Source organism: Aquamicrobium aerolatum DSM 21857 (assembly GCF_900113935.1).
In the GTDB taxonomy this organism is placed as follows: Bacteria; Pseudomonadota; Alphaproteobacteria; order Rhizobiales; family Rhizobiaceae; genus Aerobium; species Aerobium aerolatum.
Genome location: NZ_FORF01000008.1, coordinates 1 through 57,163, shown reverse-complemented (window position 1 = coordinate 57,163; position 57,163 = coordinate 1). Strand labels below are relative to the sequence as shown.

The 57,163-nt window shown below is 59.8% G+C and carries 55 protein-coding genes and 1 tRNA gene (1 of these 56 cut by a window edge); 27 read left to right on the top strand and 29 right to left on the bottom strand.

Annotation, left to right across the window (positions count from 1 at the left end; genetic code table 11):
- From BMZ42_RS08150 to BMZ42_RS08120, 7 genes are all read right to left on the bottom strand, one after another.
- Window positions 1-323 carry the 5' portion of an adenine phosphoribosyltransferase gene (locus tag BMZ42_RS08150; RefSeq protein WP_091521116.1) on the bottom strand. Its footprint begins 223 nt before the window's first position, so 323 of the gene's 546 nt are visible here — the first part of the coding sequence; its start codon is at window positions 321-323; the stop codon falls past the left edge of the window.
- 244 nt (window positions 324-567) lie between these two features.
- The gene (locus tag BMZ42_RS08145; RefSeq protein WP_091520855.1) at window positions 568-1,395 is read right to left on the bottom strand and encodes a cytochrome c1; all 828 of its coding nucleotides are present in this window, start codon (window positions 1,393-1,395) and stop codon (window positions 568-570) included.
- A gap of 28 nt (window positions 1,396-1,423) precedes the next feature.
- Window positions 1,424-2,725, bottom strand: coding sequence for a cytochrome b (locus BMZ42_RS08140; protein WP_091520854.1), 1,302 nt, complete (start codon window positions 2,723-2,725; stop codon window positions 1,424-1,426).
- 22 nt (window positions 2,726-2,747) lie between these two features.
- Window positions 2,748-3,311, bottom strand: coding sequence for a ubiquinol-cytochrome c reductase iron-sulfur subunit (gene petA, locus BMZ42_RS08135; RefSeq protein WP_091520851.1), 564 nt, complete (start codon window positions 3,309-3,311; stop codon window positions 2,748-2,750).
- A 299-nt stretch (window positions 3,312-3,610) separates the two neighbouring features.
- A complete protein-coding gene (locus BMZ42_RS08130; protein WP_091520848.1) occupies window positions 3,611-5,497 on the bottom strand; it encodes an ABC transporter ATP-binding protein in 1,887 nt (628 codons plus the stop codon).
- Window positions 5,498-5,499: 2 nt separating this feature from the next.
- Entirely contained in the window at window positions 5,500-7,356 is a 1,857-nt protein-coding gene (locus BMZ42_RS08125) for an ABC transporter ATP-binding protein (RefSeq protein ID WP_091520846.1), read from the bottom strand.
- Between the two features lie 24 nt (window positions 7,357-7,380).
- Window positions 7,381-7,668 (bottom strand): hypothetical protein, encoded by a 288-nt coding sequence (locus BMZ42_RS08120; protein WP_091520844.1) that lies wholly within the window; start codon window positions 7,666-7,668, stop codon window positions 7,381-7,383.
- Between the two features lie 340 nt (window positions 7,669-8,008).
- On the opposite strand from BMZ42_RS08120, the gene BMZ42_RS08115 reads away from it, so the two are divergent.
- Entirely contained in the window at window positions 8,009-8,497 is a 489-nt protein-coding gene (locus BMZ42_RS08115) for a tRNA (cytidine(34)-2'-O)-methyltransferase (RefSeq protein ID WP_091520842.1), read from the top strand.
- Here BMZ42_RS08115 and BMZ42_RS08110 read toward each other — a convergent pair.
- The gene (locus BMZ42_RS08110) at window positions 8,466-8,723 is read right to left on the bottom strand and encodes a hypothetical protein (RefSeq protein WP_091520840.1); all 258 of its coding nucleotides are present in this window, start codon (window positions 8,721-8,723) and stop codon (window positions 8,466-8,468) included. The two genes, BMZ42_RS08115 and BMZ42_RS08110, sit on opposite strands and share 32 nt — an antisense overlap.
- A gap of 125 nt (window positions 8,724-8,848) precedes the next feature.
- Between BMZ42_RS08110 and hemF the strand changes: the two genes are divergently transcribed.
- The 4 genes from hemF (at window position 8,849) to BMZ42_RS08090 (ending at window position 11,384) form a co-directional block, all read left to right on the top strand.
- The gene (gene hemF / locus BMZ42_RS08105; protein ID WP_091520838.1) at window positions 8,849-9,763 is read left to right on the top strand and encodes an oxygen-dependent coproporphyrinogen oxidase; all 915 of its coding nucleotides are present in this window, start codon (window positions 8,849-8,851) and stop codon (window positions 9,761-9,763) included.
- Between the two features lie 273 nt (window positions 9,764-10,036).
- A complete protein-coding gene (locus tag BMZ42_RS08100) occupies window positions 10,037-10,789 on the top strand; it encodes an alpha/beta hydrolase (RefSeq protein ID WP_139207894.1) in 753 nt (250 codons plus the stop codon).
- Between the two features lie 116 nt (window positions 10,790-10,905).
- The gene (locus tag BMZ42_RS08095) at window positions 10,906-11,115 is read left to right on the top strand and encodes a hypothetical protein (RefSeq protein ID WP_139207892.1); all 210 of its coding nucleotides are present in this window, start codon (window positions 10,906-10,908) and stop codon (window positions 11,113-11,115) included.
- An 83-nt stretch (window positions 11,116-11,198) separates the two neighbouring features.
- On the top strand, window positions 11,199-11,384 hold the full coding sequence (locus BMZ42_RS08090; protein WP_091520833.1) for a DUF1059 domain-containing protein: 186 nt from the start codon (window positions 11,199-11,201) through the stop codon (window positions 11,382-11,384).
- 9 nt (window positions 11,385-11,393) lie between these two features.
- Here the strand turns inward: BMZ42_RS08090 and BMZ42_RS08085 are convergent, their stop codons facing one another.
- The 3 genes from BMZ42_RS08085 to BMZ42_RS08075 are packed head-to-tail and all read right to left on the bottom strand — an operon-like array spanning window position 11,394 to window position 13,911.
- A complete protein-coding gene (locus tag BMZ42_RS08085; protein WP_091520831.1) occupies window positions 11,394-12,656 on the bottom strand; it encodes a CCA tRNA nucleotidyltransferase in 1,263 nt (420 codons plus the stop codon).
- Window positions 12,653-13,270, bottom strand: a complete 618-nt coding sequence (locus tag BMZ42_RS08080; protein ID WP_091520828.1) for a CoA pyrophosphatase — start codon at window positions 13,268-13,270, stop codon at window positions 12,653-12,655. The genes BMZ42_RS08085 and BMZ42_RS08080 overlap by 4 nt, the downstream gene beginning before the upstream one ends.
- A gap of 14 nt (window positions 13,271-13,284) precedes the next feature.
- Window positions 13,285-13,911, bottom strand: a complete 627-nt coding sequence (locus BMZ42_RS08075) for a DUF1285 domain-containing protein (RefSeq protein ID WP_091520826.1) — start codon at window positions 13,909-13,911, stop codon at window positions 13,285-13,287.
- Between the two features lie 153 nt (window positions 13,912-14,064).
- On the opposite strand from BMZ42_RS08075, the gene BMZ42_RS08070 reads away from it, so the two are divergent.
- Genes BMZ42_RS08070 through BMZ42_RS08055 form a run of 4 tightly spaced genes read left to right on the top strand, consistent with a single transcriptional unit; the run spans window position 14,065 to window position 20,879 of the window.
- Window positions 14,065-15,072, top strand: coding sequence for an AAA family ATPase (locus BMZ42_RS08070; protein ID WP_091520824.1), 1,008 nt, complete (start codon window positions 14,065-14,067; stop codon window positions 15,070-15,072).
- Complete coding sequence (locus tag BMZ42_RS08065) at window positions 15,072-15,980, top strand: DUF58 domain-containing protein (RefSeq protein ID WP_091520821.1); 909 nt, start codon at window positions 15,072-15,074, stop codon at window positions 15,978-15,980. Before BMZ42_RS08070 ends, BMZ42_RS08065 begins: the two co-directional genes overlap by 1 nt.
- Window positions 15,980-18,805, top strand: a complete 2,826-nt coding sequence (locus BMZ42_RS08060) for a DUF4159 domain-containing protein (protein ID WP_091520818.1) — start codon at window positions 15,980-15,982, stop codon at window positions 18,803-18,805. The genes BMZ42_RS08065 and BMZ42_RS08060 overlap by 1 nt, the downstream gene beginning before the upstream one ends.
- 1 nt (window position 18,806) lies before the next feature.
- Complete coding sequence (locus tag BMZ42_RS08055; protein WP_091520816.1) at window positions 18,807-20,879, top strand: hypothetical protein; 2,073 nt, start codon at window positions 18,807-18,809, stop codon at window positions 20,877-20,879.
- A gap of 13 nt (window positions 20,880-20,892) precedes the next feature.
- On the opposite strand, the gene BMZ42_RS08050 is transcribed toward BMZ42_RS08055, so the two are convergent.
- On the bottom strand, window positions 20,893-21,441 hold the full coding sequence (locus BMZ42_RS08050) for a GNAT family N-acetyltransferase (protein WP_091520813.1): 549 nt from the start codon (window positions 21,439-21,441) through the stop codon (window positions 20,893-20,895).
- A 272-nt stretch (window positions 21,442-21,713) separates the two neighbouring features.
- Here BMZ42_RS08050 and BMZ42_RS08045 point away from each other — a divergent pair, with 272 nt between their 5' ends.
- Window positions 21,714-22,700: a glutathione S-transferase family protein gene (locus tag BMZ42_RS08045; protein ID WP_091520811.1), complete on the top strand. Its 987-nt coding sequence runs from the start codon at window positions 21,714-21,716 to the stop codon at window positions 22,698-22,700.
- 1 nt (window position 22,701) lies between these two features.
- Here the strand turns inward: BMZ42_RS08045 and BMZ42_RS08040 are convergent, their stop codons facing one another.
- On the bottom strand, window positions 22,702-23,217 hold the full coding sequence (locus tag BMZ42_RS08040) for an NUDIX domain-containing protein (protein WP_244523201.1): 516 nt from the start codon (window positions 23,215-23,217) through the stop codon (window positions 22,702-22,704).
- 94 nt (window positions 23,218-23,311) lie between these two features.
- On the opposite strand from BMZ42_RS08040, the gene BMZ42_RS08035 reads away from it, so the two are divergent.
- Window positions 23,312-24,214, top strand: coding sequence for a metallophosphoesterase family protein (locus BMZ42_RS08035; RefSeq protein WP_091520808.1), 903 nt, complete (start codon window positions 23,312-23,314; stop codon window positions 24,212-24,214).
- A gap of 167 nt (window positions 24,215-24,381) precedes the next feature.
- On the opposite strand, the gene BMZ42_RS08030 is transcribed toward BMZ42_RS08035, so the two are convergent.
- The 4 genes from BMZ42_RS08030 to leuA all read right to left on the bottom strand — a co-directional run bounded on the left by BMZ42_RS08030 (window position 24,382) and on the right by leuA (window position 29,596).
- Window positions 24,382-24,978, bottom strand: a complete 597-nt coding sequence (locus BMZ42_RS08030) for a hypothetical protein (protein ID WP_175556666.1) — start codon at window positions 24,976-24,978, stop codon at window positions 24,382-24,384.
- Between the two features lie 82 nt (window positions 24,979-25,060).
- The gene (locus tag BMZ42_RS08025) at window positions 25,061-25,816 is read right to left on the bottom strand and encodes an alpha/beta fold hydrolase (protein WP_091520804.1); all 756 of its coding nucleotides are present in this window, start codon (window positions 25,814-25,816) and stop codon (window positions 25,061-25,063) included.
- A gap of 207 nt (window positions 25,817-26,023) precedes the next feature.
- Complete coding sequence (locus BMZ42_RS08020; protein ID WP_139207890.1) at window positions 26,024-27,757, bottom strand: tetratricopeptide repeat protein; 1,734 nt, start codon at window positions 27,755-27,757, stop codon at window positions 26,024-26,026.
- Between the two features lie 174 nt (window positions 27,758-27,931).
- The gene (gene leuA / locus BMZ42_RS08015) at window positions 27,932-29,596 is read right to left on the bottom strand and encodes a 2-isopropylmalate synthase (protein WP_175556675.1); all 1,665 of its coding nucleotides are present in this window, start codon (window positions 29,594-29,596) and stop codon (window positions 27,932-27,934) included.
- Window positions 29,597-30,183: 587 nt separating this feature from the next.
- Here leuA and BMZ42_RS08005 point away from each other — a divergent pair.
- The 9 genes from BMZ42_RS08005 to BMZ42_RS07965 all read left to right on the top strand — a co-directional run bounded on the left by BMZ42_RS08005 (window position 30,184) and on the right by BMZ42_RS07965 (window position 38,205).
- Window positions 30,184-30,927: a GntR family transcriptional regulator gene (locus BMZ42_RS08005; RefSeq protein ID WP_091520795.1), complete on the top strand. Its 744-nt coding sequence runs from the start codon at window positions 30,184-30,186 to the stop codon at window positions 30,925-30,927.
- 115 nt (window positions 30,928-31,042) lie between these two features.
- Entirely contained in the window at window positions 31,043-32,071 is a 1,029-nt protein-coding gene (locus BMZ42_RS08000) for a TRAP transporter substrate-binding protein (RefSeq protein WP_091520793.1), read from the top strand.
- Between the two features lie 92 nt (window positions 32,072-32,163).
- Window positions 32,164-32,832 (top strand): pseudouridine synthase, encoded by a 669-nt coding sequence (locus BMZ42_RS07995; RefSeq protein WP_091520791.1) that lies wholly within the window; start codon window positions 32,164-32,166, stop codon window positions 32,830-32,832.
- A gap of 8 nt (window positions 32,833-32,840) precedes the next feature.
- A complete protein-coding gene (locus BMZ42_RS07990) occupies window positions 32,841-33,473 on the top strand; it encodes a class I SAM-dependent methyltransferase (RefSeq protein ID WP_091520789.1) in 633 nt (210 codons plus the stop codon).
- Window positions 33,474-33,494: 21 nt separating this feature from the next.
- Complete coding sequence (locus tag BMZ42_RS07985) at window positions 33,495-33,782, top strand: GIY-YIG nuclease family protein (protein ID WP_091520786.1); 288 nt, start codon at window positions 33,495-33,497, stop codon at window positions 33,780-33,782.
- A gap of 147 nt (window positions 33,783-33,929) precedes the next feature.
- Window positions 33,930-34,361 carry a PACE efflux transporter gene (locus BMZ42_RS07980; RefSeq protein ID WP_091520783.1) on the top strand — a complete coding sequence of 144 codons (432 nt, stop codon included), beginning with the start codon at window positions 33,930-33,932 and terminating at the stop codon, window positions 34,359-34,361.
- 108 nt (window positions 34,362-34,469) lie between these two features.
- Window positions 34,470-35,456, top strand: coding sequence for an ABC transporter substrate-binding protein (locus BMZ42_RS07975; protein ID WP_091520781.1), 987 nt, complete (start codon window positions 34,470-34,472; stop codon window positions 35,454-35,456).
- A gap of 11 nt (window positions 35,457-35,467) precedes the next feature.
- A complete protein-coding gene (locus BMZ42_RS07970; protein WP_091520779.1) occupies window positions 35,468-37,141 on the top strand; it encodes an ABC transporter permease in 1,674 nt (557 codons plus the stop codon).
- Window positions 37,141-38,205 carry an ABC transporter ATP-binding protein gene (locus BMZ42_RS07965; RefSeq protein ID WP_091520776.1) on the top strand — a complete coding sequence of 355 codons (1,065 nt, stop codon included), beginning with the start codon at window positions 37,141-37,143 and terminating at the stop codon, window positions 38,203-38,205. The genes BMZ42_RS07970 and BMZ42_RS07965 overlap by 1 nt, the downstream gene beginning before the upstream one ends.
- A 185-nt stretch (window positions 38,206-38,390) precedes the next feature.
- On the opposite strand, the gene BMZ42_RS07960 is transcribed toward BMZ42_RS07965, so the two are convergent.
- The 9 genes from BMZ42_RS07960 to BMZ42_RS07920 all read right to left on the bottom strand — a co-directional run bounded on the left by BMZ42_RS07960 (window position 38,391) and on the right by BMZ42_RS07920 (window position 44,758).
- Entirely contained in the window at window positions 38,391-39,188 is a 798-nt protein-coding gene (locus tag BMZ42_RS07960; RefSeq protein WP_091520774.1) for a transporter substrate-binding domain-containing protein, read from the bottom strand.
- Between the two features lie 40 nt (window positions 39,189-39,228).
- Entirely contained in the window at window positions 39,229-39,954 is a 726-nt protein-coding gene (locus BMZ42_RS07955; RefSeq protein WP_091520771.1) for an amino acid ABC transporter ATP-binding protein, read from the bottom strand.
- A gap of 17 nt (window positions 39,955-39,971) precedes the next feature.
- Window positions 39,972-40,649 (bottom strand): amino acid ABC transporter permease, encoded by a 678-nt coding sequence (locus tag BMZ42_RS07950; RefSeq protein WP_091520769.1) that lies wholly within the window; start codon window positions 40,647-40,649, stop codon window positions 39,972-39,974.
- A 13-nt stretch (window positions 40,650-40,662) separates the two neighbouring features.
- On the bottom strand, window positions 40,663-41,340 hold the full coding sequence (locus tag BMZ42_RS07945) for an amino acid ABC transporter permease (RefSeq protein ID WP_091521110.1): 678 nt from the start codon (window positions 41,338-41,340) through the stop codon (window positions 40,663-40,665).
- A 1-nt stretch (window position 41,341) separates the two neighbouring features.
- Window positions 41,342-42,265, bottom strand: a complete 924-nt coding sequence (locus BMZ42_RS07940; protein WP_091520767.1) for an NAD(P)-dependent oxidoreductase — start codon at window positions 42,263-42,265, stop codon at window positions 41,342-41,344.
- 28 nt (window positions 42,266-42,293) lie between these two features.
- A complete protein-coding gene (rpiB, locus tag BMZ42_RS07935; RefSeq protein ID WP_091520764.1) occupies window positions 42,294-42,740 on the bottom strand; it encodes a ribose 5-phosphate isomerase B in 447 nt (148 codons plus the stop codon).
- Window positions 42,741-42,751: 11 nt separating this feature from the next.
- Window positions 42,752-43,513 (bottom strand): FadR/GntR family transcriptional regulator, encoded by a 762-nt coding sequence (locus BMZ42_RS07930; protein ID WP_091520762.1) that lies wholly within the window; start codon window positions 43,511-43,513, stop codon window positions 42,752-42,754.
- Between the two features lie 175 nt (window positions 43,514-43,688).
- A complete protein-coding gene (locus tag BMZ42_RS07925; RefSeq protein ID WP_091520760.1) occupies window positions 43,689-43,877 on the bottom strand; it encodes a hypothetical protein in 189 nt (62 codons plus the stop codon).
- Between the two features lie 35 nt (window positions 43,878-43,912).
- Window positions 43,913-44,758: a MurR/RpiR family transcriptional regulator gene (locus BMZ42_RS07920; protein WP_175556665.1), complete on the bottom strand. Its 846-nt coding sequence runs from the start codon at window positions 44,756-44,758 to the stop codon at window positions 43,913-43,915.
- A gap of 230 nt (window positions 44,759-44,988) precedes the next feature.
- Here BMZ42_RS07920 and BMZ42_RS07915 point away from each other — a divergent pair, with 230 nt between their 5' ends.
- The 5 genes from BMZ42_RS07915 to argE all read left to right on the top strand — a co-directional run bounded on the left by BMZ42_RS07915 (window position 44,989) and on the right by argE (window position 50,328).
- A complete protein-coding gene (locus BMZ42_RS07915; RefSeq protein WP_091520754.1) occupies window positions 44,989-46,032 on the top strand; it encodes a TRAP transporter substrate-binding protein in 1,044 nt (347 codons plus the stop codon).
- Window positions 46,033-46,097: 65 nt separating this feature from the next.
- A complete protein-coding gene (locus tag BMZ42_RS07910; protein ID WP_091520751.1) occupies window positions 46,098-46,652 on the top strand; it encodes a TRAP transporter small permease subunit in 555 nt (184 codons plus the stop codon).
- A 30-nt stretch (window positions 46,653-46,682) separates the two neighbouring features.
- On the top strand, window positions 46,683-47,951 hold the full coding sequence (locus tag BMZ42_RS07905; RefSeq protein WP_091521107.1) for a TRAP transporter large permease: 1,269 nt from the start codon (window positions 46,683-46,685) through the stop codon (window positions 47,949-47,951).
- Between the two features lie 23 nt (window positions 47,952-47,974).
- Entirely contained in the window at window positions 47,975-49,048 is a 1,074-nt protein-coding gene (locus tag BMZ42_RS07900; protein ID WP_091520748.1) for a CapA family protein, read from the top strand.
- A 122-nt stretch (window positions 49,049-49,170) separates the two neighbouring features.
- Window positions 49,171-50,328, top strand: coding sequence for an acetylornithine deacetylase (argE, locus tag BMZ42_RS07895; RefSeq protein WP_091520746.1), 1,158 nt, complete (start codon window positions 49,171-49,173; stop codon window positions 50,326-50,328).
- Window positions 50,329-50,610: 282 nt separating this feature from the next.
- On the opposite strand, the gene BMZ42_RS07890 is transcribed toward argE, so the two are convergent.
- Window positions 50,611-50,687 (bottom strand) — tRNA-Arg (locus tag BMZ42_RS07890).
- A 1,266-nt stretch (window positions 50,688-51,953) separates the two neighbouring features.
- Entirely contained in the window at window positions 51,954-53,723 is a 1,770-nt protein-coding gene (locus BMZ42_RS07880) for an SLC13 family permease (protein WP_091520744.1), read from the bottom strand.
- 1,039 nt (window positions 53,724-54,762) lie between these two features.
- Here BMZ42_RS07880 and BMZ42_RS07875 point away from each other — a divergent pair.
- Window positions 54,763-56,253, top strand: a complete 1,491-nt coding sequence (locus tag BMZ42_RS07875) for a type I restriction-modification system subunit M (RefSeq protein ID WP_091520741.1) — start codon at window positions 54,763-54,765, stop codon at window positions 56,251-56,253.
- Window positions 56,243-56,917, top strand: coding sequence for a restriction endonuclease subunit S (locus tag BMZ42_RS07870; protein ID WP_091520738.1), 675 nt, complete (start codon window positions 56,243-56,245; stop codon window positions 56,915-56,917). The genes BMZ42_RS07875 and BMZ42_RS07870 overlap by 11 nt, the downstream gene beginning before the upstream one ends.
- Window positions 56,918-56,985: 68 nt before the next feature.
- Here the strand turns inward: BMZ42_RS07870 and BMZ42_RS07865 are convergent.
- Window positions 56,986-57,163 (bottom strand): ATP-binding protein (locus tag BMZ42_RS07865; protein ID WP_175556664.1); only part of this gene is annotated, 178 nt, incomplete at its 5' end.

The window sequence follows — 57,163 nt, the reverse complement described above, 5'->3', positions numbered from 1 at the left end:
TCCATCTCGTCGATGCCATATTCGAGGCTGTAGGCGACGCGCACGGTGTCGTGCGGCAGCTTGCCCTTCTTGCGGATCGGCACGAACCCGGCCGACATCTGGTGCGCAACCGCGCCCCCGAGAATGAAGCCACGCGCTTCGATCCCGGCAATCTTGTCGATCTTGGTTCCGGCCCAAGGATGCACCAGTTCGTCGACGGCACGGCGAAACGCGCGGGCATCGCCCAGCATCGTCGTGATGTCGCGAAACAGGACGCCCGGCTTGGGATAGTCCGGAATGGTGCGGATGGCGGATAGCAGGGTCTGTTCGAGTGTGGATTTCACCGACTTCACTCCGGTTCTGGTCAGTCCATCATGTGCTGCGGCAGTCAAAAAAGAAAAGGGCGGCTCGAAGCCGCCCCCAATCTTTGATCGTCTTTCGACGGGAGCATCAGGCCGAAATTCTCACCCAACCGATGCTTTTCCCTTAGAGCGCCGTGCGTCCAATTGGACGCACAAAGGACGCTCTAACACTTTGAATGAGCATCGGAATAATCCGAAAACCGTGTACAGTTTTCGGTCCGATGCTCTAGTGGTCGACGTTCGCCCACACCTTGCGCTTGGTCAGGTAGACCAGTGCGCCGAAGAGCATCAGGAACACCATCACGTTGAAGCCCATGTGCTTGCGTGCTTCCAGGTGCGGCTCAGCCGCCCACATCAGAAACGCCGCGACGTCATGCGCATACTGGTCAACCGTTTCCGGCGAGCCGTCGTCATAGCTGATCTGGCCGTCCGAGAGCGGGTTCGGCATCGACAGCGACGTGCCCGACAGGAAGTGCGGGTTGTAGTGGGTGCCCGGCTGCTGGTTGTAGCCTTCGGGCGCATCCTGGTAGCCGGTCAGCAGCGAATAGACATAGTCCGGGCCGCTCTCGGCATACTGGGTGAAGATGTCGAAGACGAAGGTCGGGAAGCCACGCTCCACCGCACGCGCCTTGGCAATCAGCGACAGGTCTGGCGGGGCAGCACCGTTGTTGGCGGCAGCTGCTGCTTCCGGGTTGGCGAATGGCGACGGGAAGTAGTCCGACGGCAGCGCCGCGCGGTCAAACATCTCGCCATCTGCGTTCGGGCCGTCATTGACCTCATATTCGGCGGCAAGTGAACGCACCTGCGCTTCCGAATATCCGAGGTCCGCGAGCGTGCGGAAAGCGACGCGGGTCAGCCCGTGGCAGGCTGCGCAGCCTTCGCGATAGACCTTGAGGCCCCGCTGCAGCTGTCCCTTGTCGTAGGTTCCGAACGGTCCGGCAAAGGTCCAGTCCTGCTCGACCGGCTTGACGAGCGGGTATTCAGCAGCCTGGGCGGAAGTGGCAACGCCGAGGGCGATACCGAATGCCGCCAATCCCTTGATGAAAGAATTCATGTTCAAGTCCTTGTCTGCCTGAAGCCGCTCAGCCCTGGGTTTCCGTGGCTGCTGCTGCGGTTTGCGCAGAAGCGGAGCCCTTCTTCTTCTTTTCGAGCACTGCCTCGGTGATCGAGTTCGGCAAACGACGTGGCGTCTCGATCAGGCCAAGAAGTGGCATGATGATGATGAAGAAGCCGAAGTAGAATGCCGTCGCAGCCTGCATCAGCGCGATGTAGATGCCTTCTGCCGGGCGCGAGCCGAGCCAGCCGAGGAACACCGCGTTGACCAGGAACAGCCAGAAGAACAGCTTGTACCATGGACGGTAAACGGCGGAGCGCACCTTGGATGTGTCGAGCCATGGCACGACGAACAGGATCAGGACCGCGCCGAACATTGCCAGGACGCCACCGAGCTTCGAGTCGATCGGCCCGATGCTGAAGGTGATCGCGCGCAGGATCGCGTAGAACGGCAGGAAGTACCATTCCGGAACGATGTGAGCAGGCGTCTTCAGCGGGTCAGCCGGGATGTAGTTGTCGGCATGGCCCATGAAGTTCGGGATGTAGAACACGAAGTAGGCGAACAGCGCGACGAACACGATCATCGCAAAGCCGTCCTTGATCGTCGCGTAAGGCGTGAACGGAACGGTATCCGTCTTGTGCTTCACTTCGATGCCGGTCGGGTTGGTCTGGCCGGTGATGTGGAAAGCCCAGATGTGCAGCACCACGACGCCAGCAATCATGAATGGCAGCAGATAGTGCAGCGAGAAGAAGCGGTTCAGGGTCGGGTTATCAACCGCGAAACCACCCAGCAGCAACGTCTGCACCCACTCGCCGACCACCGGAATGGCGGTGAAGAAGCCGGTGATGACGGTCGCGCCCCAGAAGGACATCTGACCCCATGGCAGCACATAGCCCATGAATGCCGTTGCCATCATCAACAGGTAGATGATGCAGCCGAGCACCCAGATGATCTCGCGCGGCGCCTTGTAGGAGCCATAGTAGAGACCACGGAAGAGGTGGATATAGACCGCAACGAAGAACATCGATGCGCCGTTGGCGTGCAGGTAGCGCAGCAACCAGCCCGAGTTCACGTCGCGCATGATCTTTTCGACCGAGTCGAACGCCAGCTGCGTCGAGGCCGAATAATGCATGGCAAGCACGATACCGGTGATCAGCTGCACGCCCAGCATCAGCGCCAGGATGCCACCGAAGGTGTAGGCGTAGTTGAGGTTACGCGGCACCGGGTAGGAAATGAACGAATCATGCACCAGCCGCGGAATTGGCAGGCGCGTGTCGAACCAGCGTCCGAGGCCGGTCGTAGGCGAATAGGTCGAGTGTCCACCGCTCATGGTCTAAAGCTCTCTCTTTCCCTCAACCGATCCTGATGACCGTATCGGAGATAAATTCATAGTTCGGAATATGCAGGTTTTCCGGTGCCGGGCCACTGCGAATGCGGCCTGCCGTATCGTAGTGCGAGCCATGGCACGGGCAGAACCAGCCACCGAAGTCGCCGGCCTGGCCAAGCGGCACGCAACCCAGATGGGTGCAGGAACCGATCATGACGATCCAGTTTTCCTTGCCTTCACCAGCCGAGCGATCGACGTCGGTTGCAGCAGCATCGGCGCCGAGATTGGCGTTGCGTGCGTTGGTATCGGGAAGATCGGCCACGGTGACCGCCTTGGCTTCTTCGATCTCGGCTTCCGTGCGGTTGCGGATGAAGATCGGCTTGCCGCGCCACTTCGCCGTCACCGACATGCCGGGTTCGATGGAAGAAATATCGACCTCGATCGTGGCAAGAGCCAGCGTCGATGCGTCAGGACGCATCTGGTCGATGAAGGGCCAAGCGACTGCGCCGGCGCCAACGACGCCAGTCATCGCAGTTGCGATGTAGAGAAAATCTCGGCGGTTATGCTCGATCGTTTCGTTCGCGCTCACGGGCACAGGATCCTTTCGCCTCACTTTAGCCTGAAAGGAATCTACCAGACTAGAACATACGTTCTGTACACCACCCTCGTCCGATGCATAGCAAGCTGGCGACGGCTGGCGGATTCCCCCTGCATTTGGGTGTGGTTTCTATGCGCGCTGCCAGCGATTGTCCAGTATCACGATATGGTGAGGGCAGATTGTCGCGGTGGATAGCCACAACTTCATGCTTCCGCAGCGCACGTCAGGCGTCCAGACCGCGCCGATGTGCCGGCGCACGCCCCGCCCGACAGGCCGCCTAGCTTCGTCCCTCACTCGGCGCTCTGCAGGTTTGACGCAAGGAAGCCGCCGGACTGTCGCCGCCACAATTGTGCATAAAGACCATCGCGCGCGATCAGCTGCTCATGCGTGCCTTCCTCGACAATCTTGCCCTTGTCGATGACGACAAGCCGGTCGAGCGCCGCAATGGTCGACAAGCGATGCGCGACGGCGACAACCGTCTTTCCGTCCATCAGCCGCGCAAGGTTTTCCTGGATCGCCGCCTCGACCTCGGAATCGAGCGCCGATGTCGCTTCATCGAGGATCAGGATCGGCGCGTCCTTCAGCATCATCCGGGCAATGGCGATTCGCTGGCGTTGGCCGCCGGAGAGCTTCACCCCGCGCTCGCCGACATGCGCGTCATAGCCCATCCGCCCTTTCGGATCGCTCGCGCCAAGGATGAACTCATGCGCCGCCGCGCGCTTGGCCGCCTCGACTATCTCTTCATTGGTCGCGCCGGGACGCCCATAGGCGATGTTGTCTCGGATCGAGCGATGCATCAGCAGCGGGTCTTGCGCCACCACACCGAACTGCGCCCGCAGCGAGGCCTGCGTTACGTCGCGAATATCCGTGCCGTCGAGCAGGATGCGCCCGCTCTCGATGTCGAACAGCCGCAGCGCAAGGTTGACCAGCGTCGTCTTGCCCGCGCCTGACGGGCCCACCAGCGCCACCCGCTCACCGGGGCGGATATTCAGGTCGAGGCTCTCGATCACCCCGCCCGGCTTGCCATAGTGGAAGCTGACATTGTCGAAGCGCAGATCGCCCTTGACCCGCGCAAGCGTCTTTGCACCCGGCTTGTCGCGCAGCTCCGGCTTCACCGAAATCGTGCCGGTCGCATCCTGCACCGTGGCAAAGGAGCGGATCAGGCCGTTGATGTTAAACATCATGTAGCCCGACATCTGGTTGAGGCGGAACACCAGCCCCATCGCGGCGGCAATCTCACCGGTCGTGGCATTGCCGTTCATCCAGCCGCGGATCGCCAGCCAGAACACGCCCGCCATCATGAAGCCGTTGAGGATCGCCACGGCCGAGCGCACGCTGGTGATGGAGCGCGTCAGCGCCTTCACCGCATCGAGATATCGCTCCATGCCGTCGCGCACATAATCGTTCTCGCGATGGCCGCTGTCGAACAGCTTCACCGCCATGATGTTGGTGAAGGCGTCGACCAGCCGGCCATTGAGGATCGAGCGTTCATCCGCCGAGCGCCGTCCTGCCGCGCGCAATTTCGGCAGCAACAGCCAGGCCGCGCCGAGATAGGCCACCAGCCAGACCGCAAGCAGCACGCCCAGCATCGGGTCGAGCATCACGAGGATCGTGCCGGCCAGAACGAGAAACGCCAGAAAGCTCCACATCGTCTGCAGCGTCGAGACGATGAAGTCGCCGGTCGCCTCCCCGCCTTGCAGAATCTTCGTGGCAATTCTTCCCGCGAAGTCATTCTGATAAAACGAATAAGGCTGTTCGATCACCCGCCGGAACGACTGCCAGCGCACCAGCTGGTAGAAGCTCGGCACGATGATCTGTTGCTCGACGACGGCGTTGAAGATCATCACCGCCGCGCGAATGACCAGCACCAGCACCAGAAACGCCGCCAGCGCCTGCCAATGGTCGGCGAGCAGCTGCGATGGCGACGACTTTTCCAGAAGATCGATCAGCCAGCCAAGCGACCAGTAGAGCGCCGCATCGACCGCGCCCGAAAGGCCGCCGACGATCAGGAGCAGGATGAACGGTCCCTTCGCCTGCCGCGCGAAAAACAGGATGAACTGCCACGCATCGCGCGGCAGCACCTCCCGTTCGGTGTCGGCAAACGGTTCGATGACGCCTTCCGGCTTGCGCCAGATGCGCTCGGCAAATCCGTCGTCTTTGCGCTCCTCATCGGCCATGCTCATTCGGCTGCGACGTCCTTCTCGCTGTCATCGTGGAGCAGGAACCCGCCCGATTGCCGCTGCCACAATTGGGCATATAGGCCACCCGTGGTCAGAAGCTCGTCATGCGTACCCTCTTCGATGATCTTCCCCTTGTCCATGACGACGAGCCGGTCCATCGCCGCGATGGTCGAAAGCCGGTGCGCAATCGCGATCACCGTCTTGCCCTCCATCAGCCGATAGAGGTTCTGCTGGATCGCCTCCTCGACCTCGGAGTCAAGCGCAGACGTTGCTTCGTCGAGGATCAGCACCGGCGCATCTTTCAGCATCACGCGCGCAATCGCCACGCGCTGGCGCTGTCCGCCGGAAAGCTTGACGCCCCGCTCGCCGACATGCGCATCCAACCCCTTGCGCCCCGTCGGATCGGAGAGCGTACCGATGAACTCCAGCGCCTCGGCGCGCCGCGCCGCCTCGATCACCATCTCGTCCGACGCATCTGGCCGGCCATAGCGGATATTGTCGCGCAGCGAGCGGTGCAGCAACGACGTGTCCTGCGTCACCACCCCGATATGGCCGCGCAGCGAATCCTGCGTCACGCCCGAAATGTCCTGCCCGTCAATGGTGACCCTGCCACCCTCGACATCGTAAAAACGCAGCAGAATATTGACCAGCGTCGACTTACCCGCACCTGAGCGCCCGACGATCCCGACCTTCTCGCCGGGCTTGATCGACAGCGACAGGTCCTCGATGATGCTGCGCTTCTTGCCATAGTGGAACTTGACTCCGTCGAAGACGATCTCGCCGCGCGGCACGACAATATCCTTCGCCCCCGGCTTGTCCTCGACCAGTCGCGGCATCGAGATCGAGCGGATGCCATCCTGCACCGTGCCGATATTCTCAAACAGCGCCGACACTTCCCACATGATCCACTGCGACATGCCCCACAGGCGCAGCACCAGACCAAGCGCCACCGCAACCGCGCCAATGCTGATCGCAGCTCCAAGCCACAGCCAGATGGCGATGGCGGCGACACTGGCAAGCAGCACCGAATTGAGAAAATACAGCGTGCCATAGAGCCCGGTGACAAGGCGCATCATCCGATGCACGGTGCCGAGAAAGTCCTCCATGCCCTCCTTGGCGAAGGACGCTTCGCGCTGGGCATGGCTGAACAGCTTGACCGTCTGAATATTGGCGTAGCTGTCGACCACCCGCCCGGTCATCACCGAGCGCGCATCGGCCTGCTGTTCCGACACTTTGCCCAGCCGCGGAATGTAATAGCGCAGCAAGACCAGATAGGCGCCGAGCCACACCACCAGCGGCACGGCCAGCCGCCAGTCGGCCGACCCGACGAGCCAGAGCACGCCGATGAAATAGACGATGACATAGTTCAAAACGTCGATCAGCTTGATGACGCATTCGCGCACCGCCAAAGCCGTCTGCATCAGCTTGGTGGCAATACGCCCGGCAAATTCGTCCTGGTAGAACGTCATCGACTGCTTCAGCAGATAACGATGCACCTGCCAGCGAATCCGCATCGGAAAATTGCCGAACAGCGCCTGATGGTTCAGCCACGAATTGAACAGCACGACCGATGGCAGCAGCACCAGCACGACCAGCGCCATGCCGGCGAGCCGCCAGCGTTCGATCTGCAGAAACGTCTCGCGGTCATGCGCCGACAGCCAGTCGACGACATTGCCGAGAAAGCCGAACATCCACACTTCGGTCAGCGCGATAATCGCGGTCAGGATCGCCGAAATGATGATCAGCGGCCACGACCCCTTGGTGTAGTGCATGCAAAATGCCACCAAAGTCTTCGGCGGCTCCACCGGCTCTTCGGGCGGAAATGGATTGAGCAGTGATTCAAACCAGCGATACATGGCGAAGTCTTTTCTAAAATCGTGTCACTTGTGGCCGCTGCGCGGCCCGATGTGATTCTTGCGTGGGGCGCTCGATAGCGGCTTGCCGGCCCGGTCTGCCTTGGGGTGCCGGGCAAAGTCCTGAACAGGGCTCGCACCAGCATTCGCAAATGGCGACTCGGTCTGCCCGCGCCCAATCACATGCCTGAACGCTGCTGACAGGCTTGTGTCAGCAGGAGACGCAATTGTCGCGCTCAGTACAGATTTTGCAGTGTCGGGAGCGGAAAGGTGAAACGGGCTGACGCGCCCGGCGTTTTTCTTCTCGGATGTCATCGGTCAGAATTCCTTCAATTCGGAAGTATGCTTCCGGCGGAATCGCGACCAAATTTCAGATCTGAAAATTCTGGGGTCGAACCGAAACCGCAGTCAGAACAGGCGCTTATCGCGCATGTGCATGAGTGGCGTCGAAATCACAAAGTCCATCTCTGCCTCCTGCGGTTGGGTTGAGATGGCGTTTTATATCCTCGAAACCGCGCAAATGCCACCCGAAGCAACCGCCAATATCAGCAAACCCGCCATCTTGTGATTCTGTGGCAACAGTGGCAGCCAGTTGAGATCGCCGCCCTGCGGGTGCATGACACGCGTGAACCGGCACCGAAGAGAACAATCGCCCATGACCCCGCAACCGCCCATCCGTATCGCGCTGTATCAACCGGACATACCCGGCAATACCGGCACGATCCTGCGCATGGCCGCCTGCCTCGGCCTTGGCGTCGACATCATCGAGCCCGCCGGGTTCGACATGTCTGACCGCGCCCTCAAGCGCGCTGGCATGGACTATCTGGAAATGGCCGCCCTCACCCGCCACATTTCGTGGGACGTTTTCGACGCGCAGCGCCGCAGCGAGGGCCGCCGGCTCCTCCTCATGACGACGCGCGCTGCCCAGCCCTATACCCATTGCGAGTTTCGCGACGGGGATATTCTTCTCTTCGGTCGCGAATCGGCGGGTGTCCCGGACAATGTGCACGCAGCAGCCGATGCGCGATTGCTCATTCCCATGCGTCCCGGCGCCCGCAGCCTCAATCTGGCGCTGTCTGCGGCGATGACGGCTGGTGAAGCCTTGCGGCAGGTCAATCTGCGGTCGGCAGCCGCCGGATCGTGAACTCGATCACGTCGCCGGGCTGCTCGCACCAGCTTTCGATCTCGGTCCAGTAGGCCTGGCGCGGCCATCGGTCGAACCACTCGCGTGCCTTGGCGCGTGCGTCGTCGCGGGGCAGCTTGAACGTTTCGCGCAGGAACCCGTCGCGCGCCTGACGTCCGAAGCCGGCCCGGCTTTTGTCGAGGCTCCGCTTCAAACTTTCGAAAGGTGGTTTCGCAGGCAGGCGCATCGGCTTATATACCCTGAAAATCCTTGACCCTTTGTCTCAACAGATTAGGGATCAGCGCACAACTTGACGAGTCCCTTTGTCCGCTGACCGGTCGTTTTCGGTCTGACGGCTTTATGGAGCTGTGAATGCAACGCCCCGAACTGCCCGCCGGTTTGCCCGACAATATCGAGGAAAAAAAGGCCATCGCTCAGGCGTGGTTTGAAGAACTGCGCGATCGCATCTGCGACACTTTCGAAAAGATCGAGGATGATCTCGAAGGCCCGCTGTCCAGTTGGTCGCCCGGTCGCTTCGAGCGCACGCCGTGGCAGCGCCACGAAGGCGAAGGCGGCGGCGGCGTCATGTCGATGATGCATGGCCGCGTCTTCGAAAAGGTCGGCGTCCACGTCTCCACCGTCTATGGCGAATTCTCGCCGGAATTCCGCACCCAGATTCCCGGCGCGTCCGAAGACCCGCGTTTCTGGGCGTCCGGCATCTCGCTGATCGCCCACCCGCAGAACCCGCACGTTCCAGCGGTCCACATGAACACGCGCATGGTTGTCACCACCCGCCAGTGGTTCGGTGGCGGCGCGGATCTGACGCCGGTTCTCGACCGGCGTCGCACCCAGGAAGATCCCGACACGCAGGCTTTCCACAAGTCGATGCGCTTCGTCTGCCAGAAGCACCCGAGCGTTGCCGACTATGACCGCTATAAGCAGTGGTGCGACGAATATTTCTTCCTCTCGCATCGCAACGAACCGCGCGGTGTCGGCGGCATCTTCTATGACTGGCTGAAGACCCCCGAAGAACGCGGCGGCTGGGATGCGGACTTCCGCTTCACGCAGGATGTCGGCCGCACCTTCCAGGTCGTCTACAACCACCTCGTGCGCAAGAACTTCAACGAGAACTGGACCGAAGCGGACCGCGAAGAACAGCTCATCCGTCGCGGACGCTATGTCGAGTTCAACCTCCTGCACGACCGTGGCACCATCTTCGGCCTCAAGACCGGCGGCAACGTCAACTCGATCCTTTCGAGCCTGCCGCCAGAGGTCAAATGGCCGTAAGGCCGCGTCACCGCACATGACAAGATCGAGGAAGGCCGGTCGCAACACCGGCCTGTTTCCTGGACATGACGTAACGGACACAAAGATGTGATCTGCGTCCGCCCTCACGCATCGTGACGGCTTGAAATATTGACGATATACCGCCCGCGCTTTGGAGAGAGGCTTTCCGGCTCGTACGGCGGGACTTCTGCGGTGTTGCAAGGCGACATCACCGGCAATCTCGTCGTGGCGACGGTAAGGTTTCAGTAAAACTTTAACCATCAGGATTGCGTCATGCTGTCCCGCACCCCACTTGCGCTCGTCATGAGCCTTGCCCTCACCATATCGGCGGCCGCCGTGCCGTCCTCCGACACCGCGGTCACTGCCGCGATGCTCAAGAGCGCCGCTGTTTCGCTCGACAAGGCAGTTCCCGAAACTCCCTTCATCCATCGTCTCTTTCGTCCGACCAATCCCAGTGGCCGGACCATCATAATGCTGCATGGCTCGGGTGGGGATGAAACCACCCTCGCCTCGCTCGCGGAGGCCATCGCACCTGACGCCACGCTCATCGGCATTCGTGGCCGCATCGTCCAGGATGGCGTCAAACGCTGGTACAAGCGCATCACCGCAACCGAGTTCGACCAGACCGACGTGCGCACCGAGGCAGACGCCTTCGTCAAGTTTCTCAATACCCTCGCAACGGAAAACCGGCTCGACCTGTCGAATGTGACGTTTCTCGGCTACTCCAACGGCGCCAATCTGATCGCCGCCTTGACGCAGTTGCATCCCGACCTTGTTCGAAGCGCTGTTCTTTTGCGCGCCATGCCGGTGCTGCAGGACGCGCCGAAAGTCGATCTTTCGCAAACCCGCATCCTGACCATCGCCGGCGAGCGCGACACGCTGTATTTTCCGTTTGCCCCGAAACTTGCCGACCGTCTTCGCAGTTGCGGCGCGCGTGTCGACGCCCGTGTGATCGGCTCGGATCACGGGCTTGGAAAAGAGGATGTCCGGATCGTCGCGGAATGGCTCGGTAACGCCGGACGCTAGCCAAATTTTGCCTGCGTTTTGCCTTCTGAATTGCCGTTGTGGACAAATTCATGGACACTTTCGCGCCGAAAGCTGATAACGTCAGCGAAAACAATTACTTCTCAAGGCAGCGTGAAATGAGATATGCACTTGCATTAATGTCACTTGGCTTGCTCGCCGGATGCTCTTCATCCGGACCGGCTTTCCGTGGCGACCCGCCTCCCGGCTACACACGTGCCCAGTATGAGCGCAAGCTGACCGGCAAGACCGACTTCACCCAGGAATTCCGAACCCGCGACCGTTCTCCCAGCGGCGATTCAGCAGCCGCCACCGGCGCATCGCTGTAACAGCGCATTGGCTGTTTGATCGAAGCCGCTCTATATTGATTTCATTGGCGTCCACTGAACTGCGCCAATGAAGGGAGACTCCGATGAAGGAATTTCAATGCGGATCGCTGGTTCCCGGTTGCCAATGGCAGACGCGTCATGCGGAAGAAGCCGAAGTGATGCGCCGCGCCGTCGAACACATGCGTGAAACCCACGGCGAGACCGTCATCCGGGAAACGATGGTCGAGGCCATCCGCTCCCGCGTCACCAACCACCGCGAGAACGCCTGACCCTAGCGGTCAGCCCATCAACTGAGCGGCGCGCGCCAGCAGCGCGTCGCGCTCGAGTTGAAAACCACCGTCAACCCATTCATCTTCAAGGGCTTTCAGCGTCTCGCCAAGGCGTCGATCCTGCGCTGCACCAAGCGAAACCAGATCGCCACCCTTCACCGGAAACACCGGACGCTGCCATTCTCCCAGCAGTCGCAGCAGCCTTGAATAGCCGCCCGCTTCCGTGAGCGCGGCCATGTCCTGGTCGGCGCGGGTGCGCGAGGAAGCCAGCGCCAGCCGCAGCCAATCCTCGATGCCCTGAACGTCACCGCGATATATCATCTTCTGGAACGCGGCATCGCCCGTCTTATCGCTGATTGGCGACGTCATCGCCCAGGTAGCAAGCCGTGCAGCGTCGGCATTCGAAAGGCGCAAGCGCTTGGAAAGAATGGCCATTCGCGCTTCATCCGGCGGCAGGATCGCTTCCAGCCGCAGCATCGGATCAGGCGTCCAGCCAAGATCGCGCTCTGCCGCGACCAGCCCATGGATCGCGTCGATGCCCCATTTTTCGCTTTCGGGAAGAATGGCGGTCAGCACGCCCGACTGCCGCATCCACAACAAGGCGCGCGACGGATCGGGGGCCGCGAGAAGCTTGCGCAGCTCCGACCAGACCCGTTCAGCGGAAAGCCCCGCCAGACCATCCTTCAACCGTACGCAGGCGCGCAACCCATCAGCATCCGGGCGTCCGCCGCCATACCAGGCGAAAAAGCGGAAGAAGCGCAGAATGCGCAGATAGTCCTCGCGAATGCGCTGCTCCGCATCGCCAATGAACCGCAAGGTCCGGCTTTCAAGATCGGCCAGCCCGCCGACAAGGTCGATCACCTCACCGGTCGCGGTGGCATAGAGCGCGTTGATCGTAAAGTCGCGGCGTTCGGCGTCCTGTTGCCAGTCTGTGCCGAAGACGACGCGCGCATGACGGCCATTGGTCTCGACATCGGCCCGCAAGGTGGTGACCTCATAGCCGCGCCCGTCGACGATCACGGTAATGGTGCCGTGCTCCTTGCCGGTCGGGACGGTGCGGAAACCTGCGGCCTGCGCGCGGCGCTCGGTCTCGTCGGGTGTGGTGGTGGTGGCAATGTCGACATCACTGACGGCAGCGCCCAGCAGCGCGTTGCGCACCGCCCCGCCCGCAATGCGCGCCTCGTGCCCCTCGGCAGACAACGCCGCGAGCAATGCCTGCAAACCGGGCGCGTTCAGCCAGTCTACCCTGTCGGCGATAGAAACATCACTCACGCATAAAGCCTTTCATAGAGGTTGCGGATGATGCCCGCAGTGATGCCCCAGATGTACCGTTCACCGAAAGGCATGGTGTAGAAATAGCGCTCGCGGTTCTGCCAGATACGGCTTTCGCGATTATGGTTTGCCGGATCCATCAGGAAACCCAACGGCACTTCAAACGCGTCATCCACCTCGTCCTCGTTGATCTTCAACGAAAATCCGGGCCGGACAACGGCGAGAATAGGTGCGATGCGAAAGCCGGAACCGGAGACGTAGTCAGGCATCCGTCCGACGACATCGACGTAATCCGGGGTGAGCCCGATCTCTTCTTCAGCTTCGCGCATGGCGGCGAATTCCGGTGTCGGGTCCGTCGCGTCGATGCGCCCGCCGGGAAAGGAAATCTGCCCGGAATGCGAGCGCAGCTTCTCGGTGCGCTTGGTCAGGATCATGCGCGTGTGATCGCCATAATCAACCACCGGAATCAGCACCGCCGCGTCGCGCAATTTCATTTGCGCAAGCAGTTCCTGCATATCCGGGTTCAGCGTATGATCGCCATCGACAGACCCGTCAGCCGCCGACAAGCGGCGGACACGGTCACGGAAATCACTGGCAGAAAAACGGTGGCCCATCGGGGCATGCGAAATCAATTGCTCAGTCTTTCCAGTTCATCGACAGGCATCATCGGAAAAAGTGCGCCGTTGGAGCGCACACCGAACATCAGCTTGCCGTCGACGTCCATTTCTTCGCCAAGCTCCGCAAGCTCGTACATCACCGAACGGGCAACCAGCGCCTCAAGGCGTCCGCGCACCAGAAGATATGGCTTCAGCCCTCCAGTTTCCTTATCTTCGACGAAGCGGATCGGATTGTCAGGGCCTGCCTCGACCACATCGCCGACATTGGTGCGGAAGGTCAGCACCTGTTCGTCCGAGACCATGCGCGTATCGACCTCAACCGCGATGAAATGCGCATCTTCGACGCGGATACGGATCTTCTCGACGGGCGTCACAAGATAGGTCTCGCCGTCGTCATCCTTGCGCAGAACACTGGAAAACAGCTGCACCAGCGGCATCCGTCCGATCGGGGTGCCCATATAGAACCATGTGCCGTCGCTCCTGATCTCGATGTCGAGATCACCGCAGAAAGAAGGGTTCCAACGCTCGACCGGCGGCAAGCCTTTCCCTGCGCGCGCGGCACGTGCGATCAATGCTTCGAGGCCTGCCGTATCGGTGGTGCTCGATCCTTGTGAACGGTCTTCCTGATCCATGGTCATCGTCACGAAATAGTCACTGTTGGCGCGCTTGTCAGCCTTGTTGAGTGTTTTAAGTTGAGCGCAAGGACACGGGTCGGTGTCTGGTCGTGGGCCTGATCCTGAGTTATCACATCCGCAACGCGCTTTCCGCAACTGGTAGGGACCGGACACTTCATGAATGCAACCGCCCCGCAACAAGCTCTCAGCGACAGTGAAATGATCGCGCAGGCCGAAGCCGCGCTCGCCGATATTGCGAGGGTTCGCGAAGCCGTCGGCACCGTCATCTTCGGCCAGGAAAGCGTCATTGAACGCACCCTCGTCGCGCTGCTGGCTGGCGGGCATGCGCTGCTGGTCGGCGTGCCGGGGTTGGCCAAGACCAAGCTGGTCGAAACGCTTGGGATCGTTCTGGGTCTCGATGGACGGCGCATCCAATTCACGCCCGACCTGATGCCTTCGGACATTCTGGGTTCGGAAGTGATGGATCAGGACGAGAACGGCCGCCGGTCGTTCCGGTTCATCCCCGGCCCCCTTTTCGCGCAGTTGCTGATGGCCGACGAGATCAACCGCGCCTCGCCGCGCACGCAATCCGCGCTGCTGCAGTCGATGCAGGAATATCACGTCACAGTCGCCGGCGAACGGCACGACCTGCCTTCGCCGTTCCACGTTCTGGCAACCCAGAACCCGCTGGAACAGGAAGGCACCTATCCGCTGCCCGAGGCGCAGCTCGACCGTTTCCTGATGCAGGTCGACATCCTCTATCCCGATCTTGATGCCGAGCGACGTATCCTGCTGGAGACGACGGGCGTCGCCAACGCGGTTGCCCAGCCTGTGCTGACTGCCGCGCGCCTCAAGGAAATCCAGACGCTGATTCGCCGCATGCCGGTGCCGGACAGTGTGGTCGATGCGATCCTGTCGCTGGTGCGCTCCGCACGACCGGGCCAAGGCAATGCCGAGACGGACCGCCACGTCGCATGGGGCCCCGGTCCGCGCGCCAGTCAGGCGCTGACCCTGTGCGCCCGCGCCCGCGCGCTCTATGATGGACGGCTTGCACCTTCAGTCGATGACGTGCGCGCACTGGCCGAGCCGGTGCTTCAACACCGCATGGCGCTGACTTTCGCCGCGCGCGCCGAAGGCATCAGCGTCCGCGATGTGATCGCCCAGCTGGTGAAGGCGACCGGCTGATGGCGCGCATTGGCGAGGCAGCTGCTCACGTTGCCTCACGCGACGCTCTGGCGCGTGCCAGTCAACGCGCCGCGCTGATCCCCGATCTTCTGGTGGAGGCGCGCCGCGTCACCAACACGGTGATTTCGGGCTGGCACGGACGGCGCAGGCGCGGCATCGGCGAAAATTTCTGGCAGTTCCGCCCCTATGTCGAGGGCGAAACGATGTCGCGCATCGACTGGCGACGCTCGGCGCGCGACGACCATATCTATGTCCGCGATCAGGAATGGGAAGCTGCCCACACGGTGTGGCTGTGGGCCGACCAGTCGCCGTCCATGCTTTACAAATCCCGCGCGGCACACGTCTCAAAGGAAGCGCGCGCGCTGGTGCTCGTTCTGGCGCTGGCGGAGTTGCTGTCGCGCGGCGGCGAGCGCATCGCCTGGCCTGGCCTGACCGATCCGATGACAGCCCGCAATGGCGCGGAACGCATTGCCGCGCGGCTGATGCACGCGCCAGACCTGCCGGCACGCCCCAACCTGCTGCCGCCGCGCCGTTTCAGTGACATCATCCTTGCCAGCGATTTTCTCGACCCGATTGAGGAAACAAAGGAATGGCTCGACACGCTCGCGCAGCGCGGCGTGCGCGCGCATCTGATCGAAGTCGCCGACCCCGCTGAAGAGAGCTTCCCCTATTCCGGTCGCACCGAGTTCAGCGACCCGGAGACCGGGGCGAAGCTGACCGCAGGGCGCGCTGAAACGCTCGCTGAAGAGTACCGCCTGATCTACAACGCGCGGCGGGAGGAATTGTCGGCCTGGTGTCGCAAACTCGGCTGGAGCTACACGGTCAACCACACCGACAGGCTCGCATCGGAAGCTCTGGCCAAAGTTCATCTGGCGCTGAGTGCTGATGCCGGGATCGGAGCGGTGTGATGGGCTTCCTGCCGCTCTCCTTCGGCTTGCCCGCCGTGCTGATCGGGCTTCTGGCGCTGCCGGCGATCTGGTGGCTGCTACGGCTGACGCCGCCGCGCCCGCAGGAAGAAGTGTTTCCGCCGCTGCGCATTTTGGCACGCGTGCTCAAGAGCGAAGAAACGCCGCATCAAAGCCCGTGGTGGCTGACCTTGCTGCGCCTGTTGATGGCAGCGCTGATCATCTTTGCGCTGGCCGAGCCTGTGCTCAACCAACGCGAGACGGCGACGACCAGCGGCAACGCCCTTGCCATCGTCATGGACAATGGCTGGGCGAGCGCACCCGACTGGGACGTGCGCGTTGCCACCGCCGAGCGGTTGATTGGCGACGCCAGCGATGCCGGGCAACCCGTTGTCCTCGCCTTCACGGCAGGGCGCAGCAACGCCGAGATCGGCCCCTTCGACGCGGCAATCGCGCGCGAGCATCTTGCCGCGGCAAAGCCCCAGCCGGTGCCGGTCAACCGCGCCGCGATCTATGCGCGGGTGGCGCAGGCTCTTGAAGCGCTGCCGGGAGCCAACATCGCGGTGTTGTCTGACGGGCTGGCAAGCGACGCCGACGAGGCGGCGTTCTCGGCCCTGCTTTCAGGCAATGCGGCCAGCCTGACATGGGTAGCGCCGACCGCAGTGAGTGTGGTGGGGCTGGCCAGCAGCGACAACCCGGCAGAAGCGTTGACCGTGACCGCGGTCCGGGCGACGAGCGACGCGCTGCCACGACAGGTGACGCTCGGCGGCTATGACAATCAGGGACGACGGATCGCGGAGACGATGGCAAGCTTTGACGCGGGAGCAGCGCAGACGGTGGCGCAGTTCAGGGTGCCGTTCGAACTGCGCAACGATTTTGTGTCGGTCTCGATCGACGGAGAGCGCCAGGCCGCCGCAGTGCGCCTGCTCGATGAAAACTCCAAGCGTCGCCGCGTCGGCCTGATCTCACAGGCCGAGACGGAAGGCGCGCAGCCGCTTCTGTCGCCGCTCTACTATATCCGCCGCGCGATGGAGCCGTTTTCGGATCTGGTCGAAGCGTCCGATGCCGATCTTTCGACCGCCATCCCGGAAATCCTTGCGCAACGTCCCGCGATGATCGTCATGGCCGATGTCGGCACCATCCCGGACGCTGCCCGCGACGAACTGATCGAATGGCTGAATGACGGCGGCACGCTGGTCCGGTTTGCCGGATCACGCCTTGCAGCTGCAGGCAACGACGATGAGCTTCTGCCGGTACGATTGCGCATCGGGCAACGGGCGCTGGGCGGAACGTTGTCGTGGACCGAGCCGCAGCCGGTGACCGAATTCCCCGCCACCGGACCATTTTCCGATCTCGCACCACCGAGCGAAGTCACCGTGTCGCGGCAGGTGCTCGCCGAGCCGACATCGGATCTCGCCGACCTGACCTGGGCAAATCTGGCGGACGGCACACCGCTGGTGACCGGTGCTTCGCGCGGCGATGGAACGCTGGTTCTGTTTCACATCACGCCCGAGGCGACGTGGTCGAACCTGCCGATTTCGGGGTCGTTCGTGGAAATGCTGCGACGCATCGTGCAACTATCGCGCAATCAGGGCCGCATCGATGCCGGCGCCGACGGCAACAAGGCTGCTTCGCTGGCGCCCTATCGCATGATCAGCGCCGAGGGCCTGCTGGTGCCGCCCGGACCCGACGCGCGCCCATTGTCATTTGCAGACGGCGCGCCTGCGGTGACCATCGAAAACCCGCCGGGCTTCTACGGCACGGACGAAGGCTTCGTCGCCCACAATTTGTTGCCAGCCGACGCCGTGCTGACGCCCATCGTCAAACCCCAGACCGCCTTACCGATCACCGAGGCGACCTATGCCTTCGACGAGGCGGTCGACCTGAAGGGGCCACTGATCGCGCTGGCAATCGCGCTGATGCTGCTCGACACGCTGGCGGTGTTGTGGATGGGCGGTGCATTTGCGCGGCGATCCCGTGCCGCCACCAGCAGCATGGCAGTGCTCGCGCTTTCGTTGTCGGGTTTGATGCTGGCCTCTGCCCTCTCGCCAGCCCTCGCGCAGGAGCGGCAGACGAGTGATGACGCCGCAATCCAGGCGATCAGCCAGACGCGCATCGCCTATGTCATCACCGGCAATTCCTCCATCGACAATGTCAGCCGCGCCGGTCTGTCGGGCCTGACGCGCTACCTGATCGACAAGACCGCGCTGGAGCCGGGGGAGCCGGCAGGCGTCGATCTCGAAAGCGACGAACTCGCCTTCTATCCCCTGATCTACTGGCCGATCGATCCCGGCGCGCCGCTGCCGTCAGAACAGGCGCTTGGCCATGTCGACGCCTATATGCGTCAGGGGGGAACGGTTCTGTTCGACACGCGCGACCAGTTTTCCACCGGCTTTGATGCGGGTTCGACGAGCCCTGCAACCCAGCGCCTGCGCCAGATCCTGTCGGCGATGAATGTGCCGCCGCTGGAGCCGGTGCCGGCAGACCATGTGCTGACCAAGACCTTCTTCATCATGCCCGACTTTCCCGGCCGCTATTCCGGCAGCCCGCTATGGGTCGAGGCGTCGCTTGATGCGCAGCGCAGCGAAGACCGTCCGGTGCGCACCGGCGACGGCGTCACGCCGATCATGATCACCGCGAACGATCTGGCCGGCGCCTGGGCGCTGGATGCGTCCGGCTTTCCAATGTTCCCGACCGTGCCCGCAGACCCGATGCAGCGCGTCCTTGCCTATCGTGCGGGCGTCAACATCATGATCTACATGCTGACCGGCAATTACAAATCCGATCAGGTGCACGTTCCGGCACTGCTCGAACGGCTGGGGCAGTGAGATGAACTGGTCCGTTACATTCGAACCGCTGATCGCGTGGACATGGCTCGCCCTGACCCTTGTCCCGGTCGCCCTGCTGGTTCTCGTCGGTCTGGTGCTGCGCAAACGCGGCAGCCTGATGCGCATCGCGGCACTCGGCGCGCTTGCCGTGGCGCTGGCCAATCCGGTGCTGCTGGAAGAACAGCGCGACCCGCTGCAAAGCGTTGTCGCTGTCGTCGTCGACCGCAGCCAGAGCCAGGACATCGGCGACCGCAACGACGTGACGGACCGGGCGCTTGCAGAAATGCAGGCGCGGCTGGCACGCTTTCCGCAGTTCGACGTGCGCGTGGTCGAGGCAGGACGTGCCGATGCCGCCGACGATGGCACCCAGACACGTCTGTTCGGTGCGCTGGGCAATGCTTTGCGTGATGTGCCACCCTCGCGCATTGCTGGCTCGATCATGATCACCGACGGACAGGTGCATGACGCGCCAGCACAGGCAGAACCCGCACTGGGACCGCTGCATGTGTTGCTGACCGGCGATGAAGAAGAATTCGACCGCCGCATCCAGTTTGAACGTGCGCCCCGTTTCGGCATTGTCGGCCGCGCCATCGACATGACCTACCGGGTGATCTCGACCGACGGCTCGTCGCAAGAAGTTGCCGTGCGCATTCTCGTGAACGGGCAGCAGATCGCGGTGCATCGGGCCGTTACCGGCGAAGAAATGCCGCTCGAACTGATCGTGCCGAATGCGGGAAAGAACATCGTCGAACTGGCGATCGATCAGACACCGGGCGAACTGACCGACACCAACAACCGCACCATCGCCATGGTTGAAGGCATCCGCGAAAACCTGCGGGTGCTGCTGGTTTCAGGCGAGCCGCATGCGGGCGAGCGCACCTGGCGCAATCTTCTGAAGTCGGACGCTTCGGTCGATCTCATCCATTTCACGATTCTGCGTCCACCCGAGAAGCAGGACGGCACGCCGATCCATGAACTGTCGCTGATTGCGTTTCCGACGCGCGAACTGTTCGTCGAGCGGATCAACGATTTCGACCTCATCATCTTCGACCGCTACCAGCACCGCGACGTGCTGCCGATCCTCTATTACGACTACATTGCGGAATATGTGGAGAATGGTGGCGCTTTGCTGGTTGCAGCCGGACCTGAATATGCGTCTGGCCAGTCGATCGCGCGCACGCCGCTAATGTCGGCGCTGCCGGCGATGCCAACCGGAAACGTGATCGAGGAAGGCTTTTATCCGCGCCTGACAGAGCTTGGCGAGCGGCATCCGGTGACGCGCGGCCTTGAGGGCTCGACCGCCGAACCGCCGAACTGGAGCCGGTGGTTCCGGGTGATCGACATCCAGCAACCGGATGGCGAAGTCGTGATGAAGGCGGCGGACGAGCGCCCCCTGCTGGTCCTCAATCGACGCGGCGAAGGCCGGGTCGGGATGCTTTTGTCCGATCAGGGCTGGCTGTGGGCGCGCGGCTTTGAAGGCGGCGGCCCGCATGTCTCGCTCTACCGCCGCATGGCCCATTGGCTGATGAAGGAACCGGAGCTTGAAGAGGAGCGTCTGACTGCGGCGGGGCGCGGCATGATGCTGGACATCACGCGTCAGACGATGAGTGACGATCCGGGCCGCGCAACGGTGATTTCACCAAGCGGCAAATCGACGGAAGTTGCGCTCGCGCCCGCCTCGCCCGGCCAGTTTACGGCCAGTCTCGAAACCAGCGAAATCGGACTCTATCAGATCGGCAATGGCGACCTGACAACGCTGGCCCATGTCGGACCGATCAACGCGCCGGAATTTCAGGACACCGTTTCGACCGCAGAAATCCTGCAGCCAGTGGCCGAGACGAGCCGCGGCAGTATCCGCCGGATAGGCAAAACCGCCTCCGGTAGTCTGACATTGCCCAATCCGGTGCCGGTGCGCGCTACTGCCAGCGCGACGGGCCGTGACTGGATCGGGCTACGCACAACGAATGACAGCGTGCTGCGCTCGGTTTCAAGAGTTCCGTTGTTCGGTGGCTTCTTCGGACTGGCGCTGCTTCTGCTGGCGCTTGGCTCGATGTGGTATCGCGAAGGACGCTGATCGACGCGAAACGCTATTCAGCCGCGATATGCGTCGCACGCGCAGAAGAGGTGCGTGCCTGATCTGCGTGAACGACTTCGCCGACGAATGCTTCCAGCGCACCTTCAACCAACTCGCAGGCGAGAACACGGGTCGGATCCACCGGGCGCGGCATCTGCAACTGCCCACGAGGAACGACCTTGTTGAAGCCGAGCGGCATGTAGTACGGCGCATCGCCGATCAGGATAACAAGCGGCCAGCCATCCTTGCGCGCAGCTTCAAGCGCGATGGCAACGAGTTTCCTGCCAATGCCAAGGTTCTTGTAGGCCGGACGAACTGCCAGCGGACCCAGTAACAGCGCCCTGCCCTCACCCGCGGCAATCGGCGTCATCAGCACGGAAGCGATAACCGCCCCGTCCACCAATGCGACGAATGACAGATCCCGACAATGCGGGCCGCCCTCGCGAATATGATAGGCAGCGCGCACGAAACGACCGGGACCAAAGGCCTCCGCGTTGATTTCTTCGATTTCGAGATCGTGTGCGGGAAGTTCCGGCACATAAGTGACGTCAAGAGCGTTCATTGTCGAATATCCGTACCGTAGATCAGTCAAATGGTCCGGGCAGCAAAGGCCACCGGCGCCCCAGGGGCGCTTCAGCTCATTCGTCGTCGCTCTAAACGGATTGTCGTCAACTTCTCTTTCCTTGTCAGGACAATCCTGACGAACCCCCGGCTACCACCAAATTCAGCCTATCGCAACGGCCATTTGTCAACGGGTGACGAACTGTTCAGCGCAAACACGATTATCAAAGCCGCTTCCGCCCCCTATTTTTGCCGGAACGAATGGAGATAGCTATGGGCATGCTGGTGGAAGGCGTCTGGAAAGACGTATGGTACGATACCAAGAATGATGGACGTTTCGAGCGCTCGGTGGCGCAGTTCCGCGACTGGGTGACGGTCGATGGCGCGCCAGCCGAGGGGCGCACGCGCAGCTTCAAGGCGGAGCCAGGCCGCTATCACCTCTACGTGTCGCTTGCCTGTCCGTGGGCGCACCGCACCCTGATCTTTCGCAAGCTCAAGAAGCTTGAGGATGTGATCTCGGTCGACATCGTCCATCACTACATGGCCGAAAATGGCTGGACCTTCCTCAAGGAAGACGGTGCGACGGGCGACTCGCTCTACGGCTCGGATTTTCTGCACCAGATCTATACCCGCGCCGACCCCAGCTATTCGGGCCGCGTGACCGTGCCGGTGCTGTGGGACAAGAAGGAGCAGACCATCGTCTCCAACGAGTCGTCGGAAATCATCCGCATGCTGAACAGCGCCTTCGACGAATGGGGCGATGCTTCGCTCGATCTGTCGCCGCTGACCTTGCGCGGCGAGATCGATGCGATCAACGAGCGGATCTATCCAGCGATCAACAACGGCGTCTATCGCACCGGCTTCGCCACGACACAGGCAGCCTATGAAGAAGCTTTCGACGAGCTGTTTGCCGGCCTCGATGAACTGGAGGATCGTCTGTCACGCAGCCGCTACCTCATCGGCAACACGATGACGGAAGCGGACTGGCGTCTTTTCACGACGCTGATCCGGTTCGATGCGGTCTATTACGGGCATTTCAAGTGCAATCTGCGCGAGATCAGCGACTATCCGAACCTGTCAAACTATCTGCGCGATCTGTATCAGACGCCGGGCATCGCCGAGACTGTCGATATGCTGCACATCAAGGCGCATTATTACGCCAGTCACAACATGATCAACCCGACGCGGATCGTGCCAAAGGGCCCTGATCTCGATTTCAGCGGGCCGCATGACCGCGACCGCTTTGGGACAGGCAAATGAACTACCAATACGCCGCTGGCGCCGCGCCCTCGAAAAGCTCGGCCAGCCGGCGGCGGGTGGCAGGCGTCGTGGCGTCGGGCAAGGATGCGCGTGGAAAAAAGCCTGCTTCCGCAATTTCCATGTCGGGCTGTTTTGCGCCAAGCACGCGAAAATCCTCGATCAGATAGACGGCGACGTGGTCGCGCCGGCTTGCCTGCAGGTTGAGATGCACCGACTTCAGAAGCGGCTGACCGGCAATCTCGACATTGCACTCCTCAACGACCTCGCGCCGCAGCGCCTCAAGCATCGTCTCTCCGCTTTCCACGCCGCCGCCGGGCAACTGCCAGCCCGGCACATAAGTATGGCGGATGAGGAAAACGCGATCGCCGGCACGGTCGTAGATGATACCGCGCACACCCAGCGTCATCGGCCGGCGCAGGAGAAACCATAGGTGGAACAAACGCGAGCGCAGGCGCGCCCACCGTGGCGCTCCAGAGGCGGCTTTCGATTTCGCGCGTTCGTCAGTGTCGAAGCCCACGTCTTGCCCCCTCGCTACGGTTCGATGTCCTATTTGCGTTATTTCAGGCCAGAACACGATATATCTTTCACAAATGATGCTCTAAACAAGCACGATGTTCAGGCTTGCCCATATTTCAGACATTCATCTTGGCCCGCTTCCGGCCCCCGCCTACCGCGATCTCATCTCCAAACGGATCACCGGCTACATAAACTGGCGGCGCAATCGCAGTTCCAACCTGCATGAAGGCGTTATCGACAACATTGTCGCCGACCTGAAAGCTGCGAGCCCCAGCCACATTGCAGTGACCGGCGACCTGATCAACCTTGCGCTCGACGGTGAAGTGACGTTGTCGCGACTATGGCTGGAGAGCCTCGGCAACCCCGACGACGTTTCGGTAGTGCCCGGAAACCATGACGCCTATGTGCCCAAGGCGCTCGACAAGGCGTGCGCAGCATGGGGCCCGTGGATGCATGGCGACGGACAGGTCGAACCTGCACGACGCGGCACGTTTCCATATATGAGAGTGCGGGACGACGTCGCGCTGATCGGCGTCTCGTCGGCACGCGCAACTGCACCATTCATGGCCAGCGGCTTCTTCGGCGACAAGCAGGCCGAACGATTGGGTGCGATGCTGGACGAGGCACGGGCGAACAAACTGTGCCGCGTGATCATGATCCACCATCCGCCCGTGCGCGGCGCGGCGCCTGCCCACAAGCGGCTGCTCGGGATCGGCTTGTTCCAGAAGGTGATCCGCCAACATGGCGCAGAGCTCGTTCTGCATGGCCACACGCATCTGCCAACCACCCACCGCATCGAAGGGCTCGAACGCGACGTGCCGGTGGTGGGCGTTGCCGCTGCCGGACAGGCCCCCAATGGCAGCAAACCCGCAGCACAGCACAACCTGCTTGAGATAGAACGTAGCAATCAGGGCTGGCGTATCGAGCTGACCCGACGCGGCATCACCAACGACAATTCGGCGGTTCATACGATCGCGACCGAGACGCTGTCGCGCTGATGCAGGGCTAACGCGCGTCGCGATCTTGCAGATTCGCGCCTAGCGTTTCAGTTTCTTGTCTTCACGCATGTCTTTATCCCGAAACCGGTTCCCACTTTCGGGGGACATGCTCTTGTCTTCGCGCATGTCTTTATCCCGAAACCGGTTCCCACTTTCGGGAGACATGCTTAGAACAGAAAAGAAGCGCCCACTGCCCGTGCAAACAGAAGCACGATCAGCATGCCGACCATCGCGCCAAGTACAATCATCCACGCGCCCTGCAGAAAAGTGCGGCTTCTCGGCTTTACCTCTTCGTCCGGTGCCGTCCCGGCGCGATAAAGCCGCTGCACTTGCTCGTTCTGAAAATCGCCCTCCAGCATGCGGTTACGCTCGATAATGCGCCCGGCGATGTAGCGTGTAACCTGGTCGGTTACGCGCGCAATGTCAGAACTCTCAATCAACACGACGCGGCCAAGATGGGTGTCGCGCAGAAAGCGATAGGTGCGGCGATCACGTGCCATGGTGACATGCGCCACCGCATCGATCCACAGACGCGGCTGAGAGCCAGCGGAAATCGCGAGATCGAAACGGTCATCGTCGGCGGGAATCTCACCAAAGACCGGCTTGAGATCGTCGGCAAGCAATTCCAGGCGGGTCAGCTGGCCCTCGCGAATGTCGACCACGACATCATCGCGATCAGCATAGGCGTTCTTCACCTCGCGGATCGTGGCCGCAAGGCGTCCTTCCGTTTCCGGACGACCGGTCATCTCTACAGGCTCGTGCATCCGCCCGACTCCACTGCGCAGGAAATCACCGTTAACACAACGTTAAGGCGAAAACACGGCGCGATGTCGGGGTGAAAAGCGTTCAAAGACCGGCGGCATCCCGCACCAGTGCAATCACCTCGTCACGCGCCTCATTCGGCAGCATATGGCCGATATCCGGCAAGGCATGGACCTCGATCTGTGCAGGCAGGCCCATCGTCTGGCGGAACGGCAGAACGTTATCGAGGCCACCCCACAACAGCCGCACCCGCGCATCGAGAGAGGCCAGCCGGTCGAGCGGCAACTGCCCCTGCTTGCCGTCGCGCACCATTCCTCCGGCCATGCGTTCAAGCATTTCCACCTGCCCCGGAACCGCACGTGCGCGCAACGCATCGGCAACTGCATTTTCCGGAACGACCGAGTACCAACCATACATCGCTTCCAGACAGCCTTCGAGCTGATCGCGCTGGCGTGCCGCTGCATAGCGGGTCAGCAGCCGATGGTTGATGTCGGGGCCAAAACCGCCGGGTGACAACAGCGTCAGGGATGCAACGATCTGCGGTTGAAGGATCGCAATCAGCGAAGCGATCGCGCCACCCATCGAGTGACCTATGAAATGCGCGCGCGTGATGCCGCGCTCCGCCAAATCCGCCAAAATCGCTTGTGCTGCAACTTTCGGCGTCCCGGCGTCGGGATAGTCCAACGAGCCGCCATGTCCCGGCAGGTCATATCGAAGAACGGCTGCGCTTTGCGCCAGAACAGGCGCGATGTCGTCCCAGACATGGTGGGTTCCGCCAAAGCCGTGCAGAAGCACCAGGGTTTCAGCGCCATTTCCTTCGGCGCGCGCAAACAACGACATCCAATTCCTCCACCCTAGGGCACGTCCGCATTTTTTCGAAACGCGCAGACGCTCTGACGCGTAAAGCGCGTCGCGATCTTTCAGAGTCGCTCCATGCAATTCCGCACGCAAAAACCGCGTCGCACTTTGCTGGAACTGCTCCAACAGGCGCACAAGGTTTCATGACATTCCCGGCGCGTAAAGCTCGGAAGGCGATTATCCCCGCCTTCAGCTGGCGTCGAGAAGCCCTGCATGTGTCAGTGACTGCATCAGGCGCTCGGTCAAATCTTCCGGGTAAAGCCCGCGTCGGAAAAAACCGAGCGGATCGGCGACGAAACTCTTGTTGCCGACCCGAATCTGTTCGAGCAGCCCCTCTACCTCGCTCTGCCGGTCAAGCTCATGAGCGACGACAAGGCGAAGCGCGCGATAATGCGCTCGTGGACTTGCGGACAGAACCGACACCGCATTGGCCGCCTCACGCAGCTCGTTTCGCATCAATTGCCCCAGCGCCAGACCATAGTCCCACCATGGCGGATGCGCACTTGCAGCCTGCACAGCACGCTTGAGGATCGGAGTACCCTCGTCATAGAGGCCGTCGAAGATGAGTTCGTAGCCGTAGGACGCCGCCATACCCAGATCGAACATGTTGAGTTCGTAGGCCTTGCGCGTCCACCGCATCGCTTCGTCGGGTGTGGACGAGCGCGACAGGACATAGCCCATCGAGCGATGTGCGTAAGGACTGTTCGGCCCGAACTGAACCGCCATGCGCGCAAACGCCAATGCCTGTGCCTCGGAAGCATCTTTCAGATGCTCATAGCGTGCAGCAATCGCCTGCATATGCAGACCAGCCAGCTCGGAATAGGCAAGCGAGGACGTAAGCTCACCTGTGACGAACTCCTGAAGACAGGCATACACTTCCTGATGCGCCGTCGCATTCGGGTTGCGATAGAACAGTTCATTGAGGATCAGGCAGCGGATCAGCGGTGTCTCGGCACCATCTTGTGCAACGCCGGCAAAAAGGATTCCCGACACCGGCGTGACGGAGGTCAGCAGGTCTGCAACCTCGTCCTCGATCTGATTTTGCGGGCGATCCTTCACCTCGAGATTGCGCGACAGCAAGACCGTGCCACTGGCAATGTTCTGCAGTTCGATATGGACGACATCATCAGCGTCGCTCTTCAGCGTGAAGACGAAATCTGTCTTGGGATGCGTGGAACCACTTAGAGAATCCGGCTCGCGCGCGATGAAACTCACCGTATCGAAGCCAGCAAGGCCCCGACGAAACACCGCCGCCAGCGTTTCCGCCGCCTCGCTTTTGCCAGCAACCTTCAGATAGATTGCAGGCAATTGCTGACGCACTGAGGAAGGCCCACTTTTCATTGCCTGCGGAACGGATGGCACGTCGGCAGCCTGAACTTCAGGAACGGCCTTCGATCCACCGCCCCATTGCAAAACGGTCCCGACCATGACGCCGGCAAGAAACAGCGCCCCGAAGCCATAGGCGATCCACGACCTGCGTCCGTCAGCTGCCGAGATGCGGGGAGAAAGTGACGTCACCTGCCCTTCTTCTGCAGGCGTTTCAACCGATGCCGTCTCGGGAAAGGCTAGGGCCGCATCGTCATCAGCCGCGACATAGAGGGGAACGTAACTTCCACGCGGGACGGTTATGCGGACCAGATCGTGCGCCCCTTCGCCAGCGTAATATTGCTGCAAAAGTTCACGCAGACGCCCCGCCTGTACGCGCACGACAGTGTCGGTCGACGGATCGAACGACGCATCCTTGCCAAAAACGTCGACTGCGATCGAATAGCCCTTCAGGCGATCCGCATGTCCGGCGAGATCCTGTTCGACGAGGTAACGCAGCAAATCACGAGCACGTTCACTTCTGGCGAACGCATCGCTCGACACGACACGCTGCAACGCCTCGCGGATCTGTGCGGCGGGGGGCATAAACGACCGCAAGCTCCATCCTTCCCAAGCAACAAGGACAAGGGCCACCGATCATACAGCCCAGTGCGCGGTGGGCAAGCGCCAGCGCCACGAGCGCACCGCCAAGGGATCAGGAACGGGAAGATTGCAAGGAAAGATGCCCTCCGCCGACAATGACGATCGGCAGAGGGATCAGATCACAAAGGATCAGGCAAGGATGCGGTTTGCCGCCGAAACAACCGCCTCAAGCGAAGCAGCGACAATGTTGGTGTTCATGCCGACGCCATAGATGCGACCGCCGGGGTGCTCGACCTCGACATAGCTGACTGCGGCAGCATCCGACCCACGCTGTAGCGAATGCTCGGAGTAATCGAGAACCGACAGATCAATTCCGACATGACGCGACAAGGCATCGACGAAGCCATCGATCGGACCTGTACCATTGCCCGTGATGGTGACTTCCTTGCCGCCATCCAGGATCACCGCCTCCAGAACCCTGCGGCCCTTCGTCTGCGTGTCGGGATAGGTGGTGTGATCGACAAATGTGATCCGCGCGCCGGGCTGCTCGACATAGGTCGCCATGAAGATCTCATGGATGCGCTTGGCCAGCACTTCCTTGCCTTCTTCATCGGTGATGTTCTGGATGAGCTGGCTGAACTCGATCTGCAGATTGCGCGGCAGGTTCAGGCCGTAATCTGCCTGAAGGACATAGGCGATGCCGCCCTTGCCCGACTGCGAATTGATCCGGATGATCGCCTCATAATCGCGGCCAACGTCCTGCGGGTCGATCGGCAGATAGGGAACTTCCCACAGGCCGGTATTCGACGTCTTGATCGCCTTCATACCCTTGTTGATCGCATCCTGATGCGAGCCGGAGAACGCGGTGTAGACCAGCTCGCCGACATAGGGATGACGCTCACCAATCTTCATCTGGTTCGAATATTCGTAGACATCCTTCATGCGATTGATGTCGGTGCAATCCAGCTCCGGATCGACGCCCTGCGTGTACATGTTGAGCGCCAGCGTGACGACATCGACATTGCCGGTGCGCTCGCCATTGCCGAACAGCGTGCCTTCGACGCGATCCGCACCGGCCATCAGGCCAAGCTCCGTCGCCGCAATGCCGGTGCCGCGATCATTGTGGGGATGCAGGGAAATGATCAGGTTTTCGCGATTGTCGAGCTGACGGCACATCCATTCGATCTGGTCGGCATAGATGTTCGGCGTCGCCATCTCGACGGTCGATGGCAGGTTCATGATCAGCTTGTTGTCGGCGGTCGGCTGGATGATCTCCGTCACGGCGCTGCAGATCTCGAGTGCGACCTCCAGCTCCGTTCCGGTGAAGCTCTCCGGCGAATACTGGAAGCGGTAGCCGCCACCAGCCTTGGCCGCCATGTCCATGATCATCTTGGCAGCATCGGTGGCGATCTGCTTGATGCCGGCGACGTCCTTGGCGAAGACCACGCGGCGCTGCAACTCACTGGTGGAGTTGTAGAAATGGATGATCGGCGTCTTCGCGCCCTCAAGCGCTTCGAACGTGCGGGTGATCAGTTCCGGGCGGCACTGCACCAGCACCTGCAGATCGACATTGTCGGGCACATTGCCCTCTTCCACACACCAGCGGGCGAAGTCGAAGTCTGTCTGCGATGCGGACGGGAAACCGATCTCGATCTCCCTGAAGCCCATGTCGACGAGCAGCTTGAACATGCGCGCCTTGCGGTCGTGGCCCATCGGGTCGACCAGCGCCTGATTGCCATCTCGCAGATCGACAGAGCACCAGATCGGCGCCTTCTCGATGCGCTTCGACGGCCAGGTGCGATCCTTCAGATCGATCAGTGGGTAGGGAATGTATTTGGTAGCTGCATCAGGCATGCCCTTGGAGCGGGTTGCAGATACAATTCGAGCCTGTTCGTTCATGATCCATCCTCGAGCGCCATACGCCATCACGGTCGTATTGAGTCGCCAATCTTCTTTTCGGTATCACAGTTCGAGCAAGGAGCGCAGTCGCCAGCGGCGGCTATCCGACCGCCGGGTGCTCCTTCAGCGAGCCCGGCGATCGCCGCTAAGGCCGAGAAGAAGAAGGGTGGAGAGGAGCGCGCGCGCGGTCTCGCCCGCAAATGCGGTCGGACGGGAAATGAAGGTGGCGCTGCGTCTGGTCATGAGGCGCTGTTTAAAGGACGCTGCGTGAGATGGCAAGCTTTTCTCCAAAAAAGATCACACCTCCCCGCCGCGCCTCAACCGGACAACGGCGCAGTCAGCATATTTTAATTCATGAAAATCAGTATCTTACCAAAAACACGACGCAGGCTGATTGCAGGCATCCGACCACGCTCCCGCCCGGTGGTTGTATACAAGATGTATCGCTTACCTCTTTATGCTAAACTCCCAACGAGTCACTATCGAGGTGTTCTCGATGACACTATCAATGGTCACCAGGACCATATTTGAGGGGACCGGAAATGGCCGATGCTGTGCGCCCGGAAAAGGCTTCTTCGCAAACTCTCAAAGGTGTGCTCGGGGTGCGCGACCTCGTTTTCTCCGGGACCATTGCACCGGGCGAGCGGCTGTCCGAGATCAGTGTCAGTGAGCATCTGGGAATTTCCCGCACGCCGATCCGCGCTGCATTGGCTCGCCTTGAACAAGAGGGCATTCTCGAAGCCATCCCGTCAGGCGGCTATGCCGTGCGGCAGTTTTCAGTGGCGGATGTAGCGGATGCGATCGAATTGCGGGGCGTACTGGAAGGCACTGCAGCGCGCCTGGCCGCGGAAAGAGGCATTACCCCGTCCTGTCTTGCAAATTTGCGGCAGCTCATCCGCGATCTCGACGCCGCAGTGACCGGCCCGGTGGAAACGCTCGACCTCGATGGCTACATCGCCTTCAACGCGCAATTTCATGAAATGATCGCCGAGCTTTCCGGCAGCCGGATCATCCAGCGCGAACTGGAACGCGTGATGCAGCTGCCATTTTCGGGTCCAAGCGCTTTTCTGAACGCTCAGACCAGCGTTCCCGCCTTCCGCACGTCGCTAGTCTTCGGCCAGATGCAACATCGCGCGATTGCACACGCGATCGAAATGCGGGAAGGCGCCAGGGCAGAGGCCGTGACACGCGAACATGCCCGGCTTGCACGGATCAATCTCGACTTCGTGCTCAAAGACCCGGCGCTGATGCAACGCGTCCCCGGACTGGTGCTGGTTTCCAACTAAAGACAACCGATAACGCGCCCACAGCGCTGCAGTGATCCAACCATCCACTGCAGTGTTTTTCACGGGCGCGATTCCAGAATAGAACGATTGGGCATTATTGGGAGGGAGAATATCGATGAACAACATCAAGACATTGCTTCTGGCCACCTCGGCATTGGCAGCGCTGACGATGACTGCGCACGCGCAGGAAGTAACGCTGCGCCTGCATCAGTTCCTGCCAGCGCAGGCGACAATCCCCGCCAACGCGCTGACGCCCTGGGCGGAAAAAGTGACGGCGGAATCGAACGGGCGCATCAAGATCGAGCGCTATGACGCCATGTCGCTGGGTGGAACCCCGCCGCAACTGATCGATCAGGTCACCGACGGGGTCGTGGATCTGATCTGGACGGTCATCGGCTATACGCCTGGCCGTTTCCCGACGACTGAAGCGTTTGAACTGCCGTTCTTCATGACCAACGGAGAAGCCACTTCAAAGGCGTTCCATGAATATTGCCAGAAGCACTGCATGGACGAATTTTCCGGGCTGAAGGTGCTGGCCTGGCATGCGCACGGCCCCGGACTGATTCACTCCAAGAATCCGGTCAACTCGCTGGAAGACATGAAGGGTCTGAAAATCCGTGGTGGGTCGCGGGTCATCAACCAGATGCTCGAAGCGCTGGGTGCAACGCCAGTCGGCATGCCTGTTCCAGCAACGTCCGAAGCACTCTCCAAGGGCGTGATCGACGCAACCACGGTGCCGTGGGAAGTCACGCCGTCGCTGCGTATTTCGGAACTCGTGACCAATCACACCAGCTTTTCCGGCACGCATGGGCTCTACACCCAGACCTTCGCATTCGTCATGAACCAGGCGTCCTACGAGAAGCTTCCAGACGATTTGAAAACAGTCATCGATAACAATTCCGGCCTTGAAACGGCAGCTGAGCTTGGCCGCGTGATGGATCAGGGCGACCTGGTGGGCTTGAAGATCGCGACCGAAGCCAAAAACAATATCGTCCAGCTCGACGAAACGGAAACGCAGCGCTGGAAAGATGCCGCCACCCCGCTGGTGAAGGCATGGGTCGACGAAATGACCGCAAAGGGTTTCGAAGGGCAAACGCTGGTCGACGACGCGCTTGCGCTGATCGACAAACACACAGCCAACTAGCAATCGGATAGCCGGATTTTCGATGGGCCGCGTTCGTGCGGCCCATCACCATCTGGTTTTCCAGAAGACGGGTTTCATGATAGGGCCTGCGCATGAATGTGCTGTCCGATACTGACCCTGTCTACCACCCGCCGCTTGAACCATATATTTCGGTGCTCCACCGCGACGCCGACCTGCTTGTGCTCGACAAGCCGAGCGGCCTGCTCTCGGTGCCTGGCCGGCATCCCGCTCTGGCTGACAGCCTTGCAACGCGGGTGCAGACGGAATTTCCCGAAGCGCTGATGATCCACCGGCTGGACAAGGATACATCTGGCATCGTGCTGATGTCGCTTAACCGACGCGCACACGCCGCAATCGCACGACAATTCGAAGCCAGAACGACGCGCAAATCCTATATGGCCGAGGTGTGGGGCAGCATCGAGAACGACGAAGGGCTGATCGACCTGCCGCTTGCGATCGATCCAGACAACAAACCGCGCCATCGTGTCGATCACGACCACGGCAAACCAGCGCAGACCCGCTGGCAGGTGATAAGGCGCGGCGTCACGATAACGCGCGTGAACCTCGAACCGCTCACCGGCCGCACACACCAGTTGCGCGTTCACATGAAGGCGCTGGGGCATGTCATCCTCGGTGACGAATTTTACGCGAACGGAGATGCGCTGGCAGCGGCCGACCGGTTGTTGCTGCATGCGCAGGAACTGTCATTCCGCCACCCCGATGGCAGCGATGTGACTTTCACCGCACCGGCGCCGTTCTGAGCAAAGCCATGGCACAGGAACTCGACAAATCATCCCTGATCGTTGACTTCGTCGGCGGCGCCGTCGGACATCGATTTCGTTCCGGCGAAGGCCGTGGCCAAGCGCTGGCAAAAGCTTGTGGGCTGACCCGCGGAATCACGCCCCATATTGTTGATGCCACCGCCGGGATGGGGCGCGACTCATTCCTGCTTGCCTCCCTCGGAGCCAAGGTGACCCTGATCGAACGCTCGGACGCGATGCATAAGCTGCTGGCCGAAGGACTGGAACGCGCGCACGCCGAAGGCGGTGCCTATGCCGAGACTGCGGAACGCATGACCTTGCTGCACGGTGATTCCTGCCTGTTGCTCGCAGAATTGTCACCGCAGGTCGTGCTGGTGGACCCGATGCACCCGCCTCGTGGCAACTCCGCACTGGTGAAAAAAGAGATGCGCCTGATCCGAGAGCTTGTCGGCACGGACCCCGACTCGGTGGTGCTGATGCAGGCCGCTCTCAAGCACGCCCGCAACCGTGTTGTCCTGAAGTGGCCGCTGCGCGCGCCCTTGATGGAAGGCCTGCCCCGGCCTTCCCACCAGATTCTTGGCAAGAGCACCCGCTACGACGTCTTCGTCAAGGCGAAGCTCGTAGCACAAGCCGACACCTGAAATGCGCAGCGAGCCGTTTCGATGACTGCATATGTCTATATTCTGGGATGTCAGACCCCCTCAGGCTACCGGACCTATGTCGGATGGACACTTGATCTGGAGCGACGGCTTGCGGAGCATAATGGTGGCCGAGCCGGCGCAAAGTCGACACGTGGCCGGATATGGACGATTATCTACAGCGAAATGCTGGAGACGCGCCAGGAAGCGATGAGTCGCGAATGGCATCTCAAGCGTGACCGGCGCATGCGCCGAAACGTGGCGCTGACCGCTTTGAAAGCCGTCGATCCGGCAGAACTGGGACAAGACTAAGCCGGACAGACACCTTCGAAGCCTTGAATTTTCGCCATTCAAGGCTATATCAGCCCCGTGGTGAGCGGAAACCGTGGCTCACTGCTCATGGAACCCTTGCCGGGACGGTCCGGACCTATTCCGAGCGTTCTGCTCATGGAGCCATGAATGTATATTCTTGAGGCGCGTCTGCGCCGAATTATCTACGTCGTTATCTTCGAGTTCTTCGCGATCGTTTTTTCGACCTGGCTGCTGGCAGCCATGAGCGAAGGCGATGCGGCTGGATCGCTGCCTGTTGCCATCGTTGTGTCCGTCGTCGCTGTCATCTGGAATTTTCTGTACAATACCGGGTTCGAAACGCTCGAGCAGAAGCTGGACTGGACCAAGCGAACCGTGCCGATCCGTATTCTGCACGCCGTTGGCTTTGAAGGCGGCCTGATCCTGGCGATCGTTCCGATATTCATGTTCTGGTATCAGGTCGGGTTTGTGGAAGCCTTCTTGATGGAAGCGGCATTGCTGGTGTTCTTCCTCGTCTACACCTTCGCTTTCACATGGGCCTTCGACCGAGTTTTCCCGTTGCGCCGTCAGATACAAGCCTGATTGTCATTCCCCGTCATGTGCATGCGTTGACGGGGAATAGTGTCGGGGATAGCTTTGCCGCCTTACTTATTGGCAGGTCGCAAACTGCGGCGGCAGACGGAGGATACCATGAAGAAAAGTGCACTCGCAGCGTTCGCGGGCTTGTTGATGATGGCCAGTTCAGCGCAGGCGCTGACGGTGTATTCCAGCGTCGACGAGGAAAATGCGACCCGCATCCTCAACGCCTTCACGAAGGCCACGGGTGTCGACGTACAGATGGTGTTCCTGTCTTCCGGACCCGCCCTGTCGCGTATCGAAGCCGAAGCCAGCCGCCCACAGGCTGACGTCTGGTTTGGCGCGCCAAGCGAGAACCACATTCTCGCCAACGAACGCAACCTCACCCAGCCTTATGTCTCGGCCAATGCCGACGGTCTCGCCGAACAGTTCAAGGACGCCAACGGCAACTGGCACGCAATCTACACCAACCCGCTGGCAGTGGGCGTGCGCACCGACATTCTGGAAAGCCGGGGCGCTCCGACCCCTTCATCCTGGGAAGATCTGAAGAATGAAGCATATCGCGGCCTCATCCAGATGCCCTCGCCGCAGTCTTCCGGCACCGCTTACGCGGTCATTCTGACGCTCAACGAGCTGTGGGGCGAAGACGCCACATTCCAGTACATGAAAGACCTGAACCCGAACATTCAGACCTACACGCAGAGCGGCACCGCGCCCTCAGGCGCCCTTGGCGTCGGCGAAACACCGATCGCGCTGCAATTCTCGCCGGGCTTTCTCAAGCTCGTCGATGAAGGCTTTCCGGTAAAGGTGGTGTTCCCGTCGGAAGGCGTCGGTTATGAAGTCGCAGCGATGTCGATCCTGAAGGATGCGACAAATCTGGACGATGCAAAAAAGCTCGTCGACTGGATGACCTCCGCAGAAGGTCAGGGGCAGCTGGCTGCTGAAAAGACCTACTTCCTGCCGATCCGCTCCGATGTCAGCGCTGGCGAAGGCATTCCCTCGCTCGACGACATCAAGCTGGTTTCCTACGACCCGGCTTTCGCGTCCGAAAACCGTCAGCGTCTCGTTGACCGCTGGGTAGACGAAGTCCTGGGCCAGTAATCCGGCGCACCGTGCTTACCACCGCTCGCTCACAACTTCGCATACTGGCGCGGGACCCGATCCTGCTCGCGCTGGTCGCCGTAATCTTCGCTGCGATCCTGATCTTCGTGGTCTATCCGCTGATGATGGTTTTCATCGCCAGCTTTCAGGAAAGAGGCGAATGGACGGGCGCAAATTATGCCCTCATGAGCGAGCGGCGGCTCTACCGCAACGCGTTGTGGAACAGCCTTTCGGTAGGCGCACTGGTGGGACTGATCGGCGTGGTGATCGGGTACCTCGCCGCCTTCGTGCTGACCCGGCTTGATGTGCCCGGCAAGCGTGTCCTGCATTATCTGATGATCGTCCCGATCATCTCGCCGCCCTTCGTGTCGGCGGTGTCGATCCTGTTCCTGTTCGGCTTTAACGGGCTGATTACCCGGCAGCTGCTGGGGTTGCAGGACTTCAGCATCTATGGCTTTCACGGCGTGGTGTGGTCGCAGGTCTTCACCTTCGCGCCGATCGCATATCTGTCGCTGCGCGGCGTCCTCGCCTCCATCAGTCCGACGCTTGAAGACGCAGCGCTCAATATCGGCGCTTCGCGCTGGCAGGTCTTCTGGAAAGTCACCTTTCCGCTGTCCCTGCCCGGCGTGGCCAGCGCTTTCCTGATCGTCTTCATCGAATCGATGGCGGATTTCGGCAATCCGCTCGTTCTGGCCGGTGCTGCCTTCCCGATGCTGGCGCCGCAGGCCTATCTGGAGATCACCGGCTCCTTCAACCTGGCGCGCGGCGCGATGCTGTCGGTGATCCTGCTGATCCCCTCGATCACCGCCTTTGCCATCCAGCGTTACTGGATCGCCCGCCGCCAATATGTGACCGTGACCGGCAAACCGACTGCCTCCACATCCAAGATCGTCAGCACCCGCGTGAAGTGGTTGCTCTACGCACTGGTGCTGCTGTTCGCCGCCCTCGTCCTGATGTTCTACGGCGTCATCTTCGTCGGCGCGTTCACGCAGGTCTGGGGCTTCAATTACACGCCCACGCTCGATCACTTCGCCTATGTCTTCGATGTCGGCTTCAAGACCGTCACCGACACGCTGATCATCGCCATCATCACCACGCCCATCAGCGGCCTTCTCGGCATGCTGATCGCGTTTCTTGTCGTGCGTCGCGTGTTTCCCGGCAAGCGCGCACTGGAGTTCGGCTCGATCCTTTCCTACGCAGTGCCCGGCACGGTCGTCGGCATCGGCTATGTACTCGCGTTCAATGGCCCGCCCTTTATCCTGACCGGAACGCTGCTGATCCTCGTGCTGTGCTTCGTCTTCCGTTATGTGCCGGTCGGCATCCAGTCCGGCACCGCCATCCTGCGCCAGATCGATCCATCGATCGAGGAAGCGGCGCAGAATCTGGGCGCGAGCGCATTGACCACCTTTCGCAAGGTGACCCTGCCCCTGATCGCGCCGGCGTTCTTCTCGGCGCTCGTCTACGCCTTCGTGCGCGCCATGACGGCGATCAGTGCTGCGATCTTCCTGGTCTCGGCAAACTGGAACCTGATGACGGTACAAATCCTCAACCAGGTCGGCTCGGGCCGCCTGGGCGTGGCCGCGGCCTATTCCGTGGTCGTCATCGCGATCGTGCTGTTTGCGATCGTCGTCATCAACGCCATTGTCACGCGTATGACGAGGCACATGAACATGGTGAAATTCTGATGGCCGAGTCCGTCCATATCCACAATCTCGAAAAGCGCTTTGCCAGCCCGGATGCCCCCGGACAGGAAGTGCATGCGGTACGCAACGCCAATCTGGAAGTGACGCCGGGCGAACTCGTCACGCTTCTCGGGCCATCGGGCTGCGGCAAGACCACGCTCCTGCGGATGATTGCGGGCTTCGAGGAGCCGACGTCGGGCGATATCTTGTTTGGCGAGCGCAGGATGAACGACGTCGCGCCGAACCGCCGCGACGCGGCGATGGTGTTCCAGTCCTATGCGATCTTTCCGCATCTGTCGGTCTACGAAAATGTCGTCTTCGGGTTGCGACTGCAGAAGCTTTCGGACGCTGAACTGAAAGCCCGCGCCGACAAGGTTCTGGCTGTCAGCGGCCTGACCTCGATGGCCAATCGTTCACCCAACCAGCTTTCGGGCGGCCAGCAACAGCGCGTTGCCTTGGCTCGCGCTATCGTCATGGAACCAAAGGTTCTGCTGTTCGACGAGCCGTTGTCCAATCTGGACGCCAAACTGCGTGACCAGATGCGCGTTGAAATCCGCGACCTGCAGCAGCGCCTCGGCATCACCTCGCTCTACGTGACGCATGACCAGATCGAAGCGATGAGCATTTCCGACCGCATTGTGGTGATGAACAGTGGAAATATCGAGCAGATCGGCACCCCACGCGAGGTCTATGCACGGCCTGCAAGCCGTTTCGTCGCTGAATTCATCGGCAAGGCGAACTTCCCCGAAGCGATTGTTGCCGACGCGCAAACCGTCGACCTTCGAGGCGTCAAACTGCCCGTGCCAACGAGCGGCAATGTCGGAGACAAGGTGACGCTGGTGCTGCGACCGGAAGCGATTGCGCTTTCTGCCACCGAAGGCGACTTTGCCGCCACTGTGCGCCGGGCAATGTTTCTCGGCAACGTCGCGGAGTATCTGATCGAGATCGAAGGCCTTGGCGAATGGCTGGTCGACGTCCCCAACCCCGGCGAAAAAGGCCTGCTCGATCCGGGCCAGCAAATATTCGCTTCGCCCTCGCACTCGTCCCTGCACGCATTGAGGGGATAGCCCCTTAGCAGAGCGCGTTCTTCACAGAGCGAGCTCGTCGCCCAATCCTCAGGTAACGCAATCTCGAACGCTGGAATGAGTCTGGCAAAGCTCACGACTGCGACTGAGAAGCCAGATCATCTCCCACTAACGAAAACAGCCCCCAGCGTAGCTGGAGGCTATTTTCTTTGTGCGGTGTTTTGAACTTACTGCAGAATTTCAGCCGGCAGCGGGGTGCCGTGATATTTCTGGTAGATATCGTTCAGCTTGCCATTCTTGAGATTGGCGCTGACCCACTCGTTCAGCTTTTCAAGCAGCTCCGGCTCGCCCTTGCGCACGCCAATGGCAAGGTCGAAAACGCGGATGGTGAACTTCGGCTCATAGGCGAGGTCCTTGTTGCGCTCGCCGATCTGCTGGACGATCGTCGCCGAGGTCGCAACCATTTCTGCCTGACCGGTGACAGCCGCGGTCACCATCGTCGCGTCGTCGTCATAGCGCGCGATATTGAAACCGCGCTCAGCTGCCATGGCAGTCAATTCGGTGTCTTGCGTCGTGCCGCGCGTAACGGTCACGGTCTTCCCACGAATATCGTCCCAACCTGCGATCTGCGCGGCAGCGGGCGCTCCGATCACCGACTGAAGCCCAGCATAAGGCTTCGAGAAGTCGATGACTTCAGCGCGCTGCGGCGTCACGGACAGCGTCGAGATGACAATATCGGCCTTGTCGGTCTGAAGGTTGGGGATACGGGTCGCGCCGGTGGTTTCGATGAACTCCAGTTCGAGGCCCCAGTCTTCGGCCAGCAGCTTCGCTGTTTCAACATCCGATCCGATCGGCTTCAACTCGGCGTCGAGCATGCCTGAGGGCGGAATAGCCAGATCGGTCGAAATCCGGATTTTGCCAGATTCAATGATGCGCTCGTAGGAATTGGCCGAGGCGATGCTGGTGCCGGCCAGAGACAGGGCGCACATTGCCGAGGCAACAGCTAGAGATTTGATAAACTTCATATTTTCCTCCGTTGGTTGTGCATTCCATTGTTGCAATGCGCTAAAGATCGTTGCTGATGAACTCGGATAGTTCAGCAGTCGTCGGGTGGGTGAGAATTGATGCCGCGCCGGCTTCGTGGACGCGGCCTTGGTGCATGTAGACGACCTGGTCGGCGACACGGCGCGCGAATGCCATTTCATGCGTCACCATGATCATGGTCATGCCGGACGCGGCGAGCGTTTCGATGACTTTCAACACCTCGCCTGTCAGCTTCGGATCCAGCGCAGATGTGACTTCATCGAAGAGCATGACTTTGGGCTGCATGGCGAGCGAACGGGCAATCGCCGCACGCTGCTGCTGTCCGCCCGAAAGCTGTTCGGGGTAGTTGTCGGCCTTGTCCGAGAGGCCGACCTGCGCCAGCACTTCGCGTGCAATCTCGCTGGCTTCTGCCTTTTGCATCCGCTTCACCGAACGGGGCGCCAGCGTGATGTTTTCTTCGACCGTCAGGTGCGGGAACAAGTTATAGCTTTGAAAAACGATGCCAACATCGAGCCTTAATCTGCGCAGGTCGAGGTTCGGATCGCTCACACTGTAGCCGCAGACGTCGATCGTGCCACTGTCGATTGTCTCGAGCCGGTCGATGCAACGCAACGCTGTGCTCTTGCCGGAACCGCTCGCGCCGATCAGTGCGACGACATCCCCCTTGTCTACGGAAAAGGACACTCCTCGCAGAACCTGAAGGCTGCCGAAGCTTTTCTTGACATCCTTAAGAACCACAACAGGCATTGGTTTTGCTCCAGGTGCTACGCGGAAACGGCGGTCTCGGCAGCTTTCAGGCGCGAAGCACCCGTGCGCTCGAGACGGCGGCTAAAGACGGAGATCGGGAAGCACATGCAGAAATAAAGCAGCGCGACGATCATGTAGATGGAAAAGGGCTGAAATATCGAGTTGTTGATCAACTGCCCCGCACGTGCCAACTCGACAAAACCCACCACCGATGCCAGCGACGTATTCTTGATGATCTGGACCGAAAATCCCACGGTCGGCGGCGTCGCGATACGCACCGCCTGCGGCAGGATCACCTTGACCATGCGCTGTGTCTTTGACAGGGCCAGACACTCGGCAGCTTCCCACTGAGCCTTCGGCACCGCTTCCAGACAGCCGCGCCAAATCTCGCCGAGATATGCGCTGACATAGATCGTCAGCGACAGGCCCGCAGCCAGCATGGGCGACAGGGAATAACCAACTGTCGGCAGACCGAAATAGACGACAAACAGGATCACGAGCAGCGGTGTGCCCTGGACGATCTGGACATAGCCACCGCTCAAGATGCGCAGGAAGCGAACCGGCGATGTGCGCCCAAGTGCAATGACCAGTCCGACGACGCCCCCGCCCACGAAAGCCATCAGCGACAGGACCAGCGTCCAGAACGCGCCAGTGAGCAAGAATGTCAGATGCGTGGCATTGATTGCATTGTTCATCGCGACACCCTCCTTAAAGATTGGTGCCAAGGCGCCGACGGCGCGGAAATATCAACATGCCGAGCAACCAGAACGCCAACCGCAGAGCCAGCGATAGCGCCAGATAGATGATTGCGATGACGATGTAGGTTTCCAGAGGACGGTAGGTCTCTGACTGGATGAAGTTCGCAGCGGCTGTCAGTTCCTCGACAGAGATCTGCGACGTGATCGAAGATGCCAACATCAGCAGGATGAACTGGCTCGTCAAAGACGGATAGATCCGCTCCATCGCAGGCAGCAATGCGACATGCCAATAGGCCTGAACCCGCGTGAGGCCGAGGCATTCGGCAGCCTCCCACTGGCCACGATGTATCGAATCGAAGCCGGCACGCATGATTTCCGCAGTGTATGCGCCGACATTGATCGTCAGCGCGATAATGGCGACGGTCACAGCCGTGAATTTGAATCCGAGGCTGGAAAGGCCGAAATAGACAACGAATATCTGCACCAGAAACGGCGTATTGCGGATCAGCTCCACATAGACTGCAGCGATCGTTGCAGGCAGCCTGAACTTCGAGCGCCTTGCGATGGCACAAGCCGTGCCGATCAGAAAGCCGGTCAGAATGGTGATCACCGCGAGCTGGATGGTCAATGCCATGCCATCCAACAGCATCTGCCAGCGCGCAAGGATCGCGGTGAAATCGAGTTTCATCTCAAGCACCCGCGCCATGACTGCGTTCGCGGTCCTGCGCGGTCATTCGGTCATACACCTTGAAAAGTGCCTGATTGCCGTTGCCACCCTCACCATGGGCGCGGGCGTCAATGTATTGCGAAGTCACCAAGGCCGTCGCCGGCAGCGGCACATTTGCCTGCATCGCCGTCTCCATCACGAGACGCAGATCCTTGAACATCAAATCGATACGGAAGCCGGCCGATGCATCACCGCTGATCATCTGCGAGCCCAGCCTGTCGAGCATCCAGGAGGCCGCCGAGCCTCCCAGCAGCACGTCGCGCATCTGCTCAAGATCGACACCGCAGGCACGACCAAGCGCTAGCGCTTCGCAAATCGCCTGTATATTGATGCCGCAAATCAGCTGATTGCACAGTTTGACGGTCTGCCCTGCCCCGGCTGCGCCGACATGGGTGATCGTTTCGCCCATGGCCTTGAAGAACGGATGTGCTCGCGCAAAACCGTCCGCATCCCCGCCCACCATGATCGACAGGGTTCCATTCTCGGCCCCGACCGGCCCGCCGGAAACGGGCGCATCGAGCATCGTGATGCCGCGTTCGGAAAGTTTCTCGGCGAGAACACGAGTCGTGTGGCCCGAAATGGTGCTCATGTCCACGAACAAGCTTCCGGACGGCAGTGTCGCGACAATCCCCCCCTCACCGAAGACAACGGCTTCGACATGCGGCGTATCGGGGAGCATCGTGATGACAATGTCAGCGCCGGACAAAGCATCCGGCAGGCTCTTGGCCAGCCGGATATTGTCGTGACGCGGAAGCGCTTCGAGCGCTTCCGGGACGACGTCGAAAACCTGCACGACCATACCGGCTTCGGCAAGGTTGCGCACCATATGACGCCCCATCACACCGACACCGACAAAACCGGCAACCAACTTGTTGTGCGTAGTCATCGCATGGGCCTCCGCCCGGTCATGTTTGTCAGTTGGACTGTTCGAGCTGGGCAAGCTTCTCGACGCGACGGACGAAATCCTCGTTGCGATCGAACTCGGCGCTCAGATAGGCGGCGACAAGGTCGCGAGCGAGCCACGGACCAACGATCTGCGCGCCGATACACATGACATTGACGTCGTCATGCTCAACGCACTGATGTGCCGAATGCACGTCATGACAAACCGCCGCCCGGATACCGCGAATCTTGTTCGCTGCAATTGCCGCGCCAACACCGGTTCCGCACACCAGCAGCCCGCGCTCGGCAGCCTTGCTGTTGACCTTGTCGCAAACCAGACGGGCGATATCCGGAAAATCGACGGGCAACGGGTCGAAACTGCCAACATCCTCGACCTCATGGCCGAGTTCCTTCAGCTGGCTGATGATTTCTGCCTTCAGTGGAAAGCCTGCGTGGTCGCTTCCAACTACGATTTTCATTGCGAAGTCCCTTAAGCTTGAACGTTATCTATGGTCGTGGCGCGGATGGTCGCGCGCCGACGGAAATCTGCGCCAATTTCAAAATGGCGAGTGAGCAGATCATCTGCCTTCACGGCATCTCGCTCGACGATCGCTGTGAAGATCGACTTGTGATGCCCGATGAGAAACTCGTTGATACCGTCGACCTGCATGATCTGTTCGCGCCGCTCCAGATGGGAGCGCATCATCAGTCCGGAGATCGACTGGTAGAGGCTGATCAATACCGGCGACTGCGCAGCCCGCACGATCGCCTCGTGAAAATTGTAATCCGCATGACCGCCGGCAATCGGATCATCAATCGTCTCAGCGATCAAAGAAATCGCGTCGGCAAGCCGATCGAAATCCACCTGCCGCGCACGACGGCAGGCCAGACGGATAGCATGATGCTCGATGGCCACACGCGCTTCCATGATGTCGTCGATGACATCCGACTGCTGCGCCAAGGCGAACGTGACGAAGTCACCCAACGTCGACACATCCGGCCGCTTCACGATCGTGCCGACACCGTGACGGATCTCGACGGCACCCAGCATCGAAAGCGCACGCAACGCCTCTCGCAACATCGGCCGGCTAACGCCGAGCTGCGCTGAAAGCTCCCGCTCAGGCAGGAGGCAGTCCCCTGTAACCAGCTCTCCAGACAGAAGTTGCTCGCGCAGAAACGCGAAGACGCGCTCATAGCTGCTGCGCACGTCAGAAACTTCACGCCGGATCGTGGATGCCTTGTTGTCCGCCATTGAGATCACTCCATGGTCTGACCTCTATTTAACCACTGATGATCTGTCAACGACGGTCTGTCGCCGAACACGCCAATATGTGTGGATGTCCGCGCCTGAATTTGGCGCAAGCAAGCTGTGAAGTCAGAGATAACCGTCCAGACTCAGGTCCATTGACTGAGCTGACGGCTTCGAGTCAGACGGGCGTGACGGAGACGGACTGACTAATTTTCTTGGCTGACGGATGCGCGAATGGCGCGCCTTCGCGCCCTACCCCATGAAAAACGCGCGCGAGCTCGGTGATGATCGGCGCGTTGTGAGCGGCATCATCCTTGTCATCCGCAGAGGGCAACACGAACGGCGCAATCAGATCATCTGGCTCCAATCAACGAGCCCTGGAGCGATGATGGCGCGGGCGCCTCACATCTCTCCAAGGACATGATGCATGTCTTCAATCGACGTCAGGCGCTGACGTCCCGAATCGGCCCGATACCGGAAAACCTCGTCTGCCAGAATGTGGCACAAGACGAGCAACGCGGCATGATTGTCGAGTGGCGCGGGGCTTTGTGTCATGCAGCGTAACATCCAGGTTGGCTGATAGGCCTCGCGATAATGCTGATCGACCAGCAGCAGGGTTCGCGCGGGCAGCGACGGCAGCAGAGCGATGGCAGCGCGGATGATCGGAACCAGCCGGCGTATCGCGAAGACCACGATCACGTCATCTTTCGTCAAGCCAACGAGAGATTCAGCCAGTGTCTCGCCATCGCTCGGCAACAGAACCGTGTCAGTGCAGACTTCACTGATTTGCCAGCGCAGATATTTAGCCAGGAAATGCCCGTTGCGCATGCCGATGAACACAACCTTGCGCGCCGTCGCAATGCCCTCGGTTGCTGCGCTCAGTTCTGCCGGGTCCAAGGCCGAAAACGTTTCCACAATGTTATGCTGGCTGACGTGAACGTGGCGCGCGATCTGCCCGGCAGTGTCGGTCTGGTGCTTTTCGAGTAGATAGGTCGGGAAACCTTCGCTTCGCATGTCGCGCGCGTGACGCTTCATGTCCTCATAGGTGCGAAAGCCCAGACGATGCACGAAACGGCTTACCGCCGCATTCGATGTCCCCGCCATCTTGGCCAGCTCCACTGCTGAATAGCTGGCAATCTCACCTGGAAATCCAAGTATCAGATCCGCCAGCTGACGGTCCGTTGGCGACAATTGGGAAGCGCGCTCCTGGATGAGCAGCGACAGGGGCTTTCTTTCAATGTCTGTCATGCCAGCGTGCGCTCCCCTTTCCATGGAAAATAAAAATCATTTTACAATGATCCTGCGATATGAAAATTGTTTTTTAGAATGAGATCTTACAATTTTAAGCGTTGGAGGGACGCGGAGGAGAGATTTCGTAAGCCAGACATCTACTCGTGACGAACAACCCTGCGCAACTTTCTGTGCGCCGGCTGGTCGTCCACACAACCATTATTAATCAAGTCGGGAAAGGGGACACCATGTTCGACAAAGCAAGGGCCTGCGTCGCGGCGGCTGTGACTGCCATGGCGTTTGCAACTGGTGCCAGCGCACAAGACTATCCGAAGACTGAACTCAGCGTTCAGGGCGGATGGGCTACCGCAGGCATCTATCAGGAAATCGAAGTGCCATTCTGGACGGAGCGACTGCCATCGCTCACCGGCGGCAACGTAACCGCTTCGATCACCAGCCTGAACGAAAAGGGCTTGAAGGGCCCTGAAGTCTTCCGCCTCATGCGCATGGGTGTAATCGATTTCGGAACCTCTGCGCTGGGCTACGTAGCGGGTGATGATCCGCAGAACGAAGGTCCGGACCTTGCCGGCATTGCCCTGGACATCGAAACCGCAAGAAAGGTTTCCGATGCTTACAAGCCGGCTCTGGCCAAGCTCTACATGGAAAAATACGGCATCAAGCTTCTGATGCTCTATCCGACCGAAGCCCAGGTTTTCTGGTGCAATGGTCCGATTGAGAGCCTTTCGGATCTTCGCGGCAAGAAAGTGCGCACCGGCAATCGGACTGTAGCCGACTTTGTCGAAGGCGCGGGTGGCGTGACTGTCACCATGCCGTTTGGCGAAGTCGTAACCTCGTTGCAGCTTGGCGTCATCGACTGCGCGGTCACCGGAACGTTCTCGGGCAACAGCGCGGGATGGCATGAGGTGACCACGCATCTCTACCCGCTCACAGTGGGTTGGAGCCCATTCATGTATGCGGTCAACGCCAAGGCATGGGAAAAGCTTGCCCCATCCGTACAGGCTCTGTTGACCGAGGAAATGGGCAAGCTTGAGGACGAGGTCTGGTCGGCCGGGGCAGCCCGCACCGCAGAAGGACTGAGCTGTGCGACGGGTGGTGAATGCATCTTCGGCAAGAAGGGAGCGATGACGCTCGTACCACTCGCCGAGGCTGATGTGGAACTGCGCTCGAAGCTCGTCAACGACGTCGTGCTTGCACGATTTGCCCAGCGCTGCGGCGATGCCTGCATGGCTGAGTGGAACGAGACGGTCGGTGCGCTGATCAGCGCTGACTAACACGTTGCCGACTGTCGGGTGGATCTGCGGTTCCACCCGACAATTGGCGCATCAAGGAGTTGCCGATGCTATCGATAATTCATGCTTTGTCGCGCTATTCCGTCTGGATTTCCGGCGGATTCCTTCTTCTGTCCGCTGTACTCGTGGGCGTCGAAGTTTTGATGCGTAATATTTTCCAGTATTCATTCGGCGGCGTCGACGAAATATCATCGTATATTTTTGCGATTGGCGTGTCGTGGTCATTGGCGTTCACACTTCTCAGCAGAGCCCACATCCGTATCGACTTGTTCTATGGCAGGATGACGCCCACCTGGCGCGCCGCGTTGGATATCCTGTCGCTGGCATGCCTGCTTTGCGTAACTGCCCTGCTTTTTCAGCAGGCCCTGGACTCGACGACCACCTCATTTGAAATTGGCGCGCGTTCAAATACGCCACTCGGCGTGACGCTGTGGATTCCCCAATCATTGTGGGCGGCCGGACTGGGCTTTTTTGGTCTTGTTCAAATCTATCTGCTTGGCAGCATCACACGACTTTTCATCAAGAACAACATGAAGCAGATCGCCGAAATTTCCGGCGTCAAAAGTCTTGATGAAGAAATCGAAGACGAGATAAGCGCCTGACCATCGGGCCGTTGATAATCGGATGTGAAGATGATCGCATTTACTTTCGTTGCGCTGATGGTCCTTATTTTCCTGGCCATACCGGTTGCAGCCGTGATGGGCATTCTTGCCCTGTCGCTCAATTTTGTCTTTACCGACATGCCCTTGTGGCGCGCGCTGGGTGAAGTGAGCTGGGGGGCGTTTACCGAATTCACATTGCTGGCCATCCCCCTGTACATTCTGCTGGGTGAGCTTTTCTTGCGCACCGGCATTGCCGAGCAGATGTATACAGCGCTCAGCAAGTGGGTTTCATGGCTTCCAGGCGGGCTGATGCATGCGAATATCGCATCCTGCACGCTCTTTTCCGCCACCTCCGGATCCAGCGTCGCGACTTCAGCGACAATCGGAACCCTGGCGATCCCGCAGCAGAAAAAATACGGCTACAATGAGCGGCTGTTCCTCGGTTCAATCGCAGCCGGAGGGACGCTCGGGATCCTGTTGCCGCCCTCCATCAACATGATCATTTACGGGGTCCTGACAAACTCATCGATCCCCCAGCTCTATCTTGCAGCCATCGTTCCGGGACTTTTGATGGCCGCGATATTCGCGCTGACAATCCTCATTCAAAGCAGCCTCTTCAACGAGGGCGAAGTCAAGATCCATGCAACATGGTCCGAGCGGATCGCATCCCTGAAGCATCTGGTGCCACCGCTCATCATCTGCGTTGTGATCATCGGTTCGATCTATAGCGGCATCGCCACTCCAACCGAGTCCGCGGCCCTTGGCGTGCTTGCGGTTCTCGCCCTGGCTGCTCTTCGCGGCATGCTGAACGTGCAGGTGCTTCTGAGCGCATTTGAAAACACCATGCGCACGACCGGCATGATCATGCTGATCATCGTTTTCGCCTATTTCCTCAATTTCGTCCTGTCCGGCGTAGGCCTCTCGAGCTCGATCAAGTCGTTCATGAACAATCTTGGCCTCTCGCCAATATGGACCTTGATTGCTGTCATTATTTTCTACGTCATCCTCGGCTGCTTCATGGAAACGCTGTCGATGATGATCGCGACGATACCGATCGTTGCACCGATCATCTTTGCAGCCGGCTACGATCCGATCTGGTTCGGTGTCGTTGTGATGATCCTTGTCGAGCTTGCGATGATCACACCGCCGATCGGCATCAACCTTTATGTTGTCCAGAGCATTCGCCCGCGCGGAGGTATCAGCGATGTCATCGTCGGCGCACTTCCTTTCGTGGTCGCGATGTTCGCCATGGTCGCGCTGCTCATCCTGTTCCCGGGAATGACGCGCGTTTTCCTCTAGTCTGATGAAAGTTGATTGAAGTCATGTCAGATACCTTCCTTTTCACCGCGGCAGGCGATGTGGTGATCCGGCACCCTCTCTTCGGCGAAGGTGCGGTCAATTCATCGGGTTTGACGGAACTCATGGATTTCATGCGGCGTGGCGATCTTGTCTGGGGCGCCTGCGAGGTCCAGTTCTCGACCCGAGGATTTCGCACCGACTCCGAAATCGCCTATCTGGTGCCGCCGCGCGTTGGGCAGGACTTGGGCAAGGCCGGTTTCAACGTCATGACGGTCGCCACCAATCACACCTGGGATTTTGGCCCTGACGCCTTCCTCGACACGCTGGACAATCTTTCCGCCGGTGGTGTCACGACGATTGGCGGCGGACGTACGCCACAGGAAGCCTGGGCGCCGATGATCCGCGAGATCAACGGTGTCCGTGTCGGCATCCTGGCGGCATCCTGTCTCGTTCCACCATACTATGCCGTGCGCGAAGATCGCCCGGGGATCGCTGCTGTGCGCGTTCGCCAGGAGATCGCTCTCGATCCGCTTGGCATGATGATGGAGCCGGGCGCGCCGCTCAAGGTCAACAGCTTCGCAGCGCCCGAGGATGTGTCGGTGCTGACGGATGCTGTCCGCAAGTTGAAAGCGCAAGTCGACGTCGTGATCGTCAGCGTCCATTGGGGCTATGGTCGCGGCACTCCACTGGCCGCTTATCAGCGCCCTCTCGCGCAGCAGATTGTCGAAGCAGGCGCCGACATGATCCTTGGCAATCATGCTCACAGCCCGACTGCAATCGAACTGATCGACGGCAAGCCGGTGATCTACAGCCTGGGCAACAACATCGCTCAGCAGGACCGGATCAACGCCACGCCACGCCAGCTCGAAATCTTCGAGGATATCGATCCGTGGTCCGTCATCGCAGAGTTTGAGATTGGCCGGCAGGGCATCCGCAGGATCACGCTGGTCCCCACAGAGTGTCAAGCAGACGGTCTTCCTGTCATCTCCACCGACACAGGTGTGGCGCAGGTGATCCTGGACCGTATCGTCGAGCTTTCGTCACGCTATGGCACTGAGTTCCGCATCGAGGAAAACAGAGCTCATATCGATCTCTGAGAGCCTCGACGCCTGGCGCCAGAGCGCCTCTCATCTTCACCTATGAGTATCGGAGCGCGGGAAACGGTGTGCCGTTTCCTGCCTGCTGCTCACCTTTGCCGCACCATCGGAAATATCACATCATGAATCTGGAAGACGATATCAGGATCCTCTCAGACCTGGTTGCCTGTGCAACCATTAGCGATCGATCCAATCTCGACATCGTTGACTATATAGAGCGATATCTGACCGACTACGGTGCTGTGACATGGCGCGTCGCGTCGGAAGATGGCCTAAAAGCCAGCCTGCTGGCGCGGCTTGGTCCCGACGTGCCGGGGGGACTGGTGCTGTCCGCGCACACCGACGTGGTGCCGGTTGAAGGGCAGCAATGGGCGACAGACCCGTTCAGGCTGACCCGCATTGGTGATCGGCTTTATGGGCGCGGCGCGGCCGATATGAAGGGCTTTATTGCCTCCGCGCTCGCCTGCGTGCCCGATATCGATGCCGGCAAGCTGTCCAAACCCGTCTACTTTGCGCTTTCCTATGATGAAGAACTGGGCTGCCTTGGCGTACATGATCTGATCGACGACCTGATCAATCGGAACATCACGCCAGACCTTTGCATTGTCGGCGAGCCGACCCGCATGGAGATTGGACTTGCGCACAAGGGCAATTGCACATTCCGGTTGATTTTCACTGGGCAGGCGGCGCATTCCAGCCGGGCTCCTGCGGCTGTCAATGCAGTCGATTATGCCGCCCGCTACGTCTCCATGCTAACGCAAATGGCGTCGCAGATCGCCGCTGACGGGCCGTTCGATCCGGGGTTCGATATTCCACACACAACCGTTCATGTCGGCGGTATTCGAGGCGGAACACAAGTCAACATCGTGCCCGATGTCTGTGTGGTCGACATGGAATTTCGCTATCTGCCCGGCGAAGATTCCGAGACGCTGGCGCGTCGATTCGTGTTCGATCCCGCTGCAACATTGCGTGCAGAGATGAAGGCGCGTCATTCCGATTGTGGCGTCACCGTAGAGGACGTCTACTCCTACCCATCATTTGGCATGCCTGCTGATGATCGAGCTGTGATTCTTGCCAAGCGATGCGCCGGCAAGAACGCTGACGTTAAGCTTTCTTATGGTACCGAAGCTGGGTGCTTCACCAGCAAGATGAAAATCCCTGTGGTGGTGTGCGGCCCCGGAGATATTGCGCAGGCCCACAAGGCGGACGAGTTTGTTGAGCTGGAGCAGCTGGCGGAAGCGAAAAGATTCATTCTTCAGAGCTGCAACGCCTTCTGCTGACATGCGCGAAGACATGACGGTCTCGAGGAGACCCTCGGGGCGGAAGCAGCGCGAACCTACAAGAAGCGCTCAAACGGCAAGCTGCGCATTGATCTGACGCGACCCGCGATTGCTCAACGCGTCGATCCGCCCCGCAAACCGCACAATTGCGCGGTTCTTCCCGGTGAAAACCGTCTATTCTCGGCGGTTCCCGGCAAACACTGGTGTTATTCCGCGCTACAACTCGTTGTGACACGAGAACACAACAAGCTGGCAGAAATACATCTAAGCATTTGATTTTATTGGCGCACCCGACAGGATTCGAACCTGTGACCTCTGCCTTCGGAGGGCAGCACTCTATCCAGCTGAGCTACGGGTGCATCCGGATAGATGCGTCTTAGACGATCACGCGCCGGGCATCAATGGATTAACGCGCACAATAGGCTGGAATGTGCGTAACCTATACGGCAGAAGTCACAAGTTCGAATCCTGTCGGGTGCGCCAGAGTTCAGGAATCAGCCGGATGGGGTGGGCCGGGTGTGGCCGGGATGTGCCGGAGCGGTGACACCTCTTTTCCTAGCGGGCGACCGTTACAACCACCGATCGCCCGACATTTCCGCGTCCGTAAATCTCGACCAAGACCGTAGCACCGCCACGGATGATGTCACGTGACGCTTGCGCTGAAATCGAGCCATTTCGAAGCATATTCTCAAGAGCAGCTCGGTTGTTCGCATTCCCGAAGAAGCTATCCCATTCGTCGCCAGCGTCCTGGATTCCGAAGCGATGAAAGTTGGCTCGGTCCTGCCGCAAGATCTGCCAAGGTTCAGTCAATCGAGCGCCGTTGGAGTTAAATAGATCTCGGCGTCCGATATGGGCTACGTAGCTTTCGATCAATTCCTCCCCGGCTGGCTCAGAGCGAATAATTGACTGTGCGACGGCGGTGTTTGTTGTCCAAGCAGTGATGACCAACAGGCATGCTAGGCGGAGTAAAGTGTTCACAGTAGTCCCCCCCTTTCGTCGAGAGTCCGAGAATACCGTTCGGCGATGAGGTGACAAGCTTGAATGACGCCACAGTTGGATGCCCGTTCGCCCAGCGTCGTATCATGCCGGTCGCGCTGGTTGTCGCAGGAGGCGCTTGGTGGCGCCGTCCGAGCGTTGTGTCTTGGAACTTTGAGCGATTGGGATTGGAGCCAGCCAGCGAGCTCCCCTGACACGCTGTTGCACCGCATTGCGCGGATGGGCGTGAGCCGCTGTGTGGAGGTCACGGTTCCGAAGCCGGTGGTGTTGCCGGGGGGGTAGTGAGGGGGAGCCAAGGATCACCATGCCTCTGCACTGGATGCACTGAGGTCGCCGACCAGGCATAAGGTCACGACAGGAGCTGATCACACGCCGTAGTGAGGGGGCGCTTCTTTAGACGCAGGGGTGAGCGCCGGCTGGCTTCGCGTCCGTTCGCGCAGAAGTTCACTGCTTCTCTCAGACGCTGCGCAACATCGTGCAACTGACGGGGTCCGAATGAGGTGGCGATGTAACAGATTCGACCCCTGTCGCCGGTGCGCGAGCAAGTATGAGTCGTGGCATAGGCTGCTCGAAGATCAAAGAAATAGCACGATCAGACATCTGCGGGGGCGTATAGAACTGGACAGGAATCAGAACGACCAGAACACAGGGATGAAGATGACGCCTAGCACCCAAAAGAGCAGATTCAGCGGAAGGCCAACCTTAACGAAGTCAGTGAACCTGTATCCACCGGCACTATAGACCATGGTGTTGGTCTGGTAGCCTACCGGCGTCGCAAAACTTGTTGAGGCAGCAAATGTGACCGCTATCAGGAAGGGGGTGCTATCCACGCCGAGCATGTCAGCGGTGGACATGCCGATAGGAGTGAGCAAAACAGCCGCGGCCGCATTACTCATGAACTCGGTTAGCAGTAGCGCCATCAAATACAAGACAGCCAACACTACCAGTGGGCCGAAGTCACTGACCATACCTATCGAGTTTGCGACGATGAACTGGGCCGCCCCGGTCTGAGACATGGCAATACCCAGAGGCAGCAATCCAGCTAGTAGGATAAGAATACGCCAGTCGATGGCATCATAGACCTCATCGGCATCGAGGCAGCCTGCAAGGGTCATTGCCAGCGCACCAATCAGTGATGTGATCGCAATGGGCACCCAACTGAGCGCAGACAGGACTATCACTAGTGCCATCGTTATGAGGGCAAAGGGCGCGCGCCAGCCGCGAGGCCTGTCAGCTTCCCGCTGGCTGAGCACGATGACATTGGAATCTCGACGCAGTGCCTTCATCTCGGCTTCGGGAGTAAGCATCAGCAAGACATCGCCGACATTCAAAGTCACGTCTTTGAGCTGCTCACGCAACCTTTCACCTCGGCGATGAATGGCCAGCACCGTCGCATTGTGTTGCCAGCGTCGGTCAAGCAGCGCCAGCGTGCTCCCAATGACTCGTGATCGCGGGGCAATCATCACTTCGGTCAGCACCTGCTGCGTGCCTTCCTCAAGGGTCCGAGCCTTCAGCTGGAACTCGGTGTTGATCTCAAGTCCCGCCTTTGCCCTCAGCTGATCTAACTTCGACCAATCGCCCCGGGCGATCAGGATGTCGTCTTCTTTCAGTATCTGTGACCGCGGAGACCAAACTTTCCTTTCCCCACGCAGCAGTTCCAGAACGAAAACGCCAAAATCTCTGCCAAGCCGAGCTTCAGCAACAGACGTTCCGATCAACGAAGAGTCGGGCAAGACGCGCAGTTCGGTAATGTATTTTCCCAGTTCATACTGCTCGACAAGTTCATTTGCTCGCGCGTCTGGCAAGAGCCATCGACCCACGGTCAGCAGATAGAAACATCCGGCCAAAAAGCAGATTATCCCCAGCGGCGTGAACTCAAACATGCTGAACCCGGGATGGCCTAAGTCCTGTGCCATTGCGTTGACCAACAGATTGGTTGAGGTGCCAACCAAGGTGCAGACCCCCGCCATCTGCGACACGTAGGACAGCGGAATGAGCGCCTTGGATGCTGACATTCCGATGCTCGCAGCGGATGTAATGACCAGCGGCATGAAAACGGCAACGACGGCCGTGTTGTTGACGAAGGGAGCAACAACAGCCAGCACCGCGAACAAGACAAGGAGAAACAGGAATGGCGATTTTGCCTGTCCCAGCAAGCTGCCTATCCCGGACAGCGCGCCGCTGTTCTGAAGCCCTGCTGCCAGAACAAACATTGCCCCCACTGTGACGGTGGCTTGATTGCTAAAGCCGCTCAACGCCTCGCTTGGGCTGATGAGCCCAAGTATGACTAAGGAGAAGAGCACCAGAAGTGCCACCGCGTCGATCCGCAACTTCTCCGTTGCAAACAGAATGATGGCGATCAGGGCGACACCCAACACCAACATAATTTCGACTGTCATGCGTTGCTGGACCTTTGATCTGTTACGGTGAGGTTTGGTCGGTCATGTTCGTTTAACCGGTGGTGAGGAGAGAGATGGCGGTTGGTTGCAAGTAAAATGTTAATAATCAGCAAGAAACAGGCCTTCATTAACACTGATCCCGACCCTACATAGTGTTCATAACCAAATCGCGCGCAGACCAACGCCGCCTATGAAGCGTCACGCTTGCGGTAAAGAAGCGGGTATTTCGCCGTTCGCGCAACGATCGGAGACTTGAAGAACATTATGCTTGATACTAACAAATTTCCCATTGGCGAAGTTCTGCTCATGAATTTAGGCCGCGATCAATGCCGCTTTCCGGTTCGCGTTGATCCGTCAGCAACGGGCGGTTACCGCTTTTGCGCCACGCAAACCTCAGCGGACCGCGTCTACTGTGATCATCATCATGGGATTGTGACTTCTGCGGAGCCCCGAGGAGTTCGTTCAAGTTTTGGTCGCGTCCAACGCCGCACTACTTAGGGTTACGCTTTGCAGCGCTCGAAAACGCCCAGCTTGGGTGTTTGTGTTCACGCGGCTGGTTGCGGCATCCCTTACAACTCGGGCGCAGTTCGGAAACTACAACGTATTGAATCTTGGTGTATTTTTAGAACGAACCCAAATCGTGCGACGTTTGCATGGTTTGAAACGAAAGCCATTCAGAGACTGAAAATAGCGTTCGAAGCAGTCTCAGAGCTTTGGTGGAAACTGATGGGTGCATTCGACTACTCTCCCACCTCTCCGCGGGTCATGGTCAGCCTTTCGGCGCGGCGCGCACATAGCCATTGGTGAAGTGAGACGGAATCTGCGTGCCGCAACGTCAGTCTCTGCACAACATTCTGCTCGTGACGATGTCCAAAGGGCGATAGCGATCGCGGGTTCGAGCCCTGTCGGGTTGCGCGGAAGGTCGTTTATGGGCGTGCTGGTGATGTGGCTAGGCTGTGCCGGAGATTCAGCTCGACGTTAATTGTCAAAGAGGTCTTACCTGATAGGATCGCGTTGAAATTCAGGTGGGAAGCATACCTTGACGACTTTGACACTATCGCAGCTGGAGACACATCTCTGGCGGGCTGCCGATATCCTGCGTGGCTCGATCGATTCCGGTGACTACAAGCACTACATTTTCGGTCTGTTGTTCTTCAAACGCCTCTCGGACGTCTGGGAGGAGGAGTATGAGGAGCGGCTGGCGCGCTACAATGATGCCGAGCTTGCGGCGGATCCCGATGAGCACCGCTTCGATATTCCGAAGGGTCATTTCTGGAAGGACGTGCGCAAGCACACCACCGACATTGGCACCCATCTGAACAACGCCTTCAGCGCCATCGAAGACGCGAACATGCGGTTGCGGGGTGTCTTTCAGGATGTCGACTTCAACAACAAGGAGCGCTTCCCGGATGCCATGCTGGAGAAGCTTCTCCAGCACTTCGAGACACATCGGCTACGTAACTCTGATGTCGAGGCCGACGTGCTCGGCCAAGCCTACGAATACCTGATCGCACAGTTCGCCGACGATGCAGGCAAGAGAGGCGGCGAGTTCTATACGCCGAAGATGGTCGTGCGGCTGATCGTCGAATGCCTGAAGCCTGAAGAAGGTATGTCGATCTACGATCCGACCTGCGGTTCCGGCGGCATGTTGCTGGAGGCGGTGCATCATCTGGAGCGGCAGGGCAAAAACCCGAAGAGCCTGTCGCTGTTCGGTCAGGAGCGGAACCTGAACACTTGGGCGATCTGCCAGATGAACCTGTTCCTGCACGATATCGACGATGCGCAGGTGGCGCGCGGCGATACGTTGCTGGAGCCAAAGCATCTGACTGGTGAGGGCGCGAAGGCGATCCGCACTTTTGACCGCGTGCTGGCGAACCCGCCGTTCTCGCTGAAAAACTGGGGACATGAGGTTTGGAGCCAGGGCGATGTCTATGGCCGCGACCGCTATGGCTGCCCACCAAAATCTTACGGCGACCTCGCCTTCGTGCAGCACATGGTGGCGAGCCTGAAGGAAGACGGTATTTGCGGCGTCGTGCTGCCGCATGGGGTGCTGTTTCGTGGTGGCGCTGAGGGTCGGATCCGTGCGGGGCTGATCCGCGATGATCTCATCGATGCGGTGATCGGACTTGCACCGAACCTGTTCTACGGCGCTGGCATCCCTGCTTGCATACTGATCCTTCGCAAACAGAAGCCGGCGGCACGGAAGGGTAAGGTCCTCGTCGTCAATGGTGCCGAGCACTTCGTCGAAGGCAAGGCTCAGAACCATCTGTCAGACGCGAACGTCGCTACGCTCGCCAAAGCCTATGATGACTTTGCTGACATTGAGCGGCTAGCGCGGGTGGTGCTGGTCAGCGAGATCGAAGCAAACGACTTCAACCTCAACATCAGCCGCTATGTGCATTTGGGGAAGGAGGCCGAAGTGGTCGATGTCGCGGCGGAAGTCGAAAAGCTGGTTGAGTTGCAGGCCGAGCGGGACGCAGCGGAAGCGCGAATGATGGGCTTTCTCAGGGAGCTCGGCTATGTCGCGTGATGTGCCACCGGAGGGGTGGCGTCTTGCAAGGCTGGGTGATTTAACCGAGATCGTGGGTGGAACGACTCCTTCGAAAGCTAACCCTGAATACTGGGAAGGTGGGTGCTGGTTTTGGGCAACGCCGTCGGACATCACCGCTCTCCCGATGGGGCAAACACGTTTAGCTTCGACGAAGTCCTCAGTTTCGGACCAAGCGCTAAAAGAAACTTCGTTGAAAATGCTACCAGCCGGAAGCGTGCTGATGACGAGTCGAGCCACGATAGGCTTCGCGGCGATCAACACTGTGCCGATGGCCACGAATCAAGGCTTCGCAAACTTTCTTCCGTCCAAGAGCTTTGATCCGACCTTCCTCCTTCAGTGGATTGCGTTCAGCAGACCGATCTTGGAAAACGCGGCAGGTGGCAGCACATTTCCGGAGATCAGCAAGGCGACGCTTAAATCGATCCCGATTTCCATTCCCCCACTGGCCGAACAGCGTCGGATCGCCAAGATCCTGTCCAGCGTCGATGAGGCGATTGCGGCGACGCGGGCGGTGATCGAGCAGACCCGGAAGGTCAAGCAGGGCGCGCTCGAACGGCTCCTTGTCAATGACCGTGGAAACGGGACCCCGCCTTTTCGTGTAAAAGGGACCCCGGTTAGAGCTTGTGAAGGGCACGCCGGTTAGCGCCCGATCAGGCGAAGCTGGTCGGGGTTGCACAGCCTGATCGGGCGCGGCTGATTGGCTTTTCGGCTTTAGCTTTGAGAGCGGCTTTTGAAGCGCCAGGATTCGTTTCCGGTCTCGACGATTTCGCAGTGGTGCGTGAGCCTGTCCAGCAGTGCGGTCGTCATCTTGGCGTCGCCGAAGACGCTCGGCCATTCTGCGAAAGCGAGATTGGTGGTGATGATGACGCTGGTGCGCTCGTAAAGCTTC

Bases quoted from the DNA above. Each gene is read 5' to 3' on its own strand.
- BMZ42_RS08145 (WP_091520855.1), bottom strand. From the start codon at position 1,395: ATGAATTCTTTCATCAAGGGATTGGCGGCATTCGGTATCGCCCTCGGC.
- BMZ42_RS08140 (WP_091520854.1), bottom strand. From the start codon at position 2,725: ATGAGCGGTGGACACTCGACCTATTCGCCTACGACCGGCCTCGGACGC.
- BMZ42_RS08130 (WP_091520848.1), bottom strand. From the start codon at position 5,497: ATGGCCGATGAGGAGCGCAAAGACGACGGATTTGCCGAGCGCATCTGG.
- BMZ42_RS08125 (WP_091520846.1), bottom strand. From the start codon at position 7,356: ATGTATCGCTGGTTTGAATCACTGCTCAATCCATTTCCGCCCGAAGAG.
- BMZ42_RS08120 (WP_091520844.1), bottom strand. From the start codon at position 7,668: ATGACATCCGAGAAGAAAAACGCCGGGCGCGTCAGCCCGTTTCACCTT.
- BMZ42_RS08115 (WP_091520842.1), top strand. From the start codon at position 8,009: ATGACCCCGCAACCGCCCATCCGTATCGCGCTGTATCAACCGGACATA.
- BMZ42_RS08110 (WP_091520840.1), bottom strand. From the start codon at position 8,723: ATGCGCCTGCCTGCGAAACCACCTTTCGAAAGTTTGAAGCGGAGCCTC.
- hemF (WP_091520838.1), top strand. From the start codon at position 8,849: ATGCAACGCCCCGAACTGCCCGCCGGTTTGCCCGACAATATCGAGGAA.
- BMZ42_RS08100 (WP_139207894.1), top strand. From the start codon at position 10,037: ATGCTGTCCCGCACCCCACTTGCGCTCGTCATGAGCCTTGCCCTCACC.
- BMZ42_RS08095 (WP_139207892.1), top strand. From the start codon at position 10,906: ATGAGATATGCACTTGCATTAATGTCACTTGGCTTGCTCGCCGGATGC.
- BMZ42_RS08090 (WP_091520833.1), top strand. From the start codon at position 11,199: ATGAAGGAATTTCAATGCGGATCGCTGGTTCCCGGTTGCCAATGGCAG.
- BMZ42_RS08080 (WP_091520828.1), bottom strand. From the start codon at position 13,270: ATGGGCCACCGTTTTTCTGCCAGTGATTTCCGTGACCGTGTCCGCCGC.
- BMZ42_RS08075 (WP_091520826.1), bottom strand. From the start codon at position 13,911: ATGACCATGGATCAGGAAGACCGTTCACAAGGATCGAGCACCACCGAT.
- BMZ42_RS08070 (WP_091520824.1), top strand. From the start codon at position 14,065: ATGAATGCAACCGCCCCGCAACAAGCTCTCAGCGACAGTGAAATGATC.
- BMZ42_RS08065 (WP_091520821.1), top strand. From the start codon at position 15,072: ATGGCGCGCATTGGCGAGGCAGCTGCTCACGTTGCCTCACGCGACGCT.
- BMZ42_RS08060 (WP_091520818.1), top strand. From the start codon at position 15,980: ATGGGCTTCCTGCCGCTCTCCTTCGGCTTGCCCGCCGTGCTGATCGGG.
- BMZ42_RS08055 (WP_091520816.1), top strand. From the start codon at position 18,807: ATGAACTGGTCCGTTACATTCGAACCGCTGATCGCGTGGACATGGCTC.
- BMZ42_RS08050 (WP_091520813.1), bottom strand. From the start codon at position 21,441: ATGAACGCTCTTGACGTCACTTATGTGCCGGAACTTCCCGCACACGAT.
- BMZ42_RS08045 (WP_091520811.1), top strand. From the start codon at position 21,714: ATGGGCATGCTGGTGGAAGGCGTCTGGAAAGACGTATGGTACGATACC.
- BMZ42_RS08035 (WP_091520808.1), top strand. From the start codon at position 23,312: ATGTTCAGGCTTGCCCATATTTCAGACATTCATCTTGGCCCGCTTCCG.
- BMZ42_RS08030 (WP_175556666.1), bottom strand. From the start codon at position 24,978: ATGCACGAGCCTGTAGAGATGACCGGTCGTCCGGAAACGGAAGGACGC.
- BMZ42_RS08025 (WP_091520804.1), bottom strand. From the start codon at position 25,816: ATGTCGTTGTTTGCGCGCGCCGAAGGAAATGGCGCTGAAACCCTGGTG.
- leuA (WP_175556675.1), bottom strand. From the start codon at position 29,596: ATGCCTGATGCAGCTACCAAATACATTCCCTACCCACTGATCGATCTG.
- BMZ42_RS08005 (WP_091520795.1), top strand. From the start codon at position 30,184: ATGGCCGATGCTGTGCGCCCGGAAAAGGCTTCTTCGCAAACTCTCAAA.
- BMZ42_RS08000 (WP_091520793.1), top strand. From the start codon at position 31,043: ATGAACAACATCAAGACATTGCTTCTGGCCACCTCGGCATTGGCAGCG.
- BMZ42_RS07995 (WP_091520791.1), top strand. From the start codon at position 32,164: ATGAATGTGCTGTCCGATACTGACCCTGTCTACCACCCGCCGCTTGAA.
- BMZ42_RS07990 (WP_091520789.1), top strand. From the start codon at position 32,841: ATGGCACAGGAACTCGACAAATCATCCCTGATCGTTGACTTCGTCGGC.
- BMZ42_RS07985 (WP_091520786.1), top strand. From the start codon at position 33,495: ATGACTGCATATGTCTATATTCTGGGATGTCAGACCCCCTCAGGCTAC.
- BMZ42_RS07980 (WP_091520783.1), top strand. From the start codon at position 33,930: ATGTATATTCTTGAGGCGCGTCTGCGCCGAATTATCTACGTCGTTATC.
- BMZ42_RS07975 (WP_091520781.1), top strand. From the start codon at position 34,470: ATGAAGAAAAGTGCACTCGCAGCGTTCGCGGGCTTGTTGATGATGGCC.
- BMZ42_RS07965 (WP_091520776.1), top strand. From the start codon at position 37,141: ATGGCCGAGTCCGTCCATATCCACAATCTCGAAAAGCGCTTTGCCAGC.
- BMZ42_RS07960 (WP_091520774.1), bottom strand. From the start codon at position 39,188: ATGAAGTTTATCAAATCTCTAGCTGTTGCCTCGGCAATGTGCGCCCTG.
- BMZ42_RS07955 (WP_091520771.1), bottom strand. From the start codon at position 39,954: ATGCCTGTTGTGGTTCTTAAGGATGTCAAGAAAAGCTTCGGCAGCCTT.
- BMZ42_RS07950 (WP_091520769.1), bottom strand. From the start codon at position 40,649: ATGAACAATGCAATCAATGCCACGCATCTGACATTCTTGCTCACTGGC.
- BMZ42_RS07945 (WP_091521110.1), bottom strand. From the start codon at position 41,340: ATGAAACTCGATTTCACCGCGATCCTTGCGCGCTGGCAGATGCTGTTG.
- BMZ42_RS07940 (WP_091520767.1), bottom strand. From the start codon at position 42,265: ATGACTACGCACAACAAGTTGGTTGCCGGTTTTGTCGGTGTCGGTGTG.
- rpiB (WP_091520764.1), bottom strand. From the start codon at position 42,740: ATGAAAATCGTAGTTGGAAGCGACCACGCAGGCTTTCCACTGAAGGCA.
- BMZ42_RS07930 (WP_091520762.1), bottom strand. From the start codon at position 43,513: ATGGCGGACAACAAGGCATCCACGATCCGGCGTGAAGTTTCTGACGTG.
- BMZ42_RS07920 (WP_175556665.1), bottom strand. From the start codon at position 44,758: ATGACAGACATTGAAAGAAAGCCCCTGTCGCTGCTCATCCAGGAGCGC.
- BMZ42_RS07915 (WP_091520754.1), top strand. From the start codon at position 44,989: ATGTTCGACAAAGCAAGGGCCTGCGTCGCGGCGGCTGTGACTGCCATG.
- BMZ42_RS07910 (WP_091520751.1), top strand. From the start codon at position 46,098: ATGCTATCGATAATTCATGCTTTGTCGCGCTATTCCGTCTGGATTTCC.
- BMZ42_RS07905 (WP_091521107.1), top strand. From the start codon at position 46,683: ATGATCGCATTTACTTTCGTTGCGCTGATGGTCCTTATTTTCCTGGCC.
- BMZ42_RS07900 (WP_091520748.1), top strand. From the start codon at position 47,975: ATGTCAGATACCTTCCTTTTCACCGCGGCAGGCGATGTGGTGATCCGG.
- argE (WP_091520746.1), top strand. From the start codon at position 49,171: ATGAATCTGGAAGACGATATCAGGATCCTCTCAGACCTGGTTGCCTGT.
- BMZ42_RS07880 (WP_091520744.1), bottom strand. From the start codon at position 53,723: ATGACAGTCGAAATTATGTTGGTGTTGGGTGTCGCCCTGATCGCCATC.
- BMZ42_RS07870 (WP_091520738.1), top strand. From the start codon at position 56,243: ATGTCGCGTGATGTGCCACCGGAGGGGTGGCGTCTTGCAAGGCTGGGT.